Origin of the sequence: Streptomyces sp. NPDC002564 (assembly GCF_042889645.1) — a bacterium.
Classification (GTDB): domain Bacteria; phylum Actinomycetota; class Actinomycetes; order Streptomycetales; family Streptomycetaceae; genus Streptomyces.
Map to the genome: position 1 here is coordinate 1 of NZ_JBIARE010000004.1, position 57,016 is coordinate 57,016.

47 protein-coding genes and 1 pseudogene (1 of these 48 cut by a window edge) are annotated in these 57,016 nt (G+C 73.3%); 19 read left to right on the forward strand and 29 right to left on the reverse strand.

The genetic code is table 11. The annotated features are described in order from the left end of the window. Positions 1-532 precede the first annotated feature (532 nt). Entirely contained in the window at positions 533-1,543 is a 1,011-nt protein-coding gene (trpS, locus tag ACFYXE_RS15235; RefSeq protein WP_389312605.1) for a tryptophan--tRNA ligase, read from the forward strand. Here trpS and ACFYXE_RS15240 read toward each other — a convergent pair. After that, on the reverse strand, positions 1,498-2,502 hold the full coding sequence (locus ACFYXE_RS15240; RefSeq protein ID WP_389312607.1) for a GlxA family transcriptional regulator: 1,005 nt from the start codon (positions 2,500-2,502) through the stop codon (positions 1,498-1,500). The genes trpS and ACFYXE_RS15240 overlap by 46 nt on opposite strands. 74 nt (positions 2,503-2,576) lie before the next feature. Here ACFYXE_RS15240 and ACFYXE_RS15245 point away from each other — a divergent pair, with 74 nt between their 5' ends. After that, positions 2,577-3,161, forward strand: a complete 585-nt coding sequence (locus tag ACFYXE_RS15245) for a cysteine hydrolase family protein (RefSeq protein ID WP_389312609.1) — start codon at positions 2,577-2,579, stop codon at positions 3,159-3,161. Positions 3,162-3,253: 92 nt separating this feature from the next. On the opposite strand, the gene proC is transcribed toward ACFYXE_RS15245, so the two are convergent. The 3 genes from proC to ACFYXE_RS15260 form a co-directional block, all read right to left on the reverse strand. Beyond that, complete coding sequence (gene proC / locus ACFYXE_RS15250; protein ID WP_389312611.1) at positions 3,254-4,075, reverse strand: pyrroline-5-carboxylate reductase; 822 nt, start codon at positions 4,073-4,075, stop codon at positions 3,254-3,256. A 127-nt stretch (positions 4,076-4,202) separates the two neighbouring features. Continuing rightward, entirely contained in the window at positions 4,203-4,940 is a 738-nt protein-coding gene (locus ACFYXE_RS15255; RefSeq protein WP_389312613.1) for an ABC transporter permease, read from the reverse strand. Further along, positions 4,937-5,824 carry an ABC transporter ATP-binding protein gene (locus tag ACFYXE_RS15260; protein ID WP_389312615.1) on the reverse strand — a complete coding sequence of 296 codons (888 nt, stop codon included), beginning with the start codon at positions 5,822-5,824 and terminating at the stop codon, positions 4,937-4,939. Before ACFYXE_RS15260 ends, ACFYXE_RS15255 begins: the two co-directional genes overlap by 4 nt. A 326-nt stretch (positions 5,825-6,150) precedes the next feature. Here ACFYXE_RS15260 and ACFYXE_RS15265 point away from each other — a divergent pair, with 326 nt between their 5' ends. Then, complete coding sequence (locus ACFYXE_RS15265) at positions 6,151-7,626, forward strand: SulP family inorganic anion transporter (RefSeq protein ID WP_389313621.1); 1,476 nt, start codon at positions 6,151-6,153, stop codon at positions 7,624-7,626. On the opposite strand, the gene ACFYXE_RS15270 is transcribed toward ACFYXE_RS15265, so the two are convergent. Both ACFYXE_RS15270 and ACFYXE_RS15275 read right to left on the reverse strand, forming a co-directional pair. Further along, the gene (locus tag ACFYXE_RS15270) at positions 7,554-8,342 is read right to left on the reverse strand and encodes a class I SAM-dependent methyltransferase (protein WP_389312617.1); all 789 of its coding nucleotides are present in this window, start codon (positions 8,340-8,342) and stop codon (positions 7,554-7,556) included. The two genes, ACFYXE_RS15265 and ACFYXE_RS15270, sit on opposite strands and share 73 nt — an antisense overlap. 225 nt (positions 8,343-8,567) lie before the next feature. Beyond that, on the reverse strand, positions 8,568-9,125 hold the full coding sequence (locus ACFYXE_RS15275) for an EamA/RhaT family transporter (RefSeq protein WP_389312619.1): 558 nt from the start codon (positions 9,123-9,125) through the stop codon (positions 8,568-8,570). 168 nt (positions 9,126-9,293) lie between these two features. Here ACFYXE_RS15275 and ACFYXE_RS15280 point away from each other — a divergent pair, with 168 nt between their 5' ends. Next, positions 9,294-11,567, forward strand: coding sequence for a PQQ-binding-like beta-propeller repeat protein (locus ACFYXE_RS15280; protein WP_389312621.1), 2,274 nt, complete (start codon positions 9,294-9,296; stop codon positions 11,565-11,567). A 176-nt stretch (positions 11,568-11,743) separates the two neighbouring features. Here the strand turns inward: ACFYXE_RS15280 and ACFYXE_RS15285 are convergent, their stop codons facing one another. The 5 genes from ACFYXE_RS15285 to ACFYXE_RS15305 all read right to left on the reverse strand — a co-directional run bounded on the left by ACFYXE_RS15285 (position 11,744) and on the right by ACFYXE_RS15305 (position 16,635). Continuing rightward, a complete protein-coding gene (locus tag ACFYXE_RS15285; RefSeq protein WP_389313623.1) occupies positions 11,744-12,034 on the reverse strand; it encodes an SH3 domain-containing protein in 291 nt (96 codons plus the stop codon). Between the two features lie 117 nt (positions 12,035-12,151). Further along, a complete protein-coding gene (gene ilvD / locus ACFYXE_RS15290; RefSeq protein WP_389312623.1) occupies positions 12,152-14,005 on the reverse strand; it encodes a dihydroxy-acid dehydratase in 1,854 nt (617 codons plus the stop codon). A 144-nt stretch (positions 14,006-14,149) separates the two neighbouring features. Beyond that, positions 14,150-14,782 (reverse strand): TetR family transcriptional regulator, encoded by a 633-nt coding sequence (locus ACFYXE_RS15295; RefSeq protein ID WP_389312625.1) that lies wholly within the window; start codon positions 14,780-14,782, stop codon positions 14,150-14,152. After that, a complete protein-coding gene (locus ACFYXE_RS15300; protein WP_389312627.1) occupies positions 14,779-15,603 on the reverse strand; it encodes a sugar phosphate isomerase/epimerase family protein in 825 nt (274 codons plus the stop codon). The genes ACFYXE_RS15295 and ACFYXE_RS15300 overlap by 4 nt, the downstream gene beginning before the upstream one ends. Positions 15,604-15,702: 99 nt before the next feature. After that, a complete protein-coding gene (locus tag ACFYXE_RS15305; RefSeq protein ID WP_361175005.1) occupies positions 15,703-16,635 on the reverse strand; it encodes a Ppx/GppA phosphatase family protein in 933 nt (310 codons plus the stop codon). A gap of 71 nt (positions 16,636-16,706) precedes the next feature. Here ACFYXE_RS15305 and ACFYXE_RS15310 point away from each other — a divergent pair, with 71 nt between their 5' ends. Continuing rightward, positions 16,707-17,651, forward strand: coding sequence for a hypothetical protein (locus tag ACFYXE_RS15310; RefSeq protein WP_361175002.1), 945 nt, complete (start codon positions 16,707-16,709; stop codon positions 17,649-17,651). A gap of 56 nt (positions 17,652-17,707) precedes the next feature. Here ACFYXE_RS15310 and ACFYXE_RS15315 read toward each other — a convergent pair whose 3' ends face one another. Further along, positions 17,708-19,633, reverse strand: a complete 1,926-nt coding sequence (locus ACFYXE_RS15315; protein ID WP_389312629.1) for a hypothetical protein — start codon at positions 19,631-19,633, stop codon at positions 17,708-17,710. Between the two features lie 190 nt (positions 19,634-19,823). On the opposite strand from ACFYXE_RS15315, the gene radA reads away from it, so the two are divergent. Both radA and disA read left to right on the forward strand, forming a co-directional pair. Then, the gene (gene radA / locus ACFYXE_RS15320; RefSeq protein ID WP_361174996.1) at positions 19,824-21,233 is read left to right on the forward strand and encodes a DNA repair protein RadA; all 1,410 of its coding nucleotides are present in this window, start codon (positions 19,824-19,826) and stop codon (positions 21,231-21,233) included. A 77-nt stretch (positions 21,234-21,310) separates the two neighbouring features. Next, entirely contained in the window at positions 21,311-22,435 is a 1,125-nt protein-coding gene (gene disA / locus ACFYXE_RS15325; RefSeq protein ID WP_361174993.1) for a DNA integrity scanning diadenylate cyclase DisA, read from the forward strand. Positions 22,436-22,529: 94 nt separating this feature from the next. On the opposite strand, the gene ACFYXE_RS15330 is transcribed toward disA, so the two are convergent. Beyond that, positions 22,530-23,360 (reverse strand): hypothetical protein, encoded by an 831-nt coding sequence (locus ACFYXE_RS15330; protein WP_361174990.1) that lies wholly within the window; start codon positions 23,358-23,360, stop codon positions 22,530-22,532. A gap of 220 nt (positions 23,361-23,580) precedes the next feature. Between ACFYXE_RS15330 and ACFYXE_RS15335 the strand changes: the two are divergent. After that, positions 23,581-24,195: pseudogene (locus ACFYXE_RS15335) on the forward strand (phosphatase PAP2 family protein); the annotation flags it as partial. 574 nt (positions 24,196-24,769) lie between these two features. Here the strand turns inward: ACFYXE_RS15335 and ACFYXE_RS15340 are convergent. Both ACFYXE_RS15340 and ACFYXE_RS15345 read right to left on the reverse strand, forming a co-directional pair. Continuing rightward, positions 24,770-25,474: a response regulator gene (locus tag ACFYXE_RS15340; RefSeq protein WP_389312633.1), complete on the reverse strand. Its 705-nt coding sequence runs from the start codon at positions 25,472-25,474 to the stop codon at positions 24,770-24,772. Positions 25,475-25,500: 26 nt separating this feature from the next. Beyond that, positions 25,501-27,108 carry a sensor histidine kinase gene (locus ACFYXE_RS15345; protein WP_389312635.1) on the reverse strand — a complete coding sequence of 536 codons (1,608 nt, stop codon included), beginning with the start codon at positions 27,106-27,108 and terminating at the stop codon, positions 25,501-25,503. 186 nt (positions 27,109-27,294) lie between these two features. On the opposite strand from ACFYXE_RS15345, the gene ACFYXE_RS15350 reads away from it, so the two are divergent. From ACFYXE_RS15350 to cseC, 5 genes are all read left to right on the forward strand, one after another. Then, positions 27,295-28,230 (forward strand): A/G-specific adenine glycosylase, encoded by a 936-nt coding sequence (locus ACFYXE_RS15350; protein WP_389312637.1) that lies wholly within the window; start codon positions 27,295-27,297, stop codon positions 28,228-28,230. Between the two features lie 222 nt (positions 28,231-28,452). Continuing rightward, positions 28,453-28,992 (forward strand): SigE family RNA polymerase sigma factor, encoded by a 540-nt coding sequence (locus ACFYXE_RS15355; protein ID WP_055567865.1) that lies wholly within the window; start codon positions 28,453-28,455, stop codon positions 28,990-28,992. After that, the gene (locus ACFYXE_RS15360; protein WP_389312639.1) at positions 28,980-29,624 is read left to right on the forward strand and encodes a hypothetical protein; all 645 of its coding nucleotides are present in this window, start codon (positions 28,980-28,982) and stop codon (positions 29,622-29,624) included. Before ACFYXE_RS15355 ends, ACFYXE_RS15360 begins: the two co-directional genes overlap by 13 nt. A 60-nt stretch (positions 29,625-29,684) precedes the next feature. Beyond that, on the forward strand, positions 29,685-30,398 hold the full coding sequence (gene cseB, locus ACFYXE_RS15365) for a two-component system response regulator CseB (RefSeq protein ID WP_389312641.1): 714 nt from the start codon (positions 29,685-29,687) through the stop codon (positions 30,396-30,398). Positions 30,399-30,696: 298 nt separating this feature from the next. Next, positions 30,697-32,016, forward strand: a complete 1,320-nt coding sequence (gene cseC / locus ACFYXE_RS15370; protein ID WP_361174981.1) for a two-component system sensor histidine kinase CseC — start codon at positions 30,697-30,699, stop codon at positions 32,014-32,016. 161 nt (positions 32,017-32,177) lie between these two features. Here the strand turns inward: cseC and ACFYXE_RS15375 are convergent, their stop codons facing one another. Next, on the reverse strand, positions 32,178-33,839 hold the full coding sequence (locus ACFYXE_RS15375) for an MDR family MFS transporter (RefSeq protein ID WP_389313625.1): 1,662 nt from the start codon (positions 33,837-33,839) through the stop codon (positions 32,178-32,180). A gap of 192 nt (positions 33,840-34,031) precedes the next feature. Here ACFYXE_RS15375 and ACFYXE_RS15380 point away from each other — a divergent pair, with 192 nt between their 5' ends. Beyond that, positions 34,032-34,625 carry a TetR/AcrR family transcriptional regulator gene (locus ACFYXE_RS15380; protein ID WP_361174978.1) on the forward strand — a complete coding sequence of 198 codons (594 nt, stop codon included), beginning with the start codon at positions 34,032-34,034 and terminating at the stop codon, positions 34,623-34,625. Positions 34,626-34,692: 67 nt separating this feature from the next. Here ACFYXE_RS15380 and ACFYXE_RS15385 read toward each other — a convergent pair whose 3' ends face one another. Continuing rightward, the gene (locus tag ACFYXE_RS15385) at positions 34,693-35,346 is read right to left on the reverse strand and encodes a M23 family metallopeptidase (protein ID WP_361178290.1); all 654 of its coding nucleotides are present in this window, start codon (positions 35,344-35,346) and stop codon (positions 34,693-34,695) included. A gap of 469 nt (positions 35,347-35,815) precedes the next feature. Between ACFYXE_RS15385 and ACFYXE_RS15390 the strand changes: the two genes are divergently transcribed. From ACFYXE_RS15390 to ACFYXE_RS15400, 3 genes are read left to right on the forward strand one after another with little or no spacing between them, the layout of a single operon-like run. Beyond that, entirely contained in the window at positions 35,816-38,914 is a 3,099-nt protein-coding gene (locus ACFYXE_RS15390) for an NACHT domain-containing protein (RefSeq protein ID WP_389312644.1), read from the forward strand. A gap of 49 nt (positions 38,915-38,963) precedes the next feature. Beyond that, positions 38,964-41,528 (forward strand): NACHT domain-containing protein, encoded by a 2,565-nt coding sequence (locus ACFYXE_RS15395; protein WP_389312646.1) that lies wholly within the window; start codon positions 38,964-38,966, stop codon positions 41,526-41,528. Positions 41,529-41,580: 52 nt separating this feature from the next. Continuing rightward, entirely contained in the window at positions 41,581-44,157 is a 2,577-nt protein-coding gene (locus tag ACFYXE_RS15400) for an NACHT domain-containing protein (protein ID WP_389312648.1), read from the forward strand. Positions 44,158-44,272: 115 nt separating this feature from the next. Here ACFYXE_RS15400 and ACFYXE_RS15405 read toward each other — a convergent pair whose 3' ends face one another. Next, positions 44,273-46,801, reverse strand: coding sequence for an ATP-dependent Clp protease ATP-binding subunit (locus ACFYXE_RS15405; protein ID WP_150185475.1), 2,529 nt, complete (start codon positions 46,799-46,801; stop codon positions 44,273-44,275). A 440-nt stretch (positions 46,802-47,241) separates the two neighbouring features. Here ACFYXE_RS15405 and ACFYXE_RS15410 point away from each other — a divergent pair, with 440 nt between their 5' ends. Beyond that, on the forward strand, positions 47,242-47,832 hold the full coding sequence (locus ACFYXE_RS15410) for an SCO3374 family protein (protein WP_389312651.1): 591 nt from the start codon (positions 47,242-47,244) through the stop codon (positions 47,830-47,832). Here the strand turns inward: ACFYXE_RS15410 and ACFYXE_RS15415 are convergent. From ACFYXE_RS15415 to ACFYXE_RS15465, 11 genes are all read right to left on the reverse strand, one after another. Continuing rightward, the gene (locus ACFYXE_RS15415; RefSeq protein WP_361178279.1) at positions 47,811-48,149 is read right to left on the reverse strand and encodes an Lsr2 family protein; all 339 of its coding nucleotides are present in this window, start codon (positions 48,147-48,149) and stop codon (positions 47,811-47,813) included. The genes ACFYXE_RS15410 and ACFYXE_RS15415 overlap by 22 nt on opposite strands. A gap of 225 nt (positions 48,150-48,374) precedes the next feature. Beyond that, positions 48,375-48,917 carry an amino-acid N-acetyltransferase gene (locus ACFYXE_RS15420; protein WP_361178277.1) on the reverse strand — a complete coding sequence of 181 codons (543 nt, stop codon included), beginning with the start codon at positions 48,915-48,917 and terminating at the stop codon, positions 48,375-48,377. A gap of 9 nt (positions 48,918-48,926) precedes the next feature. Beyond that, positions 48,927-49,325 carry a BlaI/MecI/CopY family transcriptional regulator gene (locus tag ACFYXE_RS15425; protein ID WP_361178275.1) on the reverse strand — a complete coding sequence of 133 codons (399 nt, stop codon included), beginning with the start codon at positions 49,323-49,325 and terminating at the stop codon, positions 48,927-48,929. A 230-nt stretch (positions 49,326-49,555) separates the two neighbouring features. Continuing rightward, positions 49,556-49,729 (reverse strand): hypothetical protein, encoded by a 174-nt coding sequence (locus ACFYXE_RS15430; RefSeq protein WP_361178273.1) that lies wholly within the window; start codon positions 49,727-49,729, stop codon positions 49,556-49,558. 14 nt (positions 49,730-49,743) lie between these two features. Continuing rightward, positions 49,744-50,454, reverse strand: coding sequence for a hypothetical protein (locus ACFYXE_RS15435; protein WP_389313627.1), 711 nt, complete (start codon positions 50,452-50,454; stop codon positions 49,744-49,746). A gap of 473 nt (positions 50,455-50,927) precedes the next feature. Then, the gene (locus ACFYXE_RS15440) at positions 50,928-51,137 is read right to left on the reverse strand and encodes a hypothetical protein (protein WP_361178272.1); all 210 of its coding nucleotides are present in this window, start codon (positions 51,135-51,137) and stop codon (positions 50,928-50,930) included. A 94-nt stretch (positions 51,138-51,231) separates the two neighbouring features. Then, positions 51,232-52,038 carry a type III pantothenate kinase gene (locus ACFYXE_RS15445; protein ID WP_361178270.1) on the reverse strand — a complete coding sequence of 269 codons (807 nt, stop codon included), beginning with the start codon at positions 52,036-52,038 and terminating at the stop codon, positions 51,232-51,234. After that, positions 52,038-53,027 (reverse strand): carboxylating nicotinate-nucleotide diphosphorylase, encoded by a 990-nt coding sequence (gene nadC / locus ACFYXE_RS15450; RefSeq protein ID WP_361178268.1) that lies wholly within the window; start codon positions 53,025-53,027, stop codon positions 52,038-52,040. Before nadC ends, ACFYXE_RS15445 begins: the two co-directional genes overlap by 1 nt. Positions 53,028-53,029: 2 nt before the next feature. Continuing rightward, positions 53,030-54,745, reverse strand: a complete 1,716-nt coding sequence (locus ACFYXE_RS15455; RefSeq protein WP_389312654.1) for an L-aspartate oxidase — start codon at positions 54,743-54,745, stop codon at positions 53,030-53,032. 55 nt (positions 54,746-54,800) lie between these two features. After that, on the reverse strand, positions 54,801-55,805 hold the full coding sequence (panC, locus tag ACFYXE_RS15460; RefSeq protein WP_389312656.1) for a pantoate--beta-alanine ligase: 1,005 nt from the start codon (positions 55,803-55,805) through the stop codon (positions 54,801-54,803). Then, positions 55,802-56,734 (reverse strand): Rossmann-like and DUF2520 domain-containing protein, encoded by a 933-nt coding sequence (locus ACFYXE_RS15465; protein ID WP_389312658.1) that lies wholly within the window; start codon positions 56,732-56,734, stop codon positions 55,802-55,804. Before ACFYXE_RS15465 ends, panC begins: the two co-directional genes overlap by 4 nt. A 146-nt stretch (positions 56,735-56,880) precedes the next feature. Here ACFYXE_RS15465 and ACFYXE_RS15470 point away from each other — a divergent pair, with 146 nt between their 5' ends. Then, a protein-coding gene (locus ACFYXE_RS15470; protein ID WP_389312660.1) for a threonine aldolase family protein crosses the window boundary here: on the forward strand, positions 56,881-57,016 show its 5' end (the start). 1,058 nt of this gene lie beyond the right edge of the window; the window shows 136 of its 1,194 coding nt (coding positions 1-136); its start codon is at positions 56,881-56,883; its stop codon lies off the right edge, out of view.

The window sequence follows — 57,016 nt, forward strand, 5'->3', positions numbered from 1 at the left end:
TTTCCCTTTCCGGCGGTTCCGACTCTATCAGATCCTTTCGGGCCTGACTCCCAGTCAGCGGGGTTTGTCCTCGCGGCTGTTGGGCCGTTCCGACGAGTGAGACTTTAGCGGAATCTCGGCTCCCGACCTAATCGGGGGCGGTCTTTCGAACGCCGATTCCTCATTTCGCAAATACGCATGAAAACGAGCCGAACGCGAGCGCCACGAAGGCAGCACGATGTCGATCGCTTGAATGGTTGTTGCGGAATGGCTGCCCGGGGACCGACCGTGTGGTCGACGCTCACGTCGGGCAACTCGGAGAACACTACGTAGCGGGTCCCGGCGTGTCAACTCCCGACGGCGGGCCCCCCTCGGGGCTACTCTGAGGGACGTGACAACACGTGCGTACGCCCAGCTGTGGTGGGCCGCCTGACGGCGGCCGTACATACGCATGTACTCATCGGCCGCCGCCTCGGCGGCCGTTCTCGTTTCTCCCCCCGGAGGACCTGGAGCCCGGACGCCGGGCCGGCGGTCCCGACCAGGAGGTGGAGTGATGACGAGGATCTTCAGCGGGATCAAGCCGACGGGGCATCTGACCCTGGGCAACTACTTGGGCGCCGTCCGGCAGTGGGCCGAGGCCGACCAGCACCGGGCCGACGCGCTGTTCAGCATCGTCGACCTGCATGCGCTGACCGTGGAGCACGATCCCGGGCGGGTGCGCAGGCTCAGTAGGCAGGCGGCGACGCTGCTGCTCGCGTCGGGGATCGATCCCGAGCGGGCCACCGTCTTCGTGCAGAGCCATGTGGACGAGCACGCCCGGCTCTCGTATCTCCTCGAGTGCCTCGCGACGGACGGCGAGATGCGCCGGATGATCCAGTACAAGGAGAAGTCCGTCCTGGAGCGGGCTCGGGGCGGGAGCGTGCGGCTGTCGCTCCTCACCTATCCGGTGCTGATGGCGGCCGACATCCTCGCCTACCGCGCCGACGAGGTGCCCGTCGGTGAGGACCAGACCCAGCACGTCGAGCTGACGCGGGACCTGGCCGTGCGGTTCAACCAGCGCTACGGCCCGACGTTCGTGGTGCCGCGGGCCACGCCGCCCAAGGTGGCGGCGCGGGTCATGGACCTCCAGGACCCGACGTCGAAGATGGGCAAGTCCCACGAGACCGGGGCCGGCATCGTCTATCTGCTCGACGAGCCGGACGTGGTGCGCAAGAAGATCATGCGGGCCGTCACGGACAGCGGCGGCGAGGTCGCCTTCGACCGGGAGGCCCAGCCGGGCGTCTCGAATCTGCTGGAGATCCTCGCGGCTTGCCAGGGTGGGAACCCGGAAGCCCTGAGCGGTGTATACGAGTCGTACGGCGCACTGAAAAAGGACACCGCCGAGGCCGTGGTGGAGCTGCTCAGGCCCGTGCAGGAGCGGCACAAGGAGCTGGTGGCGGACCCCACGTACCTGGAGGAGGTGTTGCGGCGGGGAGCGGAGCGGGCGCGGGGCATGGCCAAGCCGACGGTGGACGGCGCCTATCGGGCGATCGGGCTGCTGCCGCCGGTGAACGAGGCGCGGTAGGCGCGGGGGCTGGTGGCGAGGCGCGATGCGAAGTGCTGGCGCATCGTGACCTCGCTGCCGAAGCCCGCGCGGCGGGCGATCTCCGGCATGGGCAGGTCGGTGCGTTCGAGGAGTTTCTGCGCGGCCGCGATGCGCTGGTCCAGGAGCCAGCGCAGCGGGGTCGTGCCGGTGGCCGCGGTGAAGTGGCGGGCGAAGGAGCGTGCGGACATGCCGGCGCGGGCGGCCAGGTCGGCGACGGTGAGCGGTTCGTGCAGGTGGCGCAGGGCGTGTTCGCGGACGGAGGCGAGGGCGTCGGCGTCACGGTCGGCACGTGGGGTGGGGTGCTCGATGAACTGGGCCTGGGTGCCGGAGCGGAAGGGGGCGGTGACCATCGAGCGGGCGATGGTCGCGGCGGCTTCGGAGCCGTGGGTGAGGCGGACCAGGTGCAGGCACAGGTCGATGCCGGCGGCCGTGCCCGCGGCGGTCCAGATGTTGTCGTCCTCGATGAAGAGGGCGTCGGGTTCGACGGTGACGAGGGGGTGGTGGGTGCGGAGCAGGTCGACGAGGTTCCAGTGGGTGATGGCCCGGCGGCCGTCGAGCAGTCCGGCCTGGGCGAGGGTGAAGGCGCCGCCGCACAGTGCGGCGACGGTGATGCCCCGGGTGTGCGCCTCGCGCAGGGCGTCGAGGATCGGCCGCGGTGCGGGTGAGAGGTGGTCGTCCAGGCCGGGGACGACGATCAGGTCGGCTCCGGTGAGGCCGGTCAGCCAGTCGAGGGTGCGGTCCGGGGTGAGGGTGAGGCCGCCTCTGATGGGGACGGGCGTGGGTTCGGCGGCGACCCTGCGCAGGTCGAAGGCGGGTGCGCCCCGGTCGGTGCGGTCGGTGCCCCAGACCTCGGTGATGACGGAGATGTCGAAGGCCCGGATGCCGGGAAAGGAGAGGAGGGCGATGCGCTGGGGCCGGCCGGCGGGGTGAGGGGGCACGGTGGCAGTAAACCATCGATCGCTGGCTTTTGTCCCTCTGGGGCGCGGGCGTGCGGGGCGGCAGCATCGTGGTCATGGAGATCGCAGCGAACGCAGCACTGGTCGTGGTGGACGTACAGAAGGGGTTCGAGGAGGAGGAGTTCTGGGGGCCGCGGAACAATCCCGGGGCCGACGACAACATCGCCTCGCTGATCGATGTGTGGCAGGCGACGGGGCGGCCGGTGGTCTTCGTCCGGCACGACTCGCCGAAGCCGCGGTCGCCCCTGCGGACGGGGTACGAGGGCAACGGCTTCAAGGAGTACGTCGAGGAGCGGCGGGGGAAGGGGGCAGGGGCCGAGCTGTTCGTGACGAAGACCGTGAACTCGGCGTTCTACGGGACGCCGGACCTGGACGCCTGGTTCAGGGCGGAGGGGGTCACGCAGTTCGTGGTGGCCGGGATCCAGACCAACATGTGCGCGGAGACGACGGCGCGGATGGGCGGGAACCTCGGGTACGACGTGTTGTTCGCGCTGGACGCGACGTACACGTTCGACCTGGCGGGGCCCTTCGGGTGGCGGTGCGAGGCGGCGGAGCTCGCGCGGGCGACGGCGGTGTCGCTGCACGGCGGGGGCTTCGCGCGCGTGGTCACCTCGGAGGCGCTGCGCGGGGCGGCGGCGTGAGGTGACACGCGGCGTGCGGTGACACCGCGTCCCGGGTGAGCCGAGGGGTGTCGGTCGGCGGGCGCCGATCGGCGGGGTGCCGGTCGGGTGGGTCAGTTGTTGCCGGAGGCCAGTTCGCGGCTGCGGTCGCGGGCCGCTTCGAGGGCGGCGATGAGGGCGGCGCGCACTCCGTGGTTCTCGAGTTCGCGGATGGCGTTGATCGTGGTGCCGGCGGGGGACGTGACGTTCTCCCGGAGCTTCACCGGGTGTTCGCCGCTGTCCCGGAGCATCACGGACGCGCCGACGGCCGCCTGGACGATCAGGTCGTGCGCCTTGTCGCGGGGCAGGCCGAGGAGGATGCCCGCGTCGGTCATGGCCTCGACGAGGAAGTAGAAGTAGGCGGGGCCCGAGCCGGACAGGGCGGTGCAGGCGTCCTGCTGGGTCTCGGGGACGCGGAGCGTCTTGCCGACGGCGCCGAAGATGGCCTCCGCGTGGGCCAGCGCGGCGCCCGAGGCGTGGCTGCCGGCCGAGATGACGGACATGCCCTCGTCCACGAGGACCGGGGTGTTCGGCATGACGCGGACGACGGGGGTGGTCTCCGCGAGGCGTTCCTCGATGTAGGCGGTCGTGATGCCCGCGGCGGCGCTGATGATCAGGCGGTCGGGGGTGACGTGCGGGGCGAGTTCGTCCAGGAGCTTGGCCATGTCCTGCGGCTTGCAGGCGAGGATCAGGGTGCCGGCCTGCTTGGCGGCGTCGGCGTTGCTGACGGGGGTGACGCCGTAGCGGGTGCTGAGCTCGTCGGCGCGTTCCTGGCGGCGGGTGGTGACCAGCAGGTCGGCGGGCGCCCATCCGCCGCGGATCATGCCGCTGAGCAGCGCTTCACCGATCTTTCCGGTGCCGAGGACTGCGACTTTCTGGCTCGTGTTGCTGCTCATGAACGGTGGCCTCCGGGGTTGCGTCGTCCGGGGACCATCCTCGCACTGGGGTGCCGGGTGCGGTGTCGGCGTCCGGTGGGCGGACCGTCGGGCCGGGGGTCGCGGGGCGGTCGGGCGGTGCGGTGGGTCAGGCGGTGCGGCGGCGCAGGGTCGCCGCGCCGAGCGCCAGGACGAGGAGGGCGCAGCCGGCGACGACGGCGACGTCGCGGACGAAGTCGCCGGTGATGTGGGGGTGGTGGAGGACCTGGTTCATGCCGTCGACGGCGTACGACATGGGGAGGACGTCGGAAATGCCTTCCAGGACGGGCTGCATGGTGTCGCGGGGTGCGAACAGGCCGCAGAGGAGGAGTTGGGGGAAGATCACCGCCGGCATGAACTGGACGGCCTGGAACTCGGACGCGGCGAAGGCGGAGACGAAGAGGCCGAGCGCGGTGCCCAGGAGGGCGTCGAGCAGGGCGATGAGGAGCAGCAGCCAGGCGGAGCCGGTGACGTCCAGGCCGAGGACCCACAGGGCGAGTCCGGTGGCGAGGGTCGACTGGACGACGGCGAGGGCGCCGAAGGCGAGGGCGTAGCCGGCGATGAGGTCGCCCTTGCCGAGCGGCAGGGCGAGGAGGCGTTCGAGGGTTCCCGAGGTGCGTTCGCGCAGGGTGGCGATCGAGGTGACCAGGAACATCGTGATGAGGGGGAAGATCCCGAGGAGGGAGGCGCCGATGGAGTCGAAGGTCTGCGGGCTGCCGTCGAAGACGTAGCGCAGCAGGAGCAGCATCACGCAGGGGACGAGGATCATCAGCGCGATGGAGCGCACGTCGTGGCGGAGCTGGCGCAGGACGCGGGCGGCGCTGGTGACGGTGCGGAAGGTGTTCATCGGGGGCTCCTGGCGTCGGCGTCGGCGTCGGCGTCGGTCCCGGCCTCGGCGTCGGTCCTGGACTCGGCGTCGGTTTCGGCGGATCTGGGCGTGGTGGTGTCGGCTGCCGTGTCCGCGCGGTCGACGAGGTGGAGGAACGCCTCTTCGACGGTGTCGGAGCGCGTGCGGGCGCGCAGGGCGTCGGGGGTGTCGTCGGCGAGGATCTCGCCGGTCCGCATGAGCAGGAGGCGGTGGCAGCGTTCCGCCTCGTCCATGACGTGCGAGGAGACGAGGATCGTGGCGCCGCGGTCGGCGGCGACGGCGTGGAAGAGCTGCCACAGGTCGCGGCGCAGGACGGGGTCGAGGCCGACGGTCGGTTCGTCCAGGACGAGGAGTTCGGGGGTGCCGAGGAGTGCGACGCCGAGGGAGACGCGGCTGCGCTGGCCGCCGGAGAGGTTGCCGGCCAGGGAGTCGGCGTGCGAGGTGAGGGCGACGTCGTCGAGGACGCGGGCGACGTCGGCCCGGCGGCGTGCGGCGGCGGGGCCGCGGCCCGGGTCGAGGACGGCGGCGAAGTAGTCGAGGTTCTGGCGGACGGTGAGGTCGTCGTAGACGGACGGGCTCTGGGTGACGTAGCCGATGCGGGAGCGCAGGGCGGGGGCACCCGCCGGGTGGTCGAGCACCCGCAGGGTCCCGGTGACCTTGGCCTGGGTGCCGACGATCGAGCGCATGAGGGTGGACTTGCCGCAGCCGGAGGGGCCGAGGAGGCCGGTGATCTGTCCCCGGGGCACGGTGAAGGCGAGGCCGCGCAGGACGGTGCGGGGGCCCCGGACGACGGTCAGTCCCTCGGCGCGGACGGCGGGGCCCGACGAGGTCGCGGAATCCGGGGTCGGACTTCTTTTATTCATCACATGATGAATAATCCTCCGGGGGTCCGGCCCCGTCAAGGCGCCGCGCACCGACCGCGCGGCCGAGGGGAGCGCGGTCACGGCACCGGACGCCCCGTACGCCCCCGTGCTCCCGGGTTCACACAGCGGTAACCGCGGCCCGGTGCGCCGCCAACTCCCGTACGTGACAATGGATTTCAGCGTCACGGGCTCCCCCGCCCCGACGCGCGCCCACGCATCTCCCGTACGTCGTCACCGTCGGAGGTGCCCGCTTGTCCCCCACACCCGCCCTGTCCCCCGAGGGCTCCGGCCGCGCCACCCGCAGGACCCGTCAGCTCGTCCGCCGCCTGTCCGCCGCCGACCTCGTCGCCTCCCTCGTCGTGTTCCTCGTCGCCCTGCCCCTCTGTCTCGGCGTGGCCGTCGCGTCCGGCGTGCCCGCCGGGCTCGGCATCGTCACCGGCATCGTCGGCGGGCTCGTCGTCGGCGTCCTGCCCGGCAGCAGCCTCCAGGTCAGCGGGCCCGCCGCAGGCCTGACCGTGCTCGTGTTCGAGGCGGTGCGGGCGTACGGGCCCGCCACCCTCGGCGTGCTCGTGCTCGCCGCGGGCCTGGTGCAGATCGGCGTGGGGGTGCTGCGGCTCGGACGCTGGTTCCGCGCGGTCTCCGTCGCCGTGGTGCACGGCATGCTCGCGGGCATCGGACTCGTCCTGGTCGCCGGGCAGCTCTACGCGCTCGGGGACGTCGCCGCGCCCGCCGGCGCCGCCGCGAAGATCACCGGCCTCGCCGGGCTCGCCGGATCGGCGGAGCCCGCCGCGCTCGCCGTCGGCGCGGGCACCGTCCTGCTCCTCGTGCTCTGGCCCCGCCTGCCCCGCGCCGCGCGGATCCTGCCCGCGCCCCTGGTCGCCGTCGGCCTGGCCGCCGCGGCCACCGCGCTGCTGGACCTGCCCGTGCGCACCATCGAGGTGCGGGGGCTGCTGGACGCCGTGCGGCCGCCGGGCGGCGCCGAGTTCGCGCGCCTGACGGAGCCGGGCGTGCTCGGCACCGTACTGGCGTTCGCGCTGATCGCGTCCGCGGAGTCACTGTTCAGCGCCGCCGCCGTGGACCGGCTGCACCAGGGGCGGGGCACGGACTACGACAAGGAGCTCATCGCCCAGGGCACGGGCAACGCCGTCTGCGGCGCGCTGGGCGCGCTGCCGCTGACCGCCGTGATCGTGCGCAGCGCCGCGAACGTGCGGGCCGGGGCCAGGACCAAGGCGTCCCGGGTCCTGCACGGGGTGTGGCTGCTGCTCTTCGCCGCCGTGCTGCCCGCCGCGCTCGGGCTGATCCCGGTGGCGGCGCTCGCCGGGCTGCTCGTGCACGCGGGCTGCAAGCTCATCCCCGTACGCGAACTGCGGCCGCTGTGGCGGGAGCATCGGGGTGAGGCGGTGGTGCTCGGGGTGACGGCCGTGGCGATCGTGGCGACGAATCTCTTCGAGGGGGTGCTCGTCGGGCTCGCGCTGGCCGTCGCCAAGACCGCGTGGGACACCAGCCACGTGCACGTCGAGACGGCGGACCGGGGCGCGGCGGGCCTGGTCGTGCACGTCCGCGGCCACGCCACGTTCCTGCGGCTGCCGAAGCTGCTCGACGCGCTGGAGGCGCTGCCGCAGGACCGGCCGGTGCGGCTCGACCTCGCGGGGCTGCGGCACGTCGACCACGCGTGCGCGGCGGCCCTGGAGGGGTGGGCGGAGCGGCGGCGCCGGTTGGCGGCCGCGGGTCAGGCGCCGCCCGCGGGCCCCGTACCGGTGCCGTCCGCGGGGCGGATCGCGACCGACAGGTCCACGAAGTAGCTCTCCTCGACGACCTCGTCCGGGAAGACCTTGAGGAGTTCCGCCCGCTCCTCGGCGAGGAACGCCCCGACCCGCTCCTGGCCGAGGACCAGGAACGCCGAGTGCGTGCCCAGGTTCGCCAGGTGCGTGTCGAGCGGGACCCGGCGGCTCCAGCGGACCCGGTCGCGGCGGAAGGCGAGTGCGGTCGTCAGGTCGTCGGTGCGGGCGGCCGCGCTGCGGGTCTCGTCCTGCCGGCCGAGGAAGCGGGCGACGCGCACGGTCTGGTCCTCGAACCAGGAGGCGTCGTGGTCCTGGATGTTCCACCACAGGGCGAGCGCGCCGCCCGGCCGCAGCACGCGCAGGGCCTCCGGCACGGAGCGCCGCTGGTCGGTCCAGTGCCAGGCCTGGGCGTAGGTGATGAGGTCGGCGGCGCCGTCGGCGACCGGCAGGGCGTTGCCGTCACCGCGCACGAGCGGCACGTGCGGCAGCGTCCGGCGGAACTGCGCCGCCATGCCGTCCCCCGGCTCCACCGCGAGGACCCGCGCGCCCCGCCCGGCGAGCAGGGCGCTGGCGATGCCGGTGCCCGCGCCCACGTCCACCACCCGCGCGCCCGCCAGCGGGCGGCCCGCCAGGTGCTCGACGGCGTCGAAGAGGTCGGGCGGGTAGGAGGGGCGGTACGCCGCGTACCTGGCGGCGGCCGCGTTGAAGGAGTGGGCGCGTGAGGGGGCGGAAGTCATGAGGGCATGGTCGCGCGCACCGGGGTCCGCGAGCCAGACCCGTGCGACCTACAACCGTCTGCCCGGCGGACTGCCACCGGCTGCCCAGCGACCTGCCACCGGCTGCCCGGCGGACTGCCACCGGCTACCCGACGACCAACCACCGGCTGCCCGGCGGACTGCCGCGGACTGCCGCGGACTGATCCTGCCCCCGCCGCCCCCGCCGCCCCCGCCGCCCGCGCCGGCTCAGCGCTTGCGCTTCTTGCGCGACGGGTTGCCCGTGCGCCGGGCCGTGCGCTTCGCGTACTGCTCGCGCGCCGTCTCGTACTCCTCGCGGTGCAGCCGCTCGCCCGGGGCCTCCTTGAGGGAGCGGAAGAAGTACGCGAGGAGGCTGCCGACGAACCCGATCGTCATCAGGCCGCGCGTGGAGGCCTGCGACGCCGCGTCGTGGCGGCGCGAGAACCCCTCCCAGGTGCGGCGGAAGGCGAGGGCGCTGCAGATCGCGAACATCACGACGACCAGCAGGTTCACGAACGTGCCGACATCCGCGATGGCCAGGCCCTCGTAGGCGAAGCGCAGCACGAAGCAGCCTGCAGCGGCACCGGCCAGCGAACCGACCGCGACGCCGAGACGGCGCGCGCCGTAGCCGCCGTCGTGGTCGACCCAGGTCGTCCCGAAGAAGCGGAGGGGCTCGGGGCGGGGGCCGGGAGCCGTACCGGAGGGACCGGTCGTACCGGAGGTACCGGTCGTACCGGAGGTACCGGTCGTGCCGGTGGGGTCCTGGATGCCGGATTCTTCGCTCACCGTTTGATTATCGCCTGCCCGTGCGGGCGACCGGCCGGTCACGGGGGCGGGCACGCCCGATTCGTCCCCCGCCTTGCCAGGACGCACCGTCCGGCAGCTAGTTTGGGCTGGGTACGGTGCGGCGGGGAACGCGCGGAGGATCGGGAAGCACGGGGGAGGTCGGTGGGCATGTCGCTCCGCGGCGGGGACCCGGAGGAGATCGGCGGCTATCCGCTGGAGGCACGCCTCGGCTCGGGCGGCATGGGCACGGTCTTCCTGGCGCGCACGGCGTCCGGGCGGCCCGTCGCGATCAAGCTGATCCACCGGCAGTTCGCGGACGACGAGGAGTTCCGGATCCGCTTCCGCCAGGAGGTCGCCGCCGCCCGCCGGGTCAGCGGCGCCTTCACCGCGGCCGTGATCGACGCCGATCCGGAGGCCGAGCACCCCTGGATGGCCACGACCTTCATCGAGGGCCACACGCTCGCGCAGCGCATCGCCGAGCAGGGCCCCATCGGCGGGTCCGAGCTGCGCACGCTGGCCATCGGACTGACCGAGGCGCTGCGCGACATCCACCGCGCGGGCGTCGTGCACCGCGACCTCAAGCCGTCGAACGTGGTCCTCTCCCCCGAGGGCCCGCGGGTCATCGACTTCGGCATCTCGCGCGCGGCGGACCAGCAGACGCTGACGATGACGGGCCGGGTCATCGGCACGCCGCCGTTCATGTCGCCGGAGCAGCTGCAGACCCCGCGCGGGGTCGGGCCGCGCTCCGACGTGTTCTCGCTGGCCACGCTGCTGGTGTACGCGGCGACGGGGCAGGGCCCCTTCGACGCGGACAGCCCGTACATGACGGCGTATCAAGTGGTGCACGAGCCGCCGTCGCTGGGCTCGGTGCCGGACAAGCTGCGGCGGGTGGTGGAGCCGTGCCTGTCCAAGGACCCCGGGGACCGGCCGTCGGCGGACGAACTCCTCGTACGGCTGCGGGACCTGCCCGCCGACCTGGGCGCGGCGGCCGGGCCCGCGACCGGCCCGCGCAGCACCCGGGAGACGGACACGCAGCACCACCTGTCGGCGGACGACGACACCCCGGCGCCGGTCGCTTCCCCTGCTGATGGTCCCGGCGACACCTCCGCCGAGGAATCCGGCTCCGCAGCGGGGGCCCTGACGGGCGGTCGGCTGCGCCGCCGCTGGCGCCCGGTGCTGGCCGCCGCGGTGGCCGTGGCCGCGATCGGCGGCGGCGTCGCGGTGCTGCGCGCCGGAGACGCCGACGGGTCCGCCGGGTCCGACGGCCCGGGCGGCAAGGGCGGCGACATCGCGGCGGCCGGGGCGCGGCTGCCGGGCGGTTTCGCGCCGTGGCGCAAGACCGTGCCGGGCGGCCGCGAGGACATTCCGGATGAGCTGCGCTGTGTGACGCGCGGCGAGGCGCTGTTCTGCGGGGGCGGCGGGGTCGTGGCGACGCGGCTCAGGCTCTCCGACGGCTCCCGGGTGTGGACGCGGAAGAGCCCCGGCGTCCCGGTGCAGGGCATGCACCTGGTGGGCGCCACCGACGACACCGTGCTCGGCTACCGCTTCGCGGCCGAGGACGCGCCGGGCGACCCGGCCACCGAGGTGGTCGCCGTCGACGCGGCCAAGGGCAGGGAGCTGTGGTCGGTGCCCTCGGGCTCCCAGTCGACGTCGGTGACCGGGGCCACCCGCGACGCGGCGGTCGTCGGCTCGACGGCCGTCACGGTCGACCCGTCGAACACCCGCTTCGAGGCACGGCGCGCACACACCGGCAGCGTCACCTGGAAGCGACCCTTCCCCACGGGCACGCAGTGCGCGCCGCTCCCCTCCGGAGACCGGCTGTACGCGATGTGCGCGCCGAACCCCGAGGTGGCGGCGGGCGCGGTGCGCCACGCCACCCTGCGCACCGTCGACCTCTCCACCGGCACGCTCGGCCGGCCCGTCGCGCTGAAGGGCCCCGCGCAGCCGATCGGCACCGACGGCGACAGCCTGGTGTTCCTCCACCGCGACCAGCGGCGGCTGGAGTCCATCGGCTACGACGGGGTCGTGCGGGTGGACCGGGACTCGCACAAGGTCACGTACTCCCGGCTGCCGAGGACGTACGCGGGGACGCCGGGCCTGGTGGACGGCACCGTCTTCGTGAGCGGCGACACGGGGCTCGTCACCGCCTTCGACCCGGCGGACGGACGCAAGAAGTGGGACCGGCAGACCGGCGTCGAGGGTGTGTCGGGTCCGGTGGGCGGCGACGGGGCGCTGTACTTCAGCTCGGCCAGCGGCCGGGTCGTCGCGCTCGACCCGCGCAGGGGCACCTCGCTGTGGACGACGGACCCGCGGGCCGAGGGCCTGGCGGGCGAGACGAACGCGAGCGCGCGGGTGGCGGTCGCGGGCAGCGCGGTGGTCGTGGCGGCCGCGAAGAACACGGTGTTCGCCTTCGACGCGACGAAGCCCCCGAAGTCGGGCTGACGCGCGGAGGCCGGCCCCGGCCCGCCCGACATGACGCGGCCGCCGGGTCCGGTGGTGTGCTCCGGAGTTCCGGCGGCCGATGGCGCCCGTGCGTCGTGTGCCCCGTGGCGTGGCGTGGCCTGTCGTGTGCCGTGCGTGGGTCGGGTCGTGTCCTGCGGGCCCTGCGGCGGGCCGGATCAGCAGCGCGGTGCCACGTATCCGTTGCTGCCCGTGCGGACGTACGTGTCCGAGACGTACCGGCCGCTGCCGATCCTGTCCCAGATCTTCGAGGTGCCCGTGGGACCCGAGACCGTCTCGCCGGGACGCTGGCAGGAGATGGTCACCCGGGCGCCGGCCCGGAGCCGGCCCACCGTGCCGTACGACGTGCCGGGGCCCGAGCGGACGTTGACGTCCGCGGCGATCGCGTAGGTGCCCCCGGCCAGGGCCTCGACGGACTCGTCGGGCTCGTCCGTGACGGCCGGTGTCATGACGTTCTCGCTCACCGTGCTCTCCCCCCGTGACGGGCGGCGCGGGCCGCCCTCGGTGTGCTTCTCACACCAGGACGCGCCCGCGCCGCACAAAGGTTCCCGGGGAAGGGCCGGGGTTCAGCCGAGCTTCGACACGTCCCTGACGGCGCCCTTGTCGGCGCTGGTCGCCATCGCCGCGTACGCGCGCAGCGCCTGGGAGACCTTGCGCTCGCGCGCCTTGGGCGCGTACACCCCGCCGAGCGCCTCGCGGCGGGCGGCCAGCTCCGCCTCCGGCACGAGGAGCTCGATCGAGCGGCCGGGGATGTCGATGCGGATCCGGTCGCCGTCCTCGACCAGCGCGATCGTGCCGCCGGACGCGGCCTCGGGCGAGGCGTGGCCGATGGAGAGGCCGGACGTGCCGCCGGAGAAGCGGCCGTCGGTGACCAGCGCGCAGGACTTGCCCAGGCCCCGGCCCTTGAGGAAGGAGGTCGGGTAGAGCATCTCCTGCATGCCCGGGCCGCCCTTGGGGCCCTCGTAGCGGATGACGACGACGTCGCCCTCCTTCACGCCCTTGTTGAGGATCTTCTCGACGGCCTCTTCCTGCGATTCGCAGACGACGGCCGGGCCCTCGAAGGTCCAGATGGACTCGTCGACGCCCGCGGTCTTCACCACGCAGCCGTCCACGGCGATGTTGCCCTTGAGGACGCCGAGCCCGCCGTCCTTGGAGTAGGCGTGGGCCACGTCGCGGATGCAGCCGTTCGCGGCGTCCGTGTCCAGGCTGTCCCAGCGCTCGGACTGCGAGAAGGCCTCGGCGGAGCGCCGGCAGCCGGGCGCCGCGTGCCACAGTTCGAGCGCCTCGTCGGACGCGGAGCCCGAGCGGACGTCCCAGGTGTCCAGCCACTCCTTGATGGAGGGCGAGTGGACGGTGTGCACGTCCTCGTTGAGCAGGCCGCCGCGGTAGAGCTCGCCGAGGAGGGCGGGGATGCCGCCGGCGCGGTGCACGTCCTCCATGTAGTACGTCGTGGTGGGCGCGGCGTTCGGGGCGACCTTGGCCAGGCACGGGACGCGGCGCGAGACGGCGTCGATGTCGGTCAGGTCGTAGTCCACCTCGGCCTCGCGGGCCGCGGCGAGCAGGTGCAGGATCGTGTTGGTGGAGCCGCCCATCGCGATGTCGAGGGCCATGGCGTTCTCGAAGGCGGCGTGGGTGGCGATGTTGCGCGGCAGGACCGAGGCGTCGTCGCCGTCGTAGTGGCGCCGGGTGATGTCGACGACCGTCCGGCCGGCCCGCTCGTACAGCGCCTTGCGGGCGGTGTGCGTGGCGAGGACCGAGCCGTTGCCGGGCAGGGAGAGGCCGATGGCCTCGGTCAGGCAGTTCATCGAGTTGGCGGTGAACATGCCGGAACAGGAGCCGCAGGTCGGGCAGGCGTTCTCCTCGATGCGGAGGATGTCCTCGTCCGAGACGCTCTCGTCGACCGCGTCGCTGATCGCGTTGACCAGGTCGAGCTTGCGGACGGTGCCGTCGACGAGCGTGGCCTTGCCGGCCTCCATCGGGCCGCCGGAGACGAAGACCGTCGGGATGTTCAGGCGCAGGGCGGCCATCAGCATGCCGGGGGTGATCTTGTCGCAGTTGGAGATGCAGATCAGCGCGTCGGCGCAGTGCGCCTCGACCATGTACTCGACCGAGTCCGCGATCAGGTCGCGGGAGGGCAGGGAGTACAGCATGCCGCCGTGGCCCATCGCGATGCCGTCGTCCACGGCGATCGTGTTGAACTCGCGGGGGATGCCGCCGGCCTCGCGGATCGCCTCGGAGACGATGCGGCCGACGGGCTGCAGGTGGGTGTGGCCGGGCACGAACTCCGTGAAGGAGTTGGCCACCGCGATGATCGGCTTCCGCCCGATGTCGGCCCCCGGTACACCGGAGGCACGCATAAGGGCGCGGGCGCCCGCCATGTTGCGGCCGTGGGTGACGGTACGGGACCTCAGCTCGGGCATCGTCGCTCGCTCCTTCGGGGGCCCCGGGCGGGGCCTTCGCGGCAGGGTATGACTTGCTGCCGAGCGTACGCCGCCGCTCCACGATCCGGACAGACTGTCCGAATGCCGGGACGGGCGTCTCGCTGAGCGGCCACGGCGGGCGGCTCAGGGCCCGGTCAGATGTCCCTGCACGACCGGGGCGACCCGTGCCACGATCTGCTCCACGTCGGCCGACGCCAGCGGCTCGACCTGGAGCACGTACCGCAGCATGGCGATGCCGACCAGCTGCGCGGCCGCGAGCTCGGCCCGCAGCTCCGCGTCCGGCAGGTCCAGGCGGCGCGCGATGCGGCCGAGGATCTGGGCGGCGATCAGGCGGCGGAAGACCGCCGCGGCCGTTTCGTTGTTCATCGCGGAGCGCACCACGGCGAGCAGCGGGACGCGCGTCGCGGGGTTCTCCCAGATGCCGAGGACGAAGCGGGTCAGGCGCTCCCCGACGCCGTCCGGCGGCCCCTCCTCGAGGGCGGCGGGCGCCTCCAGGGCGGGCGCGAAGGTGGCGGTGACGGCCGCCTCGAAGACCTGTTCCTTCGTGCCGAAGTAGTGGTGCACGAGCGCCGGGTCGACGCCCGCGGCCTTGGCGATGCCGCGCACGGAGGCCTTCTCGTAGCCCCGCTCGGAGAATTCCTCGCGCGCCGCCCGCAGGATCTGGTCGCGCGTGGCGGGTCCGGTCTCCGTTTGCGTACGGGAGGGGCGGCCGCGGCGGCGCGGGGCGGCGTCCTCGGCCGCGGCGCCCCGGGTCACGGGCGGTGGACCTTCATGGCGGAGGCGAGGTGCAGCCGCGTGAAGGCGAGCGCCTCGGCGAGGTCGGCCTCACGTTCGGCGCTGGACATCGCGCGCCGGGTGTTGACCTCGATGACGACGTGCCCGTCGAAGCCGGAGACCGCGAGGCGCTCCAGGAGCTCGGCGCACGGCTGCGTGCCGCGGCCGGGGACCAGGTGCTCGTCCTTGGCCGAGCCCTTGCCGTCGGCGAGGTGCACGTGGCCGAGCCGGTCGCCCATCCGGTCGACCATGTCCATCGCGTCCGTGCGGGCGGTCGCGGTGTGCGAGAGGTCGACGGTGAAGTGGCGGTAGTCGTCCTTGGTGACGTCCCAGTCGGGCGCGTACGCGAGCATCTCGCGGTCGCGGTAGCGCCAGGGGTACATGTTCTCGACGGCGAAGCGCACGTCCGTCTCGTCGGCCATGCGCCAGATGCCGTCGACGAAGTCGCGGGAGTACTGCCGCTGCCAGCGGAACGGCGGGTGGACCACCACGGTGGACGCGTCGAGCTTCTCCGCGGCGGCCTTCGCGCGCTGCAGCTTGACCCACGGATCGGTCGACCAGACCCGCTGGGTGATCAGGAGACAGGGGGCGTGAACGGCCAGGATGGGGATCCGGTGGTAGTCGCTCAGCCTGCGCAGCGCCTCGACGTCCTGGCTGACGGGGTCCGTCCAGACCATGACCTCGACGCCGTCGTAGCCCAGGCGCGCGGCGATCTCGAAGGCCGTCGCCGTCGACTCCGGATAGACCGAGGCCGTCGACAGGGCGACCTTCGCATCCGGGATGCGCACCACTGGTTCTGCCACGAGGGACAGGGTACGGGCCGCGTCGGGACGCCGGGGAGGTGGCCCGGTGGCGCTCCGGTCCGGGGGCCGGTGGCCGGGATCAGGATCCATGCCGCCCGCTCACGACGCCGGAAGGTGGTCGAGCCTGCGCAGGATCACGCCCTCGCGCAGCGCCCACGGGCAGATCTCCAGGGCCTCGACCCCGAAGAGGTCCATCGCGCCCTCCGCGACGAGCGCCCCCGCGAGCAGCTGTCCGGCCCGCCCCTCGGAGACGCCGGGCAGCTCCGCGCGCTCCTGCGTGGTCATCGCGGCGAGCTGCGGCACCCAGTCCTCCAGGGACTTCCGCTTGAGCTCCCGCTGTACGTAGAGGCCGTCCGCCGAGCGTGCGGCGCCCGCGAGCCGGGCGAGCTGCTTGAACGTCTTCGACGTCGCCACGATGTGGTCGGGGGCGCCGAAGCGGCTGAACTCGCCGACCGTACGGGCGATCTGGGCCCGCACGTGCCGCCGCAGCGCCTTCACGTCGGAGGGGTCGGGCGGATCCGTCGGCAGCCAGCCCGCGGTGAGCCGTCCGGCGCCCAGCGGCAGGCTGGCGGCGGCGTCCGGCACCTCGTCGATGCCGTACGCGATCTCCAGGGAGCCGCCGCCGATGTCCAGGACCAGGAGCTTGCCCGCGGACCAGCCGAACCAGCGCCGGGCGGCCAGGAACGTCAGCCGGGCCTCCTCCTCGCCGGAGAGCACCTGGAGGTCGACGCCGGTCTCCTCCCGGACGCGGGCGAGCACCTCGTCCGCGTTGCTCGCCTCGCGCACCGCGGAGGTGGCGAACGGCAGCACTTCCTCCACGCCCTTGTCCTCGGCCGCGTCCATCGCCTCGCGGACGATGGTGACCAGGCGGTCGACGCCCGCGGGGCCGATCGCCCCGGCCGGGTCGAGGAGTTGGGCCAGGCGCAGGTCGGCCTTGTGCGAGTGTGCGGGCAGCGGGCGCGCACCGGGGTGGGCGTCGACCACGAGCAGATGCACCGTGTTCGACCCCACGTCGAGGACACCGAGTCTCATATACGGAACGCTACGCCGCGTGGGGCGATTGTCGGTCCCCGGGCGGTCGGCCGCACGCATACCCTGGAGACGTGCCAAAGACGAAAAAGGCGAAGACCGACAAATCGAAGTCGGGGAAGTCGTCGACCAAGCAGGCCGCGTCGGAGAAGCCGACGAAGCAGGGAACCCCAGAGAAGACAGAGAAGGCCGCGAAAACCGCGAAGGCGGGAACGCCGGGGAAGCCGGGAAAGCCGGGGAAGCCGGGGAAGCCGGAGCCGGACGAGAAGGGCCTCGACTTCGCCCGTGCCTGGGTGGAGTTCCCCGATCCCGCGGACGACGAGCAGGTCTTCCGCTGTGATCTGACATGGCTGACCTCTCGCTGGAACTGCATCTTCGGGAGCGGCTGCCAGGGCATCCAGGCGGGCCGCGCGGACGACGGCTGCTGCACGCTGGGCGCGCACTTCTCCGACGAGGACGACGAGAAGCGCGTCGCCGGGTACGTGAAGCGGCTCACGCCCGACATCTGGCAGCACCACGACGTGGGCCGGGAGTCCGGGTGGACCGCCACGGACGAGGACGGCGACCGCCAGACCCGTCCGTACCAGGGGTCGTGCATCTTCCAGAACCGCCCCGGGTTCGCGGGCGGCGCCGGCTGCTCGCTGCACATCCTGGCGCTGAAGGAGGGCCGCGAGCCGCTGGAGACCAAGCCGGACGTGTGCTGGCAGCTGCCGGTGCGCCGGACGTACGAGTGGATCGACCGGCCCGACGACACCCGTGTCCTGCAGGTGTCGATCGGTGAGTACGACCGGCGGGGCTGGGGCCCCGGCGGCCACGACCTGCACTGGTGGTGCACGTCGGCGACGTCGGCGCACGGCGCGGGCGACCCGGTGTACGTCTCCTACCGCCCGGAGCTGATCGAGCTGATGGGCAAGGAGGGGTACGACCGGCTGGTGGAGCTGTGCGAGGAGCGGCTGGCGTCCCAACTGCCGCTGCTCGCACCGCACCCGGCGGATCCCCCGGCGGTGCCGGGCCGCTAGGGCGGGTGGCGCGGAGGGCGCGTGGTGCGGAGGGCGGGTGGCGTGGAGGGCGGGCCTCAACTCGGGCTCGGTCCTCCGCTGCCGTCGCCCGGCGGCGGTGACGAGTCGCCCCCTCCCGGGTCCGTCGGCGTGGGCGTCGGGTCGGTCGGCGTGGGTGTCGGGTCCGGGTCGGTGGGGCCCGGGTCCGACGGGCCGGGGTCGGACGGGTCCGGGTCGGACGGACCGGGGTCGGAGGGGTGCGGGTGGGACGGGCCGGGGTCGGTGGGCCGCGGTCCCGGGCCCGGCGAGGTCGGCGGGCGGCCGTTCCCGTACCCGTCGATCGCGACGACCGCGCCGGACGGCGCGACGGCGATCCGCGCGCGCCAGTGCCCCGACGGCTCGTGGCGGGGGTCGACGTACACCCGGACGGTGATCGACTCCCCGGGCGCGAGCGTCCCCGACGTGCGGCTCAGATAGAGCCAGGGCGCGCCGCCGGACGCCGACCAGTGGACCGGTGAACCGCCGGACGCCGTCAGCGTGATGAGGGTCGTGCCGCCGCTGTGCCCGGCCTCGACGGTGAGGCGGCCGTGGCCGGTGGTCGCGCCGGACGGGGGCCCGCCGCCGCTGATGACCTCCACCGAGACGTCCGGCGAGCGGCTGCCCGCGGTGAAGCGCGGCTCGGGGCCCTTGCGGGCGTTGCCCGCGTTCTCGTAGCTGTCCGGGACCCGGTCGCTGCCCAGGCCGTCGGCGTCGTCGCTGGCGGTGACGGACCGGCCGTCGTGGCCCTCGCCGGTGAGCGGCGCCCCGCGGTAGGCGGCCCACAGGGCCAGCACCGGGGCGGCCACCACCGTGGCGACGACGGTGGTCGTCACGGCCCGGGCGCGCAGGCGGTCGCGGCGGGCCGCGTGGTCCTTGGGGTCCATCGGGAAACCGCGCCGGTCGTAGCGCGGGGCGCCGCCCCGTGCGCGGGGGGCGTGCGCCATCGCCCCGTGCAGGGCGGCCCGCGGGGCCTCGACGACGGGGAGCGTGGCGGGGCTGACGGCCGTGCCCGGCCAGGCGCCCGCGCCGGCCCGCTCGGCGGTGCGGCGGCAGCGCGGGCAGTCGTCGACGTGCCGGACCAGCTCGCCGCGCAGGGCGGTGCCGAGGAGGAGCTGGTTGTCGCCGGTCAGCCGGGCGACGATGGGGCAGCTCCCGGTCTCCACGACGGCGAGCGCGGCGCGGGTGCGCTCCACCTCGCAGGCGGCGGAGGCCAGCAGGGAGCGCGTACGTGTGAGATCGAGGCCGAGGACGGCGGCGACCTCGGCGGGGGCGAGCCGGTGGCGCACGGCCAGTTCCAGCGCCTCGCGCTGCTCGGGGGTGGTGCCGGCGGCCTCCGGCCAGGCGAGCTGGGCGAGTTCGCGGCGGTGGCGGCGCTCGGTGTCCTCGGGAGGGGCGGAGGCGTCGGACCCTGCGGACCCTTCGGACGCGTGGGACCCGTCAGGCCCGTCGGCCCCTTCGGACCGGCCGGACTCGGCGGGTTCGGCGTGCCCGCCGGGCTGCCCCGGCTGTCCGGCCTGTCCGGGCCGGCCGGAGTCGTGCGGGCGGGCGGCGGGTACGGCGGGGTCGGGCAGCGTGGGCGTGGCGGGGGCCGCGGGGTGGTCGGCGGCGGGCTTTCCCGCGGCGTGCGCGTGCCGTCCCTCGCGGCTGCGCTTGGCCGCGGCGAGGCGGCGCAGGCAGACCCAGCGGGCCAGGGCGTAGAGCCAGGGCTTGAGCTCGCCCGCGGCCTCGGGCGCGCGGGCGCCGCGCCGCTCGGCGAGATGGAGCACGTCCCCGAGGGCCGCCGTCGCCGCGTCGTGGTCGCAGAGGACGGACAGGCAGTACGTGAACAGGCCGTCCAGACACGGTTCGTAGCGCGCGGGCGGGGCGCTCCGGGGCGCCGGGCGGGCTGCCACGCGCTTGCGTGCGTCACGGTGCGCCCGGTGTGCGCCGGTTGCGTTCACGGGAGTTTCCGGCCTGCTGCTCATCACCCGTGCGAAGTTAGGCGGGCGGCGCGGGGGCCCTCCTCCCTCTTGAGCCAATTTAATCCTTACGGGTGAACAGATCCCTCAAAAGGGGACAGGAATGTCAGATTCCGTGGCCTGGGCCCTCACGCGGGGCGAGCGCCCGGACCCGGCGCCGACGGCGATGTCAGTGGGCTCCGCTACGGTTCCGACCATGGCTGCCCGTACGAAATCCGCCAAGGACCGGCCGTCCTACCGCTGCACCGAGTGCGGCTGGCAGACGGCCAAGTGGCTCGGCCGCTGCCCCGAGTGCCAGGCCTGGGGGACGGTCGAGGAGTACGGCGCGCCCGCGGTCCGCACCACCGCCCCCGGCCGCGTCACCTCCTCCGCCGTCCCGATCGGCCAGGTCGACGGCCGGTCGGCCACCGCCCGTTCCACCGGCGTGCCCGAGCTGGACCGCGTGCTGGGCGGCGGCCTGGTCCCCGGCGCCGTCGTGCTACTCGCGGGCGAGCCCGGCGTCGGCAAGTCCACCCTGCTCCTGGACGTCGCCGCGAAGGCGGCGAGCGACGAGCACCGCACCCTCTATGTCACCGGCGAGGAGTCGGCGAGCCAGGTCCGGCTGCGCGCCGACCGGATCGGTGCGATCGACGACCACCTCTTCCTCGCCGCCGAGACCGACCTCGCCGCCGTCCTCGGCCACTTGGACGCGGTCAAGCCCTCCCTCCTGATCCTCGACTCGGTGCAGACGGTCGCCTCGCCCGAGATCGACGGGGCGCCCGGCGGCATGGCCCAGGTCCGCGAGGTCGCCGGCGCGCTCATCCGCGCCTCCAAGGAGCGCGGCATGTCCACGCTCCTGGTGGGCCACGTCACCAAGGACGGCGCCATCGCGGGCCCCCGCCTCCTGGAGCATCTGGTCGACGTGGTCCTGCAGTTCGAGGGCGACCGGCACGCGCGCCTGCGCCTGGTCCGCGGCGTCAAGAACCGGTACGGGACGACGGACGAGGTCGGCTGCTTCGAGCTGCACGACGAGGGCATCACCGGCCTCGCCGACCCCAGCGGCCTCTTCCTCACCCGGCGCGCCGAGCCGGTGCCCGGCACCTGCCTGACCGTGACCCTGGAGGGCCGCCGCCCCCTGGTCGCCGAGGTCCAGGCGCTCACCGTCGACTCGCAGATCCCCAGCCCCCGCCGCACCACCTCCGGCCTGGAGACCTCCCGCGTCTCGATGATGCTGGCCGTCCTCGAGCAGCGCGGCCGGATCACCGCCCTCGGCAAGCGCGACATCTACAGCGCGACGGTCGGCGGCGTGAAGCTCTCCGAGCCCGCCGCGGACCTCGCCGTCGCCCTCGCGCTGGCCAGCGCGGCGAGCGACACCCCGCTGCCGAAGAATCTCGTCGCGATCGGGGAAGTGGGCCTGGCGGGCGAGGTCAGACGGGTCACCGGGGTCCAACGCAGACTGGCCGAGGCGCACCGGCTCGGCTTCACCCACGCCCTCGTACCGGCCGATCCGGGCCGGGTCCCCGCCGGTATGAAGGTCATCGAAGTCGCCGACATGGGGGACGCCCTGCGTGTCCTTCCCAGGTCTCGTCGCCGAGAGGCCCCACGGGAGGACGAAGAGCGCCGGTAGACTTTGCCCTGGTCTCGCCCATCCGTACGAAGCCGGTGCCGGCAGAGGCTTGGACAACCTGCGACCGAGGGAGTGCAGTGGCAGCCAACGACCGGGCAGCGAACCCCGGCAAGCCCGGCGGGAGCTCCGGTGCCGATGGGCTGATGCGCGCCTCCCTGAGCGCTGTCGCGCCCGGCCAGGCGCTGCGCGACGGCCTGGAGCGCATCCTGCGCGGCAACACCGGCGGACTGATCGTCCTCGGCTGGGACAAGACCGTCGAATCGATGTGTACCGGCGGCTTCATCCTGGACGTCGAGTTCACGGCGACGCGCCTGCGCGAGCTGTGCAAGCTCGACGGCGGCATCGTCCTCGACAAGGACATCACCAAGATCCTGCGCGCGGGCGTGCAGCTGGTGCCGGACCCGACGATCCCCACGGAGGAGACGGGCACCCGGCACCGCACCGCGGACCGGGTGAGCAAGCAGGTCGGCTTCCCCGTGGTCTCGGTGTCCCAGTCGATGCGCCTGATCGCGCTCTACGTGGACGGCCAGCGCCGCGTCCTGGAGGACTCCGCCGCGATCCTCTCCCGCGCGAACCAGGCGCTCGCCACCCTGGAGCGGTACAAGCTCCGCCTCGACGAGGTCGCGGGCACGCTCTCCGCGCTGGAGATCGAGGACCTGGTGACCGTGCGGGACGTCACCGCCGTCGCCCAGCGCCTGGAGATGGTGCGCCGCATCGCCACGGAGATCGCCGAGTACGTGGTCGAGCTCGGTACGGACGGGCGCCTGCTCGCCCTCCAGCTGGACGAGTTGATCGCGGGCGTGGAGCCCGAGCGCGAGCTGGTCGTCCGGGACTATGTGCCCGAGCCGACCGCCAAGCGCTCCCGGACGGTGGACGAGGCGCTGGCCGAGCTGGACTCGCTCACCCACGCCGAGCTCCTCGAACTCCCCACGGTGGCGCGCGCCCTCGGCTACACCGGCTCCCCCGAGGCCCTCGACTCCGCGGTGTCCCCGCGCGGCTTCCGGCTCCTGGCCAAGGTCCCCCGGCTGCCCGGCGCGATCATCGACCGGCTCGTCGAGCACTTCGGCGGTCTGCAGAAGCTGCTCGCCGCGAGCGTGGACGACCTGCAGGCCGTGGACGGCGTCGGCGAGGCGCGGGCGCGCAGCGTGCGCGAGGGACTCTCGCGCCTGGCCGAGTCCTCGATCCTCGAGCGGTACGTCTAGCCTTCGGCGGCCCGGCACCCGGGCTCGGGCTCGGGTGCCGGGCCGGGGTCCGGCCCGGTGCCGGTCGGACCCGTCTCCGGGGCGGGCGCTGCGGTCAGTCCTTCTCCAGGACGAAGGACGCGCGGGCCGTCCCCAGGCCGGGGGCCTTCGCCTCGACCAGGTAGGTGCCCGGGGCCGCCGTGCCCGCGGAGGGCGTCGCGCACTGCGGGGCGCTGGCCCGCCGGTCCCACTGCACCGCGTGCGTGACGCGCCCCTCGGCGGGCACGCGCAGCAGCAGGCTCGCGCCGCCGCCCGGGCAGTCGGCCGACGACCAGAACTCGTCGTCGTCCTCGGCCTGAGTGATCGTCAGCACGGTTCCCTTGCCGCCGAGATCGACCTTGCAGGCCTTGCCGCCGCCGTTCTCGGCGACCAGCTCGAACTTCGGCTTCTGGCCGATCTCGTAGCGGTTGCGCAGACTGCGGACCTTCAACTTCACGTCGCCGGACGTGCAGTTGGGCAGGCGCGTCCCGGCGGGCAGCCGGTCGCCCGAGCCGCCTCCGCCCTTGGCGCCGTCGTCGGAGCCGCCGCCCGCGGAGCCGCCCGAACCACCGGAACCCTCCGAGCCGCCGGAGCCGGACCCACCGGAGCCCGAGCCGCCGGAGCCGCCCGAACCGCCGGATCCGTCGCCCGAGCCGTCGTCCGACTCGTCCCGGCCGCCCGGGTGTTGGCTGATCGCGGGCCCGGAGCCGGAAGGGCCGGGAGTGATGGACGTGGCGGGTCCGTTGCCGCCGGGCCCGTCGGCGTTGTTGCCGTTGCCCCCGCCACCCGAGGTGACGATCCAGACGACGAGCAGCACCAGCAGCCCGAGTACGGACAGCAGAACGGCCCTCCGACGCCAGTAGATGGTGGAGGGAAGCGGCCCGACCGGATTGCGCAGAGATCCCACGCCCAAACCTTACGAGAGATCCGCTGCTTCTCCTGCCCCACATGCCGCCTTGACCGACAAAGTTTCCGGATCATCATCCCGGAACGGGTCGGGGCGCTCGTGGGACCCGCTCCGGACCGCCCCTGTCCGCCGTTCCCCGCCCCCCTGTCGATCGACAGGGGCTGTGACGGGACGATCGCCGGATGTGACGATTCGGCCCCACTCCGTACCGTCCGCAATCATGGACACCATGACCGACGACCTCTACCGCGACATCACCGGCTTCGCCCACGACACACCGTCGTGGTTCCAGCATCTCGCGGAGGTGTGGACGGAGCTCGGACTGCTCCTCTTCGGCGTGCTCTTCATCGTCGCCTGGTGGCGGGCCAGGAGCGGGGAACCCCGTGCCCTGGCGGTCGCGGTGCTCGCCCCGCTGGGGACCGCGGTCGCCTACGTGTGCAGCGAGTTGTTCAAGTCCGGGATCCAGGAGGAGCGGCCCTGCCGGGCGGTGACCGGCGCGCTGCGACCGCTCGTGGAGTGCCCGCCGCACGGCGACTGGTCCTTCCCCAGCAACCACTCCACGATCGCGGGCGCCGCCGCGGTGGGCCTCGCGCTGGCCTGGCCGCGCATCGCGGCGCTGACGGTGCCGATGGCCGTGCTCATGGCGTTCTCGCGGGTCTTCGTCGGCGTGCACTACCCGCACGACGTGGCGGTCGGTCTGCTCTTCGGCGCGGTGATCGTGTTCGTGCTCGTACGGCTCGCGACGCGTCCGGTGGCGCGGATCACACTGGCGATGCGGGGGTCGTCGACGGGCGTCGTGCAGTGGTTCGCGGGCCCGGGCCCGCGCGGCGCCGCGACCGCACCCGCCGCCTCCACCCCCGCGGCCGTCCCGGCTCCGGGCCAGGGGCAGCAGGCGTACGGCGGCCAGGGGCACGGCGGTCAGGGGCACGGCGGTCAGGAGTACGGGTACGGGCAGCAGGGCCGTGATCCGCAGGGGTACGCGCAGCACGACGGGTACCAGTCGCAGGGCTACGGCCACGACGCGAACGCGTACGCCTCGCCCGCGTACGCGGCCCCTCACGCGCAGGAGCCGAACCCGTACGGGCCCCGAGCCGCGTACGACCCGAACGGGTACGACGCCACCGCGCACCGGCCGGACGGGTACCAGCCGGGCGCGCAGGACCCGAACGCGTACGCCCCGGATGCGTACGCCCCCGACGGATACGGCTCCGACGAGTACGCCTCCCACGGGTACGACCCGAACGGCTATGTCCCGGACGGCAACGGCCAAGCCGGTCAGGACCCCTCGGCCGCGGGGCAGGACCCGGCGGCGTACGACCCGCCCACGATGCCGTTCCGCCGGGACGACCTGCCCCGGCACTGACGCCCGGTCAGCGGGGCGGTCCGCGGGGCGGTCCGCGGCACCGGGGTCAGTCGGTCCCCGGAACGAGCCCCGCCTCGTACGCGACGATCGCCGCCTGGACGCGGTTCCTGACGCCGAGCCGGTCCAGGACCGCGCTGACATACGCCTTGACCGTGCCCTCCACGAGGTGGAGCCGGGCCGCGATCTCCGGGTTGGACAGGCCCGCGCCGACCAGGCCGAGCACCTCGCGCTCGCGCGGGGTGAGCGCCCCCGCCCGGGCCCGGGCCTCGGCACCGCGGCCCAGGCGCCGGGCGCCGAGGCCGTCGATGACGTGCCGGGCGACCTTGGGCGAGAGGAAGGCGGCACCGCCCGCCACCGCCCGGACCCCCGCGATGAGTTCGTAGGGGTCGCCGGACTTCAGCAGGAAGCCGGTGGCGCCGCCGCTCAGCGCGCGGGCGACGTACGCGTCCTCGGAGAAGGTCGTCAGCATCGCGACCGCGGTCCCCGGCACGGTCCGGACGATCTCCTCGCCCGCCGCGAGACCGTCCAGGCGGGGCATGCGGATGTCCAGGAGCGCCACGTCGGGGCGGTGCGCCTGCGCCATCGCGACGGCCTCCCGCCCGTCCCCCGCCTCCGCGACGACCTCGATGCCCGGACCCGCACCGAGGATGGCGCGCACGCCCGCCCGGATCATGGCCTCGTCGTCGGCGAGGAGGACGCGGATGGTGGGGTTCGCAGGGTTCGTCCGGGCCGTCGTGTTCACCTTGGGCACCTCCCCTCCTCTTCATGGGTGTCTCTTCATGGGTGTCTCTTCACCGGTTTCTCTTCGCCGCCCGTCGGGATGACGGTCTTGTCCACCAGGCGGTCGCGCCCGCCGCCCTCCGTGCCGAAGCAGATCCTGAAGTGCGCCACGGCGGTGAAGAGTTCGGTGCTGGCGCGGTAGTACGCGCAGTCCGCCCCGTCCGGCGGCGGGGTCGGCGCGCGCTCCAGCGGCGGGTCGGAGACGGTCCGGTCCGGCAGTACGCGCTCGGCCTCGGCGCGCGGTTCGCCGACGCGCAGGCGGGCGTAGTCGGCGGGGTCCAGGGCCGCGTGCACGCGCGAGTACGCGTACCAGGCGAACGTCCCCCCGACGAGCAGCACACCCGTGGTGACGGCCGCGCCGAAGGCGAGGACCGTACGGCGCCGGGCGTACGCGAGGCGGGCGCCCGGCGGCGGGGGCGGTGCCGGGGTCGGGCCATGGACCGGGAGGCGGGCGGTGACGCGGAAGCCGGCACCGTGGGGGCCCGCGTCCAGCGTGCCGCCCAGGTCCGTGACGCGGGTGCGCAGGGCGCGCAGACCGGTGCCGTCCCGCCGGTCGGACGGAGCCGGATCGGCCGCTCGCGGGCCGGTGTTCGTGACGGTGACCGTCGTCGTGGCGCCGTCGTGCGCGACCGCGACGGTGACGTGGGCGCCCGGCGCGTGCCTGGCCGCGTTGGTCAGGGCCTCCTGGACGACGCGGTGGACGGTGCGGTCGGTCAACTCGCCGCGCGCCGGGTCACCCTGTCGTCCGTGACGGATTTCGTCGCCCGCGTACGTGACGCGCAGGCCCGACTCCGCGGCGCGGGCGACGAGTTCCGCGACGGTCTCGCCCGCCGGGGCCAACGGGGCCCGTTCGTCGCCCTCCTCGCGGAGCAGCCCGATGATCGTGTGCAGCCGGTCCGTGGCCTGCGAGGCGGCGGCGCGGAGCTCCGCGGCGGCCGCGCGGTGCGGATCCGGCAGGTCGGGGGCGACCTGGAGGGCACCCGCCCGCACGGCGATCAGGCTCAGCTCGTGCCCCAGGGAGTCGTGCATGTCCTGGGCGATGCGGGCCCGTTCGCGCAGCCGGGCCCGGTCGGCGACGATGCGCTGTTCGCGCTCCAGGTGGTCGGCGCGGGCCCAGCCCGCGGCGGCCAGTTCGCGGCCCTGGCGCCAGTAACGGCCCGCGAGCCACGGGAAGACCGCGCCGAACAGCAGCGTCCCCATGAGGACGAGCCACTCGACGGCCGGGTCGACGTCCCGCACGGCGATCTTCGCGGTGCCGGCGGCCGCGATGCCCGCGAAGGCGAGGAGGGCCGGGCGGGCGCGGTCCGCCCGGCGGCCGAGGAGCAGCGCGAAGACGGCGAGGGACGCGCCGTACGAGAGCGTCATGAGGGACGGGCCGGTGGCGAGGCCGAGCGCGGCGGCGGCCAGGAACGCGGGCAGGGGGTGGGCCCCGCGGACGGAGACGGCCGCGGCGAGGACCGCGAGTCCGGTCAGTCGGCGGGCCAGGGGCTGCGGTTCGTTCAGGCCCAGGCGGTCCACGGTCAGCACGGGGATCGCCAGGGCGGTCCACAGCAGTGCGGCGCGCGCCCGCCGCCGTGTCCCGGTGCTCCCCGCTCCCCCTGTCACGCCCCCGACGCTACGTCCCCGCCGCCCTGCTCCGCCCCTGCCGATCGTCAGGTCCTGGGCCCCGGTGCGGGGCTCCCCCGCCCGCCCGATCCCGTCGGGACACGCCGACCCCGCCCACCCCGCGCCGGGAAACCGCCCGGGCAATGGCCCGGACCCCGCCGCCCCCATGGCAGGATCGGAGGTGCCATGACTGCGCCCACGAAGCCCATGCCGAACAGCCCCGTCCCCGGGGACGTCCCCGAGCCCGCCGGCGAGGCCCTGCACAGCCCCGTCATCGCGTGGTTCGAGACCCATGCCCGTGACCTGCCGTGGCGTCGTGAGGACGCCGGGCCGTGGGGCGTGATGGTCAGCGAGTTCATGCTGCAGCAGACGCCGGTCAGCCGCGTCCTGCCCGTCTACGAACAGTGGCTCGCCCGCTGGCCGCGCCCCGCCGATCTCGCCAAGGAGGCGCCGGGCGAGGCCGTCCGCGCCTGGGGGCGGCTCGGCTATCCGCGCCGCGCCCTGCGGCTGCACGGCGCCGCCGTCGCCATAACGGAACGGCACGGCGGCGACGTACCCGCGCAGCACGCCCAGTTGCTCGCGCTGCCCGGCATCGGGGAGTACACCGCGGCGGCCGTGGCGTCGTTCGCGTACGGGCAGCGGCACGCCGTGCTCGACACGAACGTGCGCCGGGTCTTCGCGCGGGCGGTGACCGGCGTGCAGTACCCGCCGAACGCGACGACCGCCGCCGAGCGCAAGCTCGCCCGCGCCCTGCTGCCCGAGGACGAGGCCACCGCCGCGCGCTGGGCGGCCGCCTCGATGGAGCTGGGCGCCCTGGTCTGCACCGCCAAGAACGAGAACTGCGCGCAGTGCCCGATCGCCGGGCAGTGCGCGTGGCGTGCGGCGGGCAAGCCCGCGCACGAGGGTCCGGCCCGCCGCGGGCAGACGTACGCGGGGACGGACCGTCAGGTGCGGGGCAAGCTGCTCGCGGTGCTGCGCGACGCCGTGGCGCCCGTGCCGCAGGCGGTGCTCGACCGGGTGTGGGACGAGCCGGTGCAGCGGGCCCGGGCGCTGGACGGTCTGGTCGCGGACGGCCTGGTCGAACCGCTCCCGGACGGCCTGTACCGCCTGCCCCTGACCTGATCCCGGGCGCAGCGGCCTTGGACCCGACGGCAAAGACGCCGCGGGCCCTGCCGAACACAGGTATTTATCCGAGTCCTACGTCTGTTACACAACCTACGCACAGCCGTGCGTCCGCCGCTGGCTGCTCCGCACAACCTCGTGACAACGCCTCCGTAGCTTCATACCTGTACCGCACAGCAGGGACGGCGGTCGGCAATGGGGACGGAACGGAGGCGGTTTGGTATGGCGCACGGCGAGGTGCTCGAGTTCGAAGAGTACGTCCGCACTCGGCAGGATGCTCTGCTGCGCAGTGCCCGGCGCCTGGTCCCGGACCCCGTGGACGCCCAGGACCTGCTGCAGACGGCGCTCGTGCGCACGTACGGCCGCTGGGACGGCATAGCCGACAAGCGGCTCGCCGACGCCTACCTGCGCCGCGTCATGATCAACACGCGGACGGAGTGGTGGCGGGCCCGCAAGCTGGAGGAAGTGCCCACCGAGCAGCTGCCCGACGCGAGCGTGGAAGACTCCACCGAGCAGCACGCGGACCGCGCGCTGCTGATGGACATCATGAAGGTGCTCGCACCCAAGCAGCGCAGCGTCGTCGTGCTGCGACACTGGGAGCAGATGTCCACGGAGGAGACGGCCGCCGCCCTCGGCATGTCGGCCGGAACGGTCAAGAGCACGCTGCACCGGGCGCTGGCCCGGCTCCGTCAGGAGCTGGAGAGCCGCGACCTGGACGCCCGCGCGCTCGAACGTGAGGAGCGGGAGAGTTGCGCGGCCTAGGCCCCCGGGCCGGACACGGTGTCAAGGCGGTGAGCACGGCGGTGGCCGGGTTCGCCGCCGTCGGCCTTTTGCTCTCCGCCTGTTCGACGGGCGGTTCCGGCGCGCGCGACGAGGGGCCGGCCAGCAGCGAGCCCGTGGTGTCGGCGGCCCCGTCCGCGTCCCCCTCCGCCTCCCTGCCGACGAAGAAGATCGACGCGGTGCGGCTCGTCAAGGACGACCCGAAGGTCAGTCCGGCGATCAAGCGTGATCTGAAGCCGTGCGTGGGGAAGGCGTACCCCGTCGACGTGTCGTACGGGAACCTGACCGGCGGATCGGCCACCGACGTCGTGGTGAACGTGCTGACCTGCGGCGACGCGGTGGGTATCGGCAGCTACGTCTATCGCGCCCAGGGCGATAAGTACGAGAATGTCTTCAAGGCCGAGGAGCCCGCCTCCGTCTACGCCGAGATCGACCGGGGCGACCTGGTCGTGACGAAGCAGCTGTACGAGAAGGGCGACTCGGTGGCGTATCCCTCCGGCGAGGAAGTGATCACGTACCGCTGGACGGCGAACCACTTCACCGAGTCGGGGCGTACCCGCAACGACTTCGGCAACGCGGTGGGCGACGAGCCCACCGAGCCGTCCGCCGACTGACCGACCGCACGCAGCCACGCACGCAGCACCGACGCACCGAAGAAGGACTGAGAGCATCCGATGGCAGAGCAGACCCACGTCCTGTTCGTCGAGGACGACGACGTCATCCGCGAGGCCACCCAGCTCGCCCTGGAGCGTGACGGCTTCGCCGTGACCGCGATGCCGGACGGCCTCGCGGGCCTGGAGGCGTTCCGCGCCGACCGGCCGGACATCGCCCTGCTCGACGTGATGGTGCCCGGTCTGGACGGTGTGTCGCTGTGCCGCCGCATCCGGGACGAGTCGACGGTCCCGGTGATCATGCTGTCGGCGCGCGCCGACTCCATCGACGTCGTGCTCGGCCTGGAGGCGGGCGCCGACGACTACGTGACCAAGCCGTTCGACGGCGCGGTCCTGGTCGCCCGCATCCGCGCGGTCCTGCGCCGCTTCGGCCACGCGGGCGGCCACGGCGGCGCCGCCGCGGGCGCGGAGGACGACTCCGCGGCGGACGGCGGCGTACTGCACTTCGGTGACCTGGAGATCGACACGGTCGGCATGGAGGTGCACCGGGGCGGGGCGCCGGTGGCGCTGACGCCGACCGAGATGCGGCTGCTCCTGGAGTTCTCGTCCGCGCCCGGCACGGTCCTCTCCCGCGACAAGCTCCTGGAGCGGGTGTGGGACTACGGCTGGGGCGGCGACACCCGCGTCGTCGACGTCCACGTGCAGCGGCTGCGGACGAAGGTGGGGCAGGACCGCATCGAGACGGTCCGCGGCTTCGGCTACAAGCTCAAGGCGTGAGCGGCCAGGTGGACGGCGGGAGGCGCGTCGGGCGCCGCCGGTCGCGGGGGACACGCAGGTCCCCCGTGACGCACGGGACGCATGGGACACGCAGGACGCACGGCACACACGGGACGCACGGCACACACCGGGCAGCAGTCAGGGGACGGCACGTATGAACGGGGGGCGCAGTGCGGTCGAACGCGTCCGCGCGATGTTCCGTTCCGGAAGCTCCGGAAGTTCCGGGAGCTCAGGAGGTTCCGGGAGCTCAGGAGGTTCCGGAGGTTCCGGGCGCTACGGATCGCGGCCGCGCGCCGGCATGCGGCTGCGTACCGGCGTGCGCTGGAAGATCGCCGCGGCGATCGCCCTGGTCGGCGCGCTGGTCGCGATCGCCCTGAGCCTGGTCGTGCACAACGCCGCGCGGGTCTCCATGCTCGACAACGCCCGCGACGTGCAGGACGAGCGCATCCAGTTCGCGCTGCGCCTGTACTCCTCCGCCTCCCAGCGGCAGACGCTGCAGTTCGGCACGAAGGTCGACGATCCGGAGCTGCCGCAGGAGCTGCGGCAGAAGGTCCTCAAGGGCCGGCGCGCCACCTTCGTCGAGGAGAAGCCCGACGGCGTGCCCGACATCTGGGCCGCCGTGCCGCTCGCCGACGGACACGTCCTGTCGCTGCACTCCCGGTTCACCGACCGCAGCGCCACCGTCATGAAGGACCTCGACCAGGCCCTGGTCATCGGCTCCATCGCGGTCGTCTTCGGCGGCTGCGCGCTCGGCGTGCTGATCGGCGGGCAGCTGTCGCGGCGGCTGCGCAAGGCGGCGACGGCGGCCGGCGAGGTCGCCCAGGGGCAGACGGACGTGAGCGTGCGCGAGGCGATCGGCGGGGTCGTCAAGGACGAGACCGACGACGTGGCCAGCGCCGTGGACGCCATGGCCGACGCCCTCAAGCAGCGCCTGGAGGCCGAGCGCCGGGTGACCGCGGACATCGCGCACGAGCTGCGCACGCCGGTCACCGGACTGCTCACCGCGGCCGAACTGCTGCCGCCCGGCCGCCCGACCGAGCTGGTCAGGGACCGCGCGCAGGCGATGCGTACGCTCGTCGAGGACGTCCTGGAAGTGGCGCGCCTCGACTCCGCGGCCGAGCGGGCCGAGCTGCAGGACATCACGCTCGGCGAGTTCGTGTCCCGGCGCATGAACGCGCTGACCACCGACGTGACCGTGACCGTCGTGCACGAGTCGGAGGTCACCACCGACCCGCGCCGCCTGGAGCGCATCCTCGGCAACCTCGTCGCCAACGCCACCAAGCACGGCAAGCCGCCCATCGAGGTGAGCGTCGAGGGCCGGGTGGTCCGGGTCCGCGACCACGGCCCCGGCTTCCCCGAGGCGCTCCTGGACGAGGGGCCGAGCCGGTTCCGCACCGGCAGCACGGACCGGGCGGGCCACGGGCACGGGCTCGGGCTGACCATCGCGGCGGGCCAGGCCCGGGTGCTGGGCGCACGGCTCACCTTCCGCAACGTCCGCCCGGCGGGCGCGGCGCCCGACGAGCCCGCCGAGGGCGCGGTCGCCGTCCTGTGGCTCCCCGAGCACGCACCGACCAACACCGGCAGCTACCCCGTCCTGCAGCTGCCGGACCTGCTCTGACCCCTGTCTCTCGCGGGGCGGCGCCCCCGTATCGAGCCCCCCCCGGGTAACAGGAGACACTCCCGTACCAAGAGACCCGTACGAAGAGACCCGTACCAAGAGAACGGCCCCCGGCGCTCGATGCGCCGGGGGCCGTCGTCCGCCGAGGCGGGGCGGTGGGATCAGACGTGCTCCGCGACCGTCTTCCCGGCCGCCCGCGCGGAGTCCCCTTCCGCGTTCCCGGCAGGCTGGTCACCGGCAGGCCGGTCACCGGCGGGCTCGCCGCCCGCCGGCTTCTCCGCCGCGGCCGAGCCGCGCAGCGGGATCTCCTTCACGAAGAAGGAGGCGAGCAGGGCCACGACGCTGATGGCCGCGCCGAGCAGGAAGGCCGAGTGCGTACCGGCCGACACCGCGTGCTGGTAGGCGTCGGAGATCGCCACGGGCAGCTCCTTCAGGCTGGCCGCGTCCAGCTGCGCCGACGACTCGGTGACCTTGCCGCCCAGCGACCCGGCGCGCTCGGCCATCACGTCCTGGACACGGTGGTTGAAGAGCGCACCCATGATCGCGACGCCGAAGGACGAGCCGAGGGTGCGGAAGAGCGTGGCGGAGGACGAGGCGACGCCCATGTCCTTCATCTCGACGCTGTTCTGCGCGACCAGCATGGTGATCTGCATCAGGAAGCCCATGCCGGCGCCGAGCACGGCCATGTAGAGGCCGGAGGTCAGGCGCGAGGTCTCGGTGTCCATCTGCGCCAGCAGGAAGAACCCGGTGACCATCAGGATCGTGCCGATGATCGGGAACATCCGGTACTTGCCGGTGGCGGTGGTGAACCGGCCCGCGACCATCGAGACGGCCATCATCGACAGCAGCATCGGGAGCAGCAGCAGACCGGAGTTGGTCGCGGACGCGCCCTGCACCGACTGCTGGTAGAGCGGCAGGAAGAGCATCGCGCCGAACATCACGAAGCCGGTGATGAAGCCGATGACGGCCATCAGCGAGAAGTTGCGGTTGGCGAAGATGTGCAGCGGCAGGATCGGCTCCGCGGCCTTCTTCTGTACGAAGAGGAAGCCGACGAGCGAGGCCACGCCGATGCCGATGAGCTCCATGATCACGGCCGAGCCCCAGGCGTACTCCGAGCCGCCCCAGGTGGTGACGAGCACGAGCGCGCTGATGCCGATGGTGAGCAGCGCCGCGCCGAGGTAGTCGATGCGCCCCTCGGCCTTCTTCTTGGGCAGGTGCAGCACGGTGGTGACCATGGCGAGGGCGACGGCGCCCAGCGGCAGGTTGATGTAGAAGGCCCAGCGCCAGCCGAGGTGGTCGGTGATGGAACCGCCGACGAGCGGGCCGCCGATCATCGCGATCGCCATGACGCCGGTCATCATGCCCATGTACTTGCCGCGGTCCCGCGGCGGCACGAGGTCACCGATGATCGCCATGACGCCGACCATCAGACCGCCCGCGCCCAGTCCCTGGATGGCGCGGAAGCCGATGAGCTGGCCCATGTCCTGCGCCATGCCGCTGAGCACGGAGCCGGCCAGGAAGATCACGATGGCGGTCAGGAAGGAGCCCTTCCGCCCGTACATGTCGCCGAGCTTGCCCCAGATGGGGGTGGAGGCCGCGGTGGCCAGGGTGTAGGCGGTGACGACCCACGACAGGTGCTCCATGCCGCCCAGGTCGCCGACGATCGTCGGCATCGCGGGGCCCACGATCATGTTGTCGAGCATCGCGAGCAGCATCGTGATCATCAGGGCCATGAGCACGACGCGCACGCTGCGCGGCTGCGGCTCGGCCTTGCCGGACCCGGCGCCGTCCTGCCGCCCGGCCGCTCCCCCGGCTTTCTCCATGGATATCTCCGACATGTTCCCCACTCCCCGTGCCTTCCGCACCGCGTACCTTCCGCAGCCCCGGCGTTTCTCGGGGCCCCCGGGTGCTTACTTGCCGCCCGGCTAGTTGACTACACTGGGGAAGGTAGACCCCTAACTAGCCGGGCGTCAAGTAAGTAGAATCGAAGTTCAGTGGAGTCGAGGAGCACCCCGATGGGCACGGGCACAGGAACGGGCAAGCAGCAGCGCCGCGGGAACACCCGTCAGCGCATCCAGGACGTCGCCCTCGAACTCTTCGCCGAGCAGGGGTACGAGAAGACCTCGCTCCGTGAGATCTCCGAGCGGCTGGACGTCACGAAGGCGGCGCTGTACTACCACTTCAAGACGAAGGAAGACATCCTCACCAGCATCTTCGACGACCTGACCAGGCCGATCGACGAGCTCATCGCGTGGGGGAACGCGCAGCCGCGGCCGGTCTCCCTGGAGGTCAAGCAGCAGACCCTGACGCGCTACAGCGAGACGCTCGTCGACGCCGCGCCGCTCTTCCGCTTCATGCAGGAGAACCAGGCGACGATGCGCGACCTGAAGACGGGCGAGAGCTTCAAGGACCGGATGCTCGGCCTCTACGACATCCTCAAGGACCCGGACGCGCCGATGCCGGACCAGGTGCGCTGCTTCAGCGCGCTGTTCACCATGCACGGCGGGATGTTCGTGCTCAAGGACGCCGAAGGCGACCCCGAGGAGAAGCGCAAGGCCATCCTGGAGGTCGCCATCGATCTGGTGACGCGGGCGCACACGGGCGCCTAGGGGGCGGTCGGGCCCCGGCGGCGGGGCCCGGAACCGGGTCGGAGCCGGCCGGAACCGGGTCGGACCGTCAGACCGTCAGGCCCTCCGAGCGGAGGAAGGCGACCGGGTCGACGGCCGAGCCGTAGTCGGCGGTCTTGCGGATCTCGAAGTGCAGGTGCGGACCGCTGGAGTTGCCGGTGTTGCCGGACAGCGCGATGCGCTGGCCGGTGCCGACGCTCTGGCCCACCCGGACGTCGATCTGCGAGAGGTGCGCGTACTGCGAGAACGTGCCGTCGCCGTGCTTCACGACGATCGCGTTGCCGTACGCGGGGCCGTCACCGGCGCCGTTGGGGCCGGCCTTGACGACGGTGCCGCCGTGCACGGCGCCGACCGGGGTGCCGACCGGCACGGCGAAGTCCTGGCCGGAGTGCTTGTGCGCCCACATGCTGCCGCCGAGCCCGAAGGTCGCGGAGAGCGTGTAGTGGCTGACCGGGTGGACCCAGGCGGCGGCCTTCGCGGCGGCCGCGCGCTGCACGTCGGCGGCCTTCTTCGCCTGGGCCGTGGCCTGCGCCTGCACGGAGTTCACGGCGACGCCGGGCAGCGCACCGCCCTGGGCGTCCGCCGCGGCGACCGAGACCCCGGCCCCGAGGACCGCCGACGCCCCGATGCCCGCGGCGACCACGGCGGCCCGCGTGCGGAACAGCGACGGGGCGGGACGGCGGGACGTGGTGCGCTTCGACATGAGGATGTCCTCCGGAGTGACGACTGAGGGGGGCATGAACGTGCATGACGCGACCCGGCAGGGCCGCGTTCGTCACGCGGTCGCCGGGTCGGCCATCCCTTGGTAACCCCCACCCCGGCCGGCGCCCAAAACGCCCATCTACTACCCAAAGCCGTAGCCGGGCGCCGCCATTTAGCCCGCTTGACACCCCCAAATCCGGACAATTACCCCTCAGTCCGGTAACGGACTTTCCTCCTGCGGAGAGGGTTTAGCCCCACGTCGCAGGGCCGCCCGGGACCCACGCGCACCGGCACCCCGACCGCACCGGCCGGACGCGCCACAGGTCCCGGAGGTTGCGGGACGAAGGTCCCGGCCGTGGATCATCCGTTGTCCACTATGCCGCCTAGTAACGGACAAAAGACCTGTGCGCCATGTCACCGCCACCCGAGATCCACCCCGCCCCCGATGTGACGGCCACTACGCTCGCGCCATGGATCCCGCGGTCATGGGCACCCGCCTCGCGTCGAGCGCCGTCGCACCCCTGATCAAGAAACTCTTCACCCCCGAAAACCCGGGCGCGGGCCTGCTGGACAAGCCCGTCCGGCTCTCCTCGCTGGTGTCGTTCAAGGGGGAGAAGCGCACCCTCGGCCGCCCGGACGTCCACCGCCTGGCCCACCGCCTCGTGACCGCCTCCCTCGCCTCCCCCGGCGAACCCCCCTTCCCCCGGGACGAGACCGAGGCGGTCACCGACGCCCTGACCCGCGCCCTCCTCTCCCTCGGCGACCTGGAGATGGACGACGTCCAGGCGGTCCGGCTCGGCCACCAGAAGCTGGCCCGCACCCTGGTCCACGGCGCGTCGGCCACCGGGCTCTCCGCGGACGCCGCCTTCTACCTCGACTCCGTCATCGAGTGGGCGTGCCTGCACATCCTGCAGTTCTTCACGCAGCGCTCCACGTTCGTCGCAGCGACGCTGGTGGCCCAGTCCCGCGGCCAGGACGAGCTCATCGCCAAGGTGGACGAACTGATCGCCCGCGAGCCGGCGGCCGGTGCGCGGGACCTCGCCTTCGAGCGGCGCTGGCTCGCGCACGTCGCGAAGAAGCACGGCAAGCTGACGATCTTCGGGATCGACCTGTCGGGCTCCCCGGCCAAGTGGCCGCTGGACGCGGCCTACATGTCACTGGAGGCGGAACCGCCCGGGCGCGTGGAGACGGTCCGCTACCCGGCGGGGGCCGAACACCGCACGGAGGAGGTGGAGGTCGTCGAGTCCACGCCCCCGCTCCCCGCGGACCAGGCCCTCGCCACCCACGACCGGGTCCTGCTGCGGGGCGAGGCGGGCTCCGGCAAGACGACCCTCGTGCAGTGGCTCGCGGTCGGCGCGGCCCACCGGGACGCGACACCCGACGGCCGCACGGCCTACCTGCACGACCGCGTCCCCTTCGTCCTGCCCCTGCGCGCCCTGACCCGCCACGGCGAGCGGCTGCCCGCCCCGAAGGACTTCCTGTCCTCGGTGGGCTCCCCGCTCGCCGGTACGCAGCCCGCCGGATGGGAGAACCGGGTCCTCGACGCGGGCCGCGCCCTCGTCCTGGTCGACGGCATCGACGAGATCCCCGGCACCGAGCGCGCCCGCACCCGCGACTGGCTCACCGACCTCGTCGACGCCTTCCCCGGCAACCGCTGGCTGGTGACGTCCCGCCCGTCGGCCGTACGCGAGGACTGGCTGGCGGAGGAGGGGTTCACCGAGCTGACGCTCTCCCCGATGGGGGCGGCGGACGTGACGGCGTTCATCGGGCGCTGGCACGGCGCCGCGACCACGGGCGTGCCCGAGGAGGACGCGGCGCTCGCCTCGTACGAGGAGCAGCTCCTGACGGCGGTCAGGTCCAAGCCCGACCTCGGGCGGCTCGCCACCAACCCCCTCATGTGCGGGCTGATCTGCGCCCTCCACCGGGACCGGCGGGGCTTTTTGCCGCTGGGCCGCAAGGACCTCTACACCGCGGCTCTGTCCATGCTGCTGCACCGCCGGGACCGCGAGCGGCACATGGCCGTGCCCGAGCTGCGCGAGGAACCGCAACTCCAGTTGCTGCAGCGGCTCGCCTACTGGCTGATCCGCAACGGCCGGACCGTCATGGACCGTTCCCGGGTGGAGACGATCATCGCCGAGGTGCTCCCTTCGGTCCCCGAGCTGGCCGCGCTCGGGGGCGCCCCCGCGGTCTACGACCACTTCCTCCTCCGCAGCGGCCTGCTGCGCGAACCCGGCCCGGCCACCGTCGAGTTCGTCCACCGCACCTTCCAGGACTTCCTGGGCGCGCGGGCGGCGGTCGACGAGGGCGACTTCGGCATGCTCGCCCGGCACGCGGCGGACGACCAGTGGGAGGACGTCATCCGCATGGCGGTGGCCCAGGCGCGGCCGCGTGAACGGGCCGAGATCCTCGGCGACCTGCTCACGCACGGGGACCGTCACCCGCAGGAGCGGGCCCGCCGGCGGATCCACCTGCTGGCGGCCGCCTGCCTGGAGCACGCGGCGGAGCTGGCGCCGACGGTGCGGCAGGAGGTGGAGCGGCGCACGGAGGCCTTGATTCCGCCGCGGAGCCCGGAGGACGCCCGGGCACTGGCGAAGGTGGGGGCCATGGTGCTCGACCTGCTCCCCGGCCCGGACGGCCTGTCCGACGAAGAGGCCCGGCAGGTGGCCATCACCGCGACGCACGTGGAATCGGACGCGGCGATCCCCTTCCTCGCCCGGTTCGCCCGGCACAGCGGGATCGCCGTCCGCAGCCAGCTGGTGTGGGGGTGGCACCGCCACGCGTGCCGCCCCTACGCGGAACAGGTCATCGCCCGGCTCGACGGGCACGACATCCACTTCACCCTCCGCACCGACGAACAGGTGGCCGAGCTCGAACGACTCGGCCTGCGCCCGCGGAGACTCGACATCAGACCGGGGGTCGGCCCCGCTGCCGCGTCCCGCTTCCTTACCACCTGCAGGCCCGGCTTCCTGCTGCTCAACCGGTTCCCGCCGGGCCGGCTCACCGCCGAGGCGCTGGCCGCCCTGAGCGGCCTGGACGGGCTGAGCGTCTTCGGCGCGCAGGAACCGTGGAGCCTGGCGCCGTTCCCCGCCGAGGCCCCCCTGACGTTCCTCGGCCTGGTGGACTCCCGGGGCTCGCTGACCGACCTGCCCCTCCTGGCCCGATGGCCCGGGCTGGCGAGGGTGAGCTTCAGCCACGACGATCCGCTGACCGCGGCGGACTGGAAGGTGTTCGCGACCCTGCCGGGCCTCACCGCCCTGCACCTGCCCGCCCGCTCCCTCATGATCGTCCCGCCGGGGCTGGCCCTGCCCGGCCTGCTCGACCTGCAGCTGACTCCCGACGCATCCTGGGCCGACGCGGCCCTCCGCCTGGCCACGGTCGCGCCCGGCCTCAAGCGCCTGTTCCTGCAGAACCGCCCCGAGGACAGCCCGGGCCGGCACGCCACCCTCGACGTATCCGCCCTCGCCCACCACCCGAGCCTGACGGACCTGCAGGTCCCCGCCACGGCCACCGGTCTCGGCACGCTGCCCGCTCGTATCGACGTGGAGGTCTACGGCCCCCTCGCCGAATGACCCGGCCCAACACCCCATGCCGGCCCCGCCGTTGACCTAACCTCGAACCATGGTCGATCCCGGAACCATCGGCGCCCGCCTCGCCTCCAGTGTCGTCGCGCCGCTCGTGAAGAAGCTCTTCGTGAAGGACCAGCCGGGGGCCGGGCTCGTCGGGCGGCCCGTGCGGATCTCCGGGCTCGTGTCGTTCCGGGGCGAGAAGCGCGACGTCGCCCCCAAGGACGTCGAGAAGATCGCCGACGAGCTGGTCCGCAGGGCGCTGCAGGCCGCGGGCCCCGGCGAGCGGCCCGTCGACGCCGGCGAGGACATCGCCGTGCGGGACGCCCTCGCCCGTTCCCTGGCCGCCCTCGGCACCCTCACCATCGAGGACTACGAGGCCGTCGCCCTCGGCCCCGAGGAGTTCGCGCGCCGCCTGCGCGAGCACACCCCCGTCGCCGCCTTCGGGCTGGGCGCCGACGCCGAGGCCTTCTACGACGAGCTGCTGCACACCGCCGCCCTGCACATCCTGAACTTCTTCACCCAGCGCTCCACCTACATCGCCCGCCAGCAGACCGGCCAGAGCCGCCAGCTCGCCCGCCTGGTCAAGGCCATCGACGTCCTCCTGGAACGCCTGCCGTCGCGCAGCGCCGAGGACGCCGCCTTCGAGGAGCGGTACGCCGCGTACATCACCACCCGGCACGGCTCCCTCACCATCTACGGCCTCGACATCTACGCGGGCACCAGCGAATGGCCGCTGGACACCGCCTACCTCAGCCTGCAGGCCACCCGGGACCGCCCCGGCGAGGGCGCCACCCAGGTCGCCGCCGAGCAGGTCCTCGCCCAGCACGACCACGTGCTGCTGCGCGGCGTCGCCGGGTCCGGCAAGACCACCCTGGTCCAGTGGCTCGCGGTGACCGCGGCCGACCGGACGTACGCGCACGACCTCACCCACCTCGTCGGGCGCGTGCCGTTCGTGCTGCCGATGCGGCGGATCGTACGGCCCGGCGCCGAGCTGCCGCTGCCGAGCGACTTCCTGACGGCCGTGGGATGCCTGGTCGCCGGGGAGCAGCCCGCGGGCTGGGTGGAGCGCGTCCTGCGGGCCCGGCGCGGGGTGCTCCTCGTCGACGGGATGGACGAGATCTCCGAGGACCGCCGCGAGAGCGCCAAGCGGTGGCTGCGCGACCTGACCCGCACCTTCCCCGGCAACCTGTGGCTCGTCACGTCCCGCCCCTCCGCCGTCCCCGACGAGTGGCTGGCCGCGGCGGGCTTCGCCGAGCTCGCGCTGTCGCCGATGAGCCGGGACGGCGTCGCCACCTTCGTCCGCCGCTGGCACCGCGCCGCGGACGCCGGGGAAGCCGTCGGCACCGCCCTCCTGTCGGCCGTGCGGGGCGCCGCCGAGCTGAACCGGCTCGCCACCAACCCGCTGATGTGCGGCATGCTCTGCGCCCTCCACCGCGACCGGCGCGGCTTCCTGCCGCAGGACAGGAAGTCCCTCTACGAGGCCGCCCTGACGATGCTCCTGGAGCGCAGGGACGTCGAGCGGGAGCTCTACCCCGCGTCGGACACGCGCATCGCGTATGCCACCCAGATCCAGCTCCTGCAGAAGCTCGCCTGGTGGCTGATCCGCAACAGCCGCGCGGAGATGGACCGTTCGGACGCCGTGCACATCCTCGCCGAGGCCGCCCCCGCGATGAACCTCGACGGCGGCGGCGAGGCCGTCTACGCCTCGCTCCTGCTGCGCTCGGGCCTGCTGCGGGAGCCCGCCGAGGGGCGCGTCCACTTCCTGCACCGCACCTTCCAGGACTACCTGGGCGCCCGGCTCGCCGTGCAGGAGCTCGACTTCGACCTGCTCCTGAACCACGCGGACCGCACCGAGTGGGAGGACGTCATCCTGCTGGCCGTCGCGCACGCACGGCCCCGGGAGGCGGAGTCGATGCTGCGGCGGCTGACCGGACGCGCCACCCCGCGCGGCAAGCTGCTCGCGGCGGCCGCCCTGCCGTACGCGGCGGAAGTCGCGCCGGAGGTGCGCGACCTGGTGGGGGCGGCGGTGCGGTCGCTGATCCCGCCGCGCTCGACGGCCGACGCGCGCGGCCTCGCCCAGGTCGGCAGCGACCTGATCCTCGACCTGCTGCCGGGCCCGGAGGAGCTCACCGACGACACCGACGACACCGCCTACCACGTGGTCCTCGCCGCGGCCCAGCTCGGCAGCGAGGCCGCGCTGAACTTCCTGACCCGCTTCCGCCACCACCACCGCATGGAGGTGCAGCTGGCGCTGGCCTCGTCCTGGTCGCTCTTCGACCGGGGGATCTACACCCGCGAGATCCTCGCCCACCTGCCCCAGCAGCCCCCCGTCGCCGTGCGCGGCCCCGACGACCTCCGCGCGCTGCGGTCCATCGGCGGCTGGCGGGAGATCCTCGTCCTCGGCCCCTACCGGGTCGAGGACCTCACGGAGCTCATCGTGGGCGAGCGCCTCGTCCGCCTCGCCCTGGACGCGCCCCACCCGGTGGAGGGCCTCGCCTGGCTCTCCGCCTTCCCGCACCTGGCCGACGTCTCCGTGTACGCGGACGTGACCGAGGCGGAGGCCCGCCAGGTTCCGGCACATGTCAGCCTCAACACCGTTCGCAGACACGGCGATTGACCTACCGTTGACTGCTCACGGAAGCCCCCCCCACCCGAGGGACCGGATGCCCATGGAGCCCGTAGTACGCACCCCGTCGGCCCTGGCCGCACCCCTCGTACAACGCTTCTTCCGCCTTCCGTCCCGGCCCCCCGCCACCCCCGACCTGATCGCCGCCCTCGCCACCTGGCGCGGCCCCGACGCCCCCGCCGACCCGGACGAAGTGCACCGCACCGCGGCCGAGTTCATCCAGCTCGCCGCCGAGACGCACACCACGCCGACCGCCGAACTGCCCGACGTCGCCGACGTGCTGACCCGCACCCTGCTCGCCATCGGCGAGCTCGACCTCACCGACGCCGACGCGGTGCGGCTGGGCCCGCAGGACTACGCCCGGCGGCTGCGCGGCGCCGTGCAGGGCGCCGACCGGGGCCTGTCCCCCGGCGCCGCCTGGTTCCACGACGAGCTGCTCGTCGCCGTCTGCCTGCACGTCCTGCACCACTTCGTGCGCCGCTCCCCCTACATCCAGCGCCACATGCCCGAGCGCGCCAGCCGCATCCGCCAGCTCGTCGACCTCAACGACGCCGAGGCCGCGGCGACCGCCCGCGGGCCCGAACCCTCCGTGGAGGACGCCGAGTTCGAGGCCGCGTACAAGGCCGAGACGGTGCGCCAGCACGGCTGGCTGACCATCGTCGGCGTCGACTTCGCGAACGCGCCCGACCGCTGGCCCCTGGAGGACACCTACCTCAGCCTGCAGGCGGAGGAGAACAGCGCGGGCCCGGTCGCCGCCGCGGCCGGACAGCAGCGCACGGTGCTCCTCGCCGACCGGGCCCTGGAGGGCCACGAGCGGGTGCTGCTGCGCGGCGTCGCGGGCTCCGGGAAGACCACCCTCGTGCAGTGGCTCGCGGTCGGCGCGGCCCGCGACGCCGCCCGGGTGCCGTTCGTCCTGCCCGTACGCCGCTTCGCCCGCGAGGGATTCCCCGCGCCGGACGACTTCCTGCGCGCGGTGCGCCATCCGCTGGCCGACCGGGCGCCCGAGGGCTGGGTGGTGCGCACCCTGCTCGCCGGCCGCGCGCTACTCCTGGTCGACGGCATCGACGAGGCGCCCGAGGAGACCCGCGGCACCCTGCGCGTGCAGCTCCGCAGGCTCCTGCGGATCTTCGCCGGCACCGCCTGCCTGGTCACCTCGCGGCCCTCCGCCGTGGAGGAGGGCTGGCTCGCCCACGAGCGCCTCGCCGAGGAGGGCTTCACGGAGCTGTCGCTGGCCCCGATGTCCCGCGACCAGGTGACCCGCTTCATCCACGACTGGCACACCGCGGCCCTCGGCGACGAGCAGGCCGGCGAACAGCGCGACCGCGAGGCCCTCAAGGAGTACGAGCAGCGCCTGCTGCACTCCGTACGGATCTACCGCGAGCTGCGCCAGCTCGCCACCAACCCGCTGATGTGCGGGCTGATCTGCGCCCTCAACCGGGACCGCGCCGGCTCCCTGCCCAAGGGCCGCAAGGAGCTGTACGACGCCGCCCTGGAAATGCTCCTTCAGCGCCGCGACCCCGAACGCGACGTGCTGTACGCGGACGACGTGCACCTGCAGCAGGGCGCCCGCGAGCTGCTGCTGCGCAAGCTCGCCCACGCCATGCTGGAACAGGGCCTCTCCGAGCTGCCCCGCGCCCGGGTCGTCGCCGTCCTGGACGGCGCGCTGCCCGCCATCCCCTCGGCGCGCGCCGCGGGCGACGGCGAGAAGATCTTCCGGCACCTGCTGCACCGCACCGGGCTGCTGCGCGAGCAGGCGGGCGTCTCGGTCGACTTCATCCACCGCACCTTCCAGGACTATCTGGCGGCCAAGGAGATCGTGGCCCGCGGCCATCTGCACACCCTGGTCGACCACGCCCACCAGCCGGAGTGGGAGGAGGTCATCCGGATGTCCGCCGCGCACGCCCGCCCCGACGAGTGCGCACGCTTCCTGGAGCGGCTGCTCGCCGCGGCGCCCGGCCTGCGCAGGCCGCACGTCAACCACCGGCGCCTGATGGCCGCCGCCTGCCTGGAGCACGTCAGCGAGCTCGACCCGGCCATGCAGGAGCTCGTCCACCGGCGCACCAAGAACCTCCTCCGCCCCACCACCGAGCAGGGCGCCCGCAGCCTCGGCTGGGTCGGCCCCATCGTCCTGGAGCAGCTGCCCTATCCGGAGCAGGTCGAGGACGACCACCGGGCGCTGCTCCTGGCCATCACCGCGACCCGCGTCCAGGACGACGCGGCCATCGACTACCTCGCCCGGCTGCGCGGCCGCTCCTCGCTCGCCATCCGCACCGAGCTGGCCCGCCCCTGGCGGTTCTTCGACACCGAGCGGTACGCCCGCGAGGTCATCGCCCACCTGGATCCGGACGGCCTGTACTTCCCCGTGTCCGACGCGGCGGAGCTCGCGGCGCTGCGCGGCCTCGGCGGGCGGCCCCGCATCCAGGTGGCGGGCGTCATGCGCACCGACGAGCTGCTCACCGGCCTGGTCGCCGGACCGCTCACCCACCTGTGGATCAACGCCGAGCTGCCGGACCAGGACATGGCGTGGCTGGCCCGCTTCCCCGGCCTGCGGGTGCTGCGCGTCAATCCGCGGCTGCCGCGCGTACGGAACGTCCCGGAGGGCGTCACGATCACGGCCTGAAGCCGGGACCGCGCGGGCCCGGCACACGGAAAGCCCGGCACACGGAACGGGGCTGCCCCGGAACCGTACGAAACGGTTCCGGGGCAGCCCCGGTGCGGTCAGCTCGCGGGGAGCGTCACGCGTCCTTGCTCAGGTTCGGGCCCGCGCCGCCACCGGCGGCCGACTCGATCGGCGGCACGTCGGGCAGTGCCGCCTTCTCCTCGCCGCGGAAGGTGAACGTGGCGGTCTCGCCCTCGCCCTCCGTGTCGACGACCACGATGTGGCCGGGACGCAGCTCGCCGAAGAGGATCTTCTCGGAGAGGGTGTCCTCGACCTCGCGCTGGATCGTGCGCCGCAGCGGACGCGCGCCGAGCACCGGGTCGTAGCCCTTCTTCGAGAGCAGCTCCTTCGCGGACTGGGAGAGCTCGATGCCCATGTCCCGGTCCTTCAGGCGCTCGTCCACCTTGGTGATCATCAGGTCGACGATCTGGAGGATGTCGTCCTGGCTGAGCTGCGGGAAGACGACGACGTCGTCCACGCGGTTCAGGAACTCCGGGCGGAAGTGCTGCTTCAGCTCGTCGCTGACCTTGTTCTTCATCCGCTCGTAGTTGGACTTCGTGTCGCCCTGGGCCGCGAAGCCGAGGTTGAAGCCCTTCGAGATGTCCCGGGTGCCGAGGTTGGTCGTCATGATGATGACCGTGTTCTTGAAGTCGACGACCCGGCCCTGGGAGTCGGTCAGGCGACCGTCCTCCAGGATCTGCAGGAGCGAGTTGAAGATGTCCGGGTGCGCCTTTTCGACCTCGTCGAAGAGGACGACGGAGAACGGCTTGCGACGGACCTTCTCGGTCAGCTGGCCGCCCTCTTCGTAGCCCACGTAACCGGGGGGCGAACCGAAGAGACGCGAGACCGTGTGCTTCTCGCTGAACTCCGACATGTCGAGGGAGATCAGCGCGTCCTCGTCGCCGAAGAGGAACTCGGCGAGCGCCTTGGACAGCTCGGTCTTACCGACACCGGACGGGCCGGCGAAGATGAACGAACCGCCGGGACGCTTCGGGTCCTTCAGACCCGCACGCGTACGCCGGATGGCCTTGGAGAGCGCCTTGACGGCGTCCTTCTGGCCGATGACGCGCTTGTGGAGCTCGTCCTCCATGCGCAGCAGGCGGCTCGACTCCTCCTCGGTCAGCTTGAAGACCGGGATGCCGGTGGCCGTGGCGAGGACCTCGGCGATGAGCTCGCCGTCGACCTCGGCGACGACGTCCATGTCGCCGGCCTTCCACTCCTTCTCGCGCTTGGCCTTCGCCGCCAGCAGCTGCTTCTCCTTGTCGCGGAGAGAGGCCGCCTTCTCGAAGTCCTGGGAGTCGATGGCCGACTCCTTGTCGCGACGGACGCCCGCGATCTTCTCGTCGAACTCGCGGAGGTCCGGCGGCGCGGTCATCCGGCGGATGCGCATCCGGGAACCGGCCTCGTCGATCAGGTCGATCGCCTTGTCCGGCAGGAAGCGGTCCGAGATGTACCGGTCGGCCAGCGTGGCGGCCTGGACGAGGGCCTCGTCCGTGATCGAGACACGGTGGTGGGCCTCGTAGCGGTCGCGCAGACCCTTGAGGATCTCGATGGTGTGCGGCAGCGACGGCTCCGCGACCTGGATGGGCTGGAAGCGGCGCTCCAGCGCGGCGTCCTTCTCCAGGTGCTTGCGGTACTCGTCGAGCGTGGTCGCACCGATGGTCTGCAGCTCACCGCGGGCCAGCATCGGCTTCAGGATGGAAGCCGCGTCGATGGCGCCCTCGGCGGCACCCGCACCCACGAGCGTGTGCAGCTCGTCGATGAACAGGATGATGTCGCCGCGGGTGCGGATCTCCTTGAGGACCTTCTTCAGGCGCTCCTCGAAGTCACCGCGGTAGCGGGAGCCGGCGACCAGGGCGCCGAGGTCCAGGGTGTAGAGGTGCTTGTCCTTGAGGGTCTCGGGCACCTCGCCCTTGACGATGGCCTGGGCGAGGCCCTCGACGACGGCGGTCTTGCCGACGCCGGGCTCACCGATCAGGACCGGGTTGTTCTTGGTACGGCGCGACAGGACCTGCATGACGCGCTCGATCTCCTTCTCGCGCCCGATGACCGGGTCGAGCTTGGACTCACGAGCGGCCTGCGTGAGGTTGCGGCCGAACTGGTCGAGCACCAGGGACGTGGAGGGCGTGCCCTCCGCAGGACCGCCGGCGGTGGCGGTCTCCTTGCCCTGGTAACCGGAGAGCAGCTGGATGACCTGCTGCCGCACCCGGTTGAGATCGGCGCCCAGCTTGACCAGGACCTGGGCGGCGACGCCCTCGCCCTCGCGGATCAGGCCGAGCAGGATGTGCTCCGTGCCGATGTAGTTGTGGCCCAGCTGAAGGGCCTCGCGGAGCGACAGCTCCAGGACCTTCTTGGCACGGGGGGTGAAGGGGATGTGCCCGGACGGAGCCTGCTGGCCCTGCCCGATGATCTCCTCCACCTGCTGGCGGACCGCCTCGAGCGAAATCCCGAGGCTCTCCAGGGCCTTAGCGGCGACACCCTCGCCCTCGTGGATCAAGCCCAGGAGGATGTGCTCGGTGCCGATGTAGTTGTGGTTGAGCATCCGGGCTTCTTCCTGAGCCAGGACGACAACCCGCCGCGCGCGGTCGGTGAACCTCTCGAACATCGTTAATCGCTCCTCAGAGCGGTCAGGCAGTAAGGGGTCGGTCCCCTCCCTGTCCTTCCGCAGCTTAGTCCCGCAAGCGGGGACCGCTCATTCCAACTGCCGACACCCGGCCCCCTTCCCAGGGGAAGTCCTGACCTCGAACGCCGACAACTGCTCCAACCCGATGGTGCGAGACGATGTTCCCGCAGGCCAGGCAGTTACCCCCACCATCACTACGCCGATGGCGAACGTGAGACGCCTCAGGCCGCGTGTCGCCCCTTCCCACTAGGGATGTCTTACCCGTACGGACCGACACTCCATGCGGAGCGCCCCGGTTCCCTCCGCTACGGGCGAACACCCTTGCGCCGCCGGACGCGCCCGTACGCCCCTTTTCCGGACACGTAACGCATCCAACCCGCGACGCTCCGTAACCCCGGCGGTCTTCCGGCTGTTGCCCGGACATGGCCCCCACAGTTCCTCAGCCCCGAACGCCGGCCGAGCGGAGTGACCCGGTGCGGCAGTGGTACGAGAACGAGCTCGGCTGGGCGACCGCCCCCGGGCCCGGCCCGGTGCGTCTGCTGACGGGGCTGCGCTTCGACGTACTGGACCTGCCCGCCGAGGCGGGCCGCGCGGCACTGCGCCACCTCGGACCGAAGGCGCCGGTGGCCCTGCGCGGGGCCACGATGCGGATCCTGGTGGGCGCCGGAAGCGCCGACGAGCTGCCGGGGCTGCTCGACTGGCTGGAGTGGGGCCGGATCCCGCTGGGCCTCACCGCCGTCGGGACGGGCGGACGGATGGACGCGCCCACGCCCCCGGGGTGGTCCGGCTCGCGGGGGGCCGCCATCTGGCTGCGACCCCCGGAGCCCGGCTGCGAGGTGGAGCCGACGCTGCCTGCGCTGCCGTCCCTGCCCGGGGTGGGGGAAGGCGGGACTGCGCCCCACAGCGACCCCGCCGTGGGCTCCGGTCTCGTACGACTCGTGGACACGGCGGCGACCGAGTGCCACCGGGTCCGGCTGCGGCGTCGCAGCCGTCAGCCGTTGGCCTTCTCGTAGGCCTCGCGAATGGACGCGGGAACGCGGCCGCGGTCATTGACCTCGAAACCGTTTTCCTTTGCCCACGCACGGATCGCGGCCGTGTCCTGACCGCCGCTCGATGCCGCCGCGCGCGCCTTGCCGCGACCGCTCGAACCGCGGCCTCCGGTGCGCCGACCTGCCTTGACGAAGTCCTCAAGGGCGCCACGGAGCTTGTCCGCGTTGGCCGTGGTGAGGTCGATCTCGTAGGACTTGCCGTCCAGCGCAAACGTCACGGTCTCGTCCGCCTCGCCACCGTCGAGGTCATCGACAAGAAGGACCTGAACCTTCTGTGCCACCGGATTTCCTTTCATCGATAACTGTGAGGCCTGCCCGCACGACGCAGCCGCCGATTCACCGGCCCCTGTTATATGCAGTACTGCAGTACGTCGGAAAGCAAACCGCTTTTGCCGGAAAAACACAAACCCCTGGGAGAGACCGGCGACCCCGGGAAGCCTGGAAACATGTGCGTTTCGGACATAGGCGACCGGGGCAGGGGACGGCCAGGAATACCGTCCCGACGATCACAGATGCAGAAGCATCCGGCTGTTGCCCAAGGTGTTCGGTTTCACTCGTTCGAGGCCGAGGAACTCGGCGACGCCCTCGTCATAGGAACGCAGGAGCTCGCTGTAGACATCTCCGTCGACCGGAGTCTCGCCGATCTCCACGAAGCCGTGCTTCGCGAAGAAGTCGACTTCGAAGGTGAGACAGAAAACCTTGCGGACGCCGAGCCAGCCGGCGGTCTGCAGCAACTTGCCCAACAGCTGATGCCCCACTCCGGCCCCCTTGACCTCGGGATTCACCGCCAGTGTGCGGACTTCCGCGAGGTCCTCCCACATCACGTGCAGGGCGCCGCAGCCGACCAACTCGGCGTTGTCGTCGCGTTCCGCCACCCAGAACTCCTGGATGTCCTCGTAAAGTGTCACCGTGGCTTTGTCCAGGAGGATCCGCTCCCGGACGTAGGAGTCGAGGAGCCGGCGCACGGCCGGCACATCGGAGGTTCGCGCCCTGCGGACGGAGACCGCTTTTGCGCTGAGTTCGCTGAGTTCGGGGACCTCTGCTGCCATGGACGGACGCTATCGCTCTGCCCCGCGGTCCGCCGCGCCGGGGTTCTCCGGGCCTTGGACGATACGCATGGCGTCGCTGAGGGCTTCCCGCTGTTCCGCGGACATCATGCCGAAGAAGGCCACGAGAGCGGCCGCGGGGTTGTCGCTCTGCGACCAGGCTTCGTTCATCAGTGCGGCTGCGTAGGCGGCACGAGTGGAGACCGCCTCATATCGATAGGCCCGACCTTCCGCTTCGCGGCGCACCCAGCCCTTCTGATGGAGATTGTCCAAAACGGTCATCACGGTCGTGTACGCGATGGACCGTTCCTCCTGAAGGTCTTCCAGGACTTCTCGAACGGTCACGGGGCGGTTCCACTTCCACACCCGCGTCATGACTGAGTCTTCGAGTTCTCCCAATGGACGAGGCACAGAAGAACAATAGTGGGAGACGTCACTATTGGCGTGATGCGTGAGGGACGTGGCGTACCACTAATTTCTGCAACAAAAAGGGCGTACGACTCGAATGGCACGCGAGTCGTACGCCTGGGTGCGCGGGCGGGCACGGGGGGTGACCTGCGCGGGGCGCGGCCCGGGGTGGTGCGGTCGGCGGGGCGGGCCGGTGGTGCGGGTGGTGCGGATGTGCGGGTGCGGGGTCGGGCTCAGCCGGCCTTCGGGGACTGCTGGACGGCCTCGGCGCGGGCGATCGCGGCGTCCACGGCGGCGTCCTCCTTGGCCTTGTTGGCGCCGCCCTGGGTCTTCACGATCGTCACGATGAGCCCGGTGAAGAACACGGCCATCACTACGGGGGGCACGAGCGCGGAAACGTAGTCCATGCCCCCCAGAGTAGCTAGCCCGCGGCGAGCCGGTGCGGCGGGCCCGCGTGCGGGGTCCGTGCGGTGGCCCGTGCGGTGGCCGATGCGGTGACTGATGCCGTGGCTGATGCGGTGGCCGATGCGGCCGTGTCGGGGGACTTTTCGGGCGCCTTGCCGGGGGATTCCTCGGGGGCCTTCTCCGGGGCCCGTTCGGGCGGTCCCGGGCGGCGCTTCGGGGGGAAGACCTCGGCGGGGGTGGGGACCGGGCGGGGCGGTTCCGCGGCGGCGGCCAGCCCGCCGGGGAGGGCGAGCAGGCGGGTGCGGGAGGCGGGCACGGTGGCGCGTCCCGGGGCGGGGGTGGGGGCGGGGACGGTCCGGCCGGCGAGGCGGGCGCGGACGGCGCGTTCCGCCAGGGTGCGGCAGCGGTCGAGGAGGGCGGCGGCGGTGGGGTTGCCGCGCAGGGCGCGCAGGGCGGCGAGGTCGTCGGCGCCCGGCTGGTAGCCGGTGCCGAGGGCCTCGTCCAGGAGGGCGAGGTAGCCGGAGGCGGTGCCGGGCAGGGCCGCGCGGTAGCGGGCCAGGTCGGCGATCAGGAAGGCGCGCAGCCGGGCGCCCTCGCGCGCCGCTTCGTCGAGCGATTCGGCGAGACGGAGACAGTCCTGGACGTCTTCGTCACGGACGGGGCTGGGGTGCAGGGCGAGCGCCAGGGCGCGACGGAGCACACGCAGCTCCTCCGCGCTGAAGGCCATGCCGCCCCGGGATCCGTATGGCGTGGGCATGGGCTGACGATACGCGCCAAACGGACAAAATCGGCTTAACGCCAATGGTGGTGGCGTGGCGTCTGCGCCTCGGGTCTCGTCGTGGGGCGGGGCCGCGGGGGTATGTGCGTACTCGCTATCCCTGCGCCCCGCTGCACGAACAAAGACGGCATTGTTTCCTCGGTGCTCCGTGCGCACATACCCCCACGTCCCCTCGCGTCTCGTGTGCGGGTGCGGCCCGGTGGGGCGTCCGCTTGCGGGTGCGGCCCGGTGGGGCGTCCGCTTGCGGGTGCGGGCCGGTGGGGCGTCCGTCTCGGGTGCGGGCCGGTGGGGCGTCCGTCTCGGGTGCGGGCCGGTGGGGGTTGGTCCGTAAGTCCCGTCGACCGGAGGGGTGGGGGGAGTTCCCCACCCACCCGCCCCCACCCGGCGTGGGAGGTGTCCGCCGCGGAGCTGCGGGGGCTGGGTCAGTCCGGGCGGCGGCGGGCCAAGGCGTAGGTGACCGCTCCTATGCCCAGCGCGGCCACCGCCGCCACCGCCAGCCAGGGGAGGATGCCCGCGCTCGCGCCCGCCAGCGGCGGGGCCGGTGCGGCCGCCCGGGCCACCGCGGCGGGACCCGCGGTCACCAGCAGCGCCGCCGCCACCACGGCATAGCTCAGTCGTCTCTTGCGCCTCATCGCCCGGCCCGCCCCACACCCACTCGGATCCCCGTCCCTGCGCTGACTCTTGCAGACGGCGCGGGCTCGCGCACCCACGGCCGTCGCCAATCGGTCAGCTCCGGGAGATGTTCCGCTCGTAGACCAGGCGGAGCCCGATCAGCGTCAGCCACGGTTCGTGCTCGTCGATGACCGAGGCCTCGCCGAGCACCATCGGCGCAAGACCGCCCGTGGCGATCACCGTCACGTCGTCCGGATCGCCGCCCGCGCCCGCCAGTTCGCGCGCCATGCGGTTCACGACGCCGTCGACCTGGCCCGCGAAGCCGTACAGGATGCCCGCCTGCATGGCCTCCACCGTGTTCTTGCCGATGACGCTGCGCGGGCGGGCCAGCTCGATCTTGCGGAGCTGTGCGCCGCGTACGCCCAGGGCCTCGACGGAGATCTCGATGCCGGGGGCGATGACGCCACCGGCGTACTCCCCGCGCGCGGAGACCGCGTCGAAGGTCGTCGCGGTGCCGAAGTCGACGACGATCGCGGGGCCCCCGTAGAGCTCGACGGCCGCGACCGCGTTGATGATGCGGTCGGCGCCGACCTCCTTGGGGTTGTCCATGAGGATCGGGACGCCGGTCTTGATGCCCGGCTCGACCAGGACGGCGGGCACGTCGCCGTAGTAGCGGCGGGTGACCTCGCGCAGTTCGTGCAGGACCGAGGGGACGGTGGAGCAGATCGCGATGCCGTCGATGCCGTCGCCCAGCTCGTCGCCGAGCAGCGGGTGCATGCCCATCAGGCCGTTGAGCAGGACGGCGAGTTCGTCGGCGGTGCGGCGGGCGTCGGTGGAGATGCGCCAGTGCTCGACGATGTCCTCGCCGTCGAAGAGGCCGAGGACGGTGTGGGTGTTTCCTACGTCGATCGTGAGGAGCATCAGTCGCGCACCGCTTCTCGCAGGTCGAGGCCGACGTCGAGGATCGGGGAGGAGTGCGTGAGCGCGCCGACCGCGAGGTAGTCGACGCCCGTGTCGGCGTACGCGCGGGCGTTCTCCAGGGTGAGGCGGCCGGAGGACTCCAGGAAGGCGCGGCCGTCCACGAGGGCGACGGCCTCCGCGGTCTCGCCGGGCGTGAAGTTGTCCAGGAGGATCAGGTCCGCGCCCGCCCCGACGACCTCGCGCAGCTGGTGCAGCGTGTCGACCTCGACCTCGATCGGCACGTCGGGGAACTGCTCCCGTACGGCCTTGAAGGCCTCGGCGACGCCGCCCGCCGCGACCACGTGGTTGTCCTTGACCAGGGCCGCGTCGGAGAGCGACATGCGGTGGTTGATGCCGCCGCCCATGCGGACCGCGTACTTCTCCAGGGCGCGGTAACCGGGCGTCGTCTTGCGGGTGTCGCGGACCTTCGTGCGCGTGCCGTCCAGCGCGTCCGCCCACGCGCGCGTGGCGGTCGCGATGCCGGAGAGGCGGCACAGCAGGTTCAGCGCGCTGCGCTCGGCGGTGAGCAGGTCGCGGGTGCGGGTGGTGACGCTCAGGAGGACGTCGCCGGCCTCGACGCGGTCGCCGTCCGCCACGTGCCGCTCGACCTCGAACTCGTCCTCGCACACCACGGAGATGACCGCCTCGGCGATGTGCAGGCCCGCGACGGTGCCCGCCTCGCGGGCGGTGAAGTCGGCGGTGGCCACGGCGTCCTCGGGGATGGTGGCGTTCGTGGTGACGTCGACGCCGCCGGCCAGGTCCTCCTCGATGGCCATGTGCGCGATGTCCTCGATCTGCACGGGGTCGAGGCCCGCCTCGGTCAGGAGCAGCCCGAGCGCGGGATCGAGGCCGCACTCCAGGGGGTCGAACGCGTCGTCGCCGCCACAGCCGCAGGCGTCGCCGCAGCCGCCGCCGGTCGGGGTGAGAGAGAGGTCGTCGGGGGTGCTCACGGTCACTGCTCCTGAGGGCTGGGACGGGTCGGAGGGAAGTCGGGGGTCGAGGTGGTGTGCGCCGCCAGGGTCCGGTCCGGATTGAGGCGTACGACGATGTGGCGCCGCCAGGCCGCGTCGTCGCGGTCGGCGTGGTCCTCGCGCCAGTGGCAGCCGCGGGTCTCCTCGCGGCGCTGGGCGGCGGCGACCAGGACACGGGCGACGCACAGGAGGTTGGTGGTCTCCCAGGTGTCGACGCCCGGCTCGGCCGTCTTGCCGTGCTCGGCGAGCGCCCCCGCGGCCTCGGCGTGGATGCGGGCGAGCCGGGCGGCCGCCTCGGCGAGGGACCCGGCGGAGCGCAGCACTCCGGCGCCGTCGGTCATGGCGCGCTGGATGGCGAAGCGGGCCTCCGCGGGCAGCAGCGGGTGCGTGGGCGTCGCGGCCGGGGGCGCGGACGCGGGCACGCGCGCGGGGAGGGGGTGTTCCGCGTGCCGGGCGGTGATGTCGGCGGCGATGCGCTCGGCGTAGACCAGGCCCTCCAGGAGGGAGTTGGAGGCCAGGCGGTTGGCGCCGTGGACGCCGGTGCAGGCCACCTCGCCGCAGGCGTACAGGCCGGGGACCGTGGTGCGGCCGTGCGGGTCGGTGCGGACGCCGCCGGAGGCGTAGTGCGCGGCCGGGGCGACCGGGATGGGCTCGGTCACCGGGTCGATGCCGTGGGAGCGGCAGGCGGCGAGGATCGTCGGGAAGCGGTTCTCCCACATGTCGGCGCCGAAGTGCCGGGCGTCCAGGTACATGTGCTCGGCGCCCTGCTCCTGCATGCGGCGCGTGATGCCCTTGGCGACGATGTCGCGCGGGGCGAGCTCGGCCAGCTCGTGCTGTCCGACCATGAAGCGCACGCCGTCGGCGTCCACGAGGTGCGCGCCCTCGCCCCTGACCGCTTCGGAGACCAGCGGCTGCTGGCCCTCGGCACCGGCGCCGAGGAAGAGCACGGTGGGGTGGAACTGGACGAACTCCAGGTCGGAGACCTCGGCGCCCGCGCGCAGGGCGAGCGCGACGCCGTCGCCGGTGGAGACGGAGGGGTTGGTGGTCGCCGAGAAGACCTGGCCCATGCCGCCGGTCGCGAGGACCACGGCCGGGGCGTGGACGGCGCCCACGCCGTCGTGCTGGCCCTCCCCCATGACGTGCAGGGAGACACCGGCGGTGTTGCCTTCGGCGTCCGTGAGGAGGTCGAGGACCAGCGCGTTCTCCACGGTGGGGATGGCGCGGGCGCGGACGGCCTCGACGAGGGCGCGGGAGATCTCCGCGCCGGTCGCGTCGCCGCCCGCGTGGGCGATGCGGCGGCGGTGGTGGCCGCCCTCGCGGGTCAGCTCGATGGCACCGCCGGGGCCCGTGTCGAAGCGGGCGCCGGTCTCTATGAGGCGGCGCACGGCGTCGGGGCCCTCGGTGACGAGGGTGCGCACGGCCTCCTCGTCGCACAGGCCCGCGCCCGCCACGAGGGTGTCGTCCAGGTGCTGTTCGGGGGTGTCGCCGTCGCCGAGGGCCGCGGCGATGCCGCCCTGGGCCCAGCGGGTGGAGCCGTCGTCCAGGCGGGCCTTGGTGACCACGACCGTCTTGAGGCCGGCGGCGGCGCAGCGCAGGGCGGCCGTGAGTCCGGCCACGCCGGAGCCGACGACCACGAGGTCGGCGTCGAGGGACCAGCCGGGGGCGGGTGCGTGCAGCCGTATTCCGGTGGCGCTCATGCGGGGACTCCGATCGGGCGTGCGGCGGCTGCGCTCGGGCGGGTGCGGTGCGCGCTCACAGGGCGGCTCCGAACGTCAGCGGGATGTTGTCGATCAGGCGCGTCGAGCCGACCCGGGCGGCCACGGCGAGGACGGCGTCGCCCCGGTGGCCGGGGCGGACCTCGGTGAAGTCGGCCGGGTCCACCAGCGCCACGTAGTCCAGCTCCAGCGGGGGCCGCAGGCGGGCCGCCTCGTCGAGGACGAGGCGGGCGGCCGCGACGACGGCGGCGGGGCCGCCGGTCGCGGCGGGCTCCGCGGACCGCGCCACGGCGTGCGCGTCGGCGGCCGCGCGGGACTCGCCGATCTCGCTGAGGGCGGCGGCCCGCGCGCGGGTGGCCGGGGCGGTGGCGGCGCGGGCGCGCAGGGCTTCCTGGGCGGCGTGCCGGTCGCGCCCGGCGAAGAGGGCCCGGGACAGGGCGAGGGCGGTGCGCCGCTCGTCGGGGGCGAGGTAGCGGTTGCGGCTGGAGAGGGCCAGGCCGTCGTCCTCGCGGGCGGTGGGGACGGCGGTGATCTCCACCGGGAAGTCGAGGTCGCGCACCATGCGGCGGATCAGGGCGAGTTGCTGCGCGTCCTTCTGGCCGAACAGCGCCTCGTCGGGCGCGGTGAGGTGCAGCAGCTTGGCGACGACGGTGAGCATGCCGTCGAAGTGGCCGGGGCGGGTGGCACCTTCCAGGACGGTGCCCATGGGGCCCGCGCCGATCCGGACCTGGGGTTCACCGCCCGGGTAGACCTCGTCCACGGCCGGGGCGAACACCACGTCGGCGCCCGCCTGTCCGGCGATCTTGACGTCGGCCTCGAGGGTGCGGGGGTAGCGGTCGAGGTCCTCGCCGGCCCCGAACTGCAGGGGGTTCACGAAGACCGTGACGACGACCTCGCCGTCGGGTCCCGCGGCGCGGCGGGCGGCGCGGACCAGGGAGGCGTGTCCGTCGTGCAGGGCGCCCATGGTCATCACGACGGCCCGGCGGCCGGTCCGCGCGCGCGTGCGCAGGTCTTCGGCGGTGTGCACGAGGGTGGTGGTCATCGCGGGCCGCCTTCGCCCGCGCCGCCCGCGCCGTTGGCCAGGACGCCGAGGAGGTCCTCGGCGAGCTCGGGCTTGAGCAGGCCGTGGGCGAGGGCCCGGTCGGCCGTGGCGCGGGCCATCGCGAGGTAGCCGGCGACGGTCTGGGGGGCGTGCTTGCGCAGCTCGGCGACGTGCGCGGCGACGGTGCCCGCGTCGCCGCGCGCGACGGGGCCGGTGAGCGCCGCGTCGCCCGAGCGCAGGGCGTTGTCCAGGGCGGCGCCGAGCAGCGGGCCGAGCATCCGGTCGGGGGCGGTGACGCCCGCGTCGCGCAGCAGCTCCATGGCCTCGGCGACCAGGGTGACCAGGTGGTTCGCGCCCAGGGCGAGGGCCGCGTGGTACAGCGGGCGGCTCTCCTCGGCGATCCATTCGGGCTCGCCACCCATCTCGATGACGAGGGCCTCGGCGGCGAGCCTCAGCTCCTCGGGGGCGGTCACGCCGAAGGAGCAGCCGGCCAGCCGCTGGACGTCGACGGCGGTGCCGGTGAACGTCATCGCGGGGTGCAGCGCGAGCGGCAGGGCGCCGGCCCGCAGGGCGGGGTCGAGGACCTTGGTGCCGTACCGCCCGGAGGTGTGCACGAGCAACTGGCCCGGGCGCACGGCGCCGGTCTCCGCGAGGCCCTCGACGAGGCCGGGCAGGGCGTCGTCGGGGACGGTCAGGAGCACCAGGTCGGCGCGGTCCAGGACGTCGGCGGGCGGGACGAGCGGGACGTCGGGCAGCAGGGCGGCGGCGCGTCGTACGGAACTCTCGGAGACCCCGGACGCGGCCACCGGGCGGTGCCCGGCGCGCTGCAGCGCGGCGGCGAGCGCGGGGCCGACGCGGCCCGCTCCGACGACTCCCACGGTGAGCCTCGCGGGGCGGTCCCGCGGGTCTGGCTGATGCGATGCGTTCACGCGGCGGCGCCTTCCGTTCCAGTCCGCTCGGGGTACCGGACGATTTCTCGTCATGCTAACGCGATCGGTCGGTGGCGCGTCTTCCGCTGTCCACAGGCTGTGGTTATTGATGTGACCGGAGACGACGGGCGGGTCATGCTCGGAGGATGCCCTCCCACAGCGCAGTACAAGAGCCCTCGCGGCCACAGGATGAGCCGGCCGCCGAACTCCCCTCGGCACTTCCCTCGGCCCGCCGTCGCGCGGCCGCCCGGAACGCGGCCCGGACGCTGTACCGCTCCCCTC

Bases quoted from the DNA above. Each gene is read 5' to 3' on its own strand.
- panC (WP_389312656.1), bottom strand. From the start codon at position 55,805: ATGACCACCACCCTCGTGCACACCGCCGAAGACCTGCGCACGCGCGCG.
- ACFYXE_RS15445 (WP_361178270.1), bottom strand. From the start codon at position 52,038: ATGCTCCTCACGATCGACGTAGGAAACACCCACACCGTCCTCGGCCTC.
- ACFYXE_RS15385 (WP_361178290.1), bottom strand. From the start codon at position 35,346: ATGTCGAAGCGCACCACGTCCCGCCGTCCCGCCCCGTCGCTGTTCCGC.
- trpS (WP_389312605.1), top strand. From the start codon at position 533: ATGACGAGGATCTTCAGCGGGATCAAGCCGACGGGGCATCTGACCCTG.
- ACFYXE_RS15395 (WP_389312646.1), top strand. From the start codon at position 38,964: ATGGTCGATCCCGGAACCATCGGCGCCCGCCTCGCCTCCAGTGTCGTC.
- ACFYXE_RS15270 (WP_389312617.1), bottom strand. From the start codon at position 8,342: ATGACTTCCGCCCCCTCACGCGCCCACTCCTTCAACGCGGCCGCCGCC.
- ilvD (WP_389312623.1), bottom strand. From the start codon at position 14,005: ATGCCCGAGCTGAGGTCCCGTACCGTCACCCACGGCCGCAACATGGCG.
- cseC (WP_361174981.1), top strand. From the start codon at position 30,697: ATGCGGCTGCGTACCGGCGTGCGCTGGAAGATCGCCGCGGCGATCGCC.
- ACFYXE_RS15420 (WP_361178277.1), bottom strand. From the start codon at position 48,917: ATGGCAGCAGAGGTCCCCGAACTCAGCGAACTCAGCGCAAAAGCGGTC.
- ACFYXE_RS15260 (WP_389312615.1), bottom strand. From the start codon at position 5,824: ATGAATAAAAGAAGTCCGACCCCGGATTCCGCGACCTCGTCGGGCCCC.
- ACFYXE_RS15410 (WP_389312651.1), top strand. From the start codon at position 47,242: ATGGCCCCCACAGTTCCTCAGCCCCGAACGCCGGCCGAGCGGAGTGAC.
- ACFYXE_RS15400 (WP_389312648.1), top strand. From the start codon at position 41,581: ATGGAGCCCGTAGTACGCACCCCGTCGGCCCTGGCCGCACCCCTCGTA.
- proC (WP_389312611.1), bottom strand. From the start codon at position 4,075: ATGAGCAGCAACACGAGCCAGAAAGTCGCAGTCCTCGGCACCGGAAAG.
- cseB (WP_389312641.1), top strand. From the start codon at position 29,685: ATGGCAGAGCAGACCCACGTCCTGTTCGTCGAGGACGACGACGTCATC.
- ACFYXE_RS15435 (WP_389313627.1), bottom strand. From the start codon at position 50,454: ATGGCCTTCAGCGCGGAGGAGCTGCGTGTGCTCCGTCGCGCCCTGGCG.
- ACFYXE_RS15375 (WP_389313625.1), bottom strand. From the start codon at position 33,839: ATGGAGAAAGCCGGGGGAGCGGCCGGGCGGCAGGACGGCGCCGGGTCC.
- ACFYXE_RS15440 (WP_361178272.1), bottom strand. From the start codon at position 51,137: ATGAGGCGCAAGAGACGACTGAGCTATGCCGTGGTGGCGGCGGCGCTG.
- ACFYXE_RS15305 (WP_361175005.1), bottom strand. From the start codon at position 16,635: ATGAGACTCGGTGTCCTCGACGTGGGGTCGAACACGGTGCATCTGCTC.
- ACFYXE_RS15405 (WP_150185475.1), bottom strand. From the start codon at position 46,801: ATGTTCGAGAGGTTCACCGACCGCGCGCGGCGGGTTGTCGTCCTGGCT.
- ACFYXE_RS15245 (WP_389312609.1), top strand. From the start codon at position 2,577: ATGGAGATCGCAGCGAACGCAGCACTGGTCGTGGTGGACGTACAGAAG.
- ACFYXE_RS15280 (WP_389312621.1), top strand. From the start codon at position 9,294: ATGTCGCTCCGCGGCGGGGACCCGGAGGAGATCGGCGGCTATCCGCTG.
- ACFYXE_RS15255 (WP_389312613.1), bottom strand. From the start codon at position 4,940: ATGAACACCTTCCGCACCGTCACCAGCGCCGCCCGCGTCCTGCGCCAG.
- ACFYXE_RS15355 (WP_055567865.1), top strand. From the start codon at position 28,453: ATGGCGCACGGCGAGGTGCTCGAGTTCGAAGAGTACGTCCGCACTCGG.
- ACFYXE_RS15455 (WP_389312654.1), bottom strand. From the start codon at position 54,745: ATGAGCGCCACCGGAATACGGCTGCACGCACCCGCCCCCGGCTGGTCC.
- ACFYXE_RS15430 (WP_361178273.1), bottom strand. From the start codon at position 49,729: ATGGACTACGTTTCCGCGCTCGTGCCCCCCGTAGTGATGGCCGTGTTC.
- radA (WP_361174996.1), top strand. From the start codon at position 19,824: ATGGCTGCCCGTACGAAATCCGCCAAGGACCGGCCGTCCTACCGCTGC.
- ACFYXE_RS15315 (WP_389312629.1), bottom strand. From the start codon at position 19,633: ATGAGCAGCAGGCCGGAAACTCCCGTGAACGCAACCGGCGCACACCGG.
- ACFYXE_RS15350 (WP_389312637.1), top strand. From the start codon at position 27,295: ATGACTGCGCCCACGAAGCCCATGCCGAACAGCCCCGTCCCCGGGGAC.
- ACFYXE_RS15390 (WP_389312644.1), top strand. From the start codon at position 35,816: ATGGATCCCGCGGTCATGGGCACCCGCCTCGCGTCGAGCGCCGTCGCA.
- ACFYXE_RS15380 (WP_361174978.1), top strand. From the start codon at position 34,032: ATGGGCACGGGCACAGGAACGGGCAAGCAGCAGCGCCGCGGGAACACC.
- ACFYXE_RS15285 (WP_389313623.1), bottom strand. From the start codon at position 12,034: ATGACACCGGCCGTCACGGACGAGCCCGACGAGTCCGTCGAGGCCCTG.